This is a genomic window from Rhodocista pekingensis (assembly GCF_042665545.1).
In the GTDB taxonomy this organism is placed as follows: Bacteria; Pseudomonadota; Alphaproteobacteria; order Azospirillales; family Azospirillaceae; genus Rhodocista; species Rhodocista pekingensis.
Window position 1 is genome coordinate 1 of record NZ_JBHTCM010000008.1, and the last position, 54,381, is coordinate 54,381.

Sequence of the window (54,381 nt, forward strand, 5' to 3'; positions counted from 1 at the left end):
CGCATCGCCGCCAGCCTCATCTGCTGGAAATTCGTCCAGAGATGGTTCTGTTAGGCGCTCTAAACGACGGCCTAAAGGGCGTAGAATAGAGAGGGGCAGCCATACCTCTCCCAAACAGCCCAAATCCAGTTTCGTTGGGCACTCTAAGGCGGCGGCCTGTCGCCGTGCAGTAACGACGAAATTCGCCACAAGGCAGAGTGGGGCGGGCCAAACACAGTTGGCACCCTATAGCACTTCCGTAAATGGCCTCAGGGCAGAAACAGTCTTGGGCAAACCTTGCATTTCCAACGTGTCAAGGTACTCAGTCGCAGTCTTTGGCGGATTTTTCAGACGTCGGCGGCAGTTTCCAGCAGCAATCACCACAGCCGCTGTCGGCGCCGCTTTCAGGTCCGATTGATATCGAATAAAATCGTCAGGGTGGATCGGCTCGACATTAAAGCGCGCCAGCTCTTCCTTTGGAAAATCCTTCAGATTAAAGGTCACAATCCCATCCGCTCTGGCATGAGCGGCAGCCGCTAACACATGCCGGTCATTAGGGTCGGGCAAATTGATGGTGTCGATCAGGTGTTCATAGCCGGACACCAAGCAGTCCGGGACACAGGCGTTCATCAGAACCCGCGTCCTCTGCAATTTATCCCGCGATAAGTCCGCTCGATCCTTTAGTAAATTCCGTGTCCATTCGTCGTGGATGGCATCCGTCCACTTCGCCCGAAAAAGTTCTGTCGCCGCCAACTCCATTAGGAAATCACGGAGTGGCGCCGGATATAATACACAGGCATCGAGGATGACGGTGAATCGCGACACGTCAATAACCCATACCCAATTCCTGAGCTTGCTCGGCCAACTCGTCCAGCGCTGCCGCCCTTGCGTCAGCCTGCCGCTGCTTGAACGCCCTCAACTCGTTGAACCGCACGCGACGATGGGTCCCTACCTTGTGATGCGGAATCTGGTTCGTCTCCAGCAACTTCACCAGATAGGGCCGGCTGACGTTCAGGAAGTCGGCAGCCTCCTGCGTCGTCATCTCCGCATGGATCGGAATCAGGGTGACGGCGTTACCCTGCGACATTTCCACCAGCAGATGGGATATCAATTCCTGAATGGCGCGCGGCAATGGCAGTGTTTGGCCGTCGTCCAACTGGACATGCAGGTTCCGATCCGAGCGCTTGGAGAGAATGCGACTCGACTCCGTGGCCAGCCTTGCGTCGTCATCAGACGGAACAATCGTTCCGTTTCGTTCCAAAAGCGCATTCATCGTCCACCTCCACCTCGCGGTGTTCCGTCCTTCTCGGCCTTGTCTTCGGCCCGTTCTATGTGGCGTTTCTTGCCAAGCGTGCAGGGCGAGAACTCTGCATGGGAATTCCCATGTGAGTTCTCAATATATAGCCTCATGGCCGTAGATATGATTCATCGCCGCCCCAAACGCAATATCCGAAACGCCGCACGCGGACCTTTGTTCCATGCATCTGCGTCATGGAGTCCCTCGGCGGCGACCGTCAAATGGCACCACCTTTCCCGCCTCCCCCTTCATCGCTGCGTCAATTTCCCGGAAATTCCGGGTAGTTCGGCAGCAGGACGGGCAGCGCCAGCCGACGCCGCCCTTGCCCCGCGTCACTGGCGGGCCGGAAACGGGGTCACCGTGGCGCCGGGCGAAGCCGCCACCGGCCCCGCCGGAGCCGGAGCGGCACCAGCCGACTTCGCCGCCGCCAGGAGCGCCATGCCCACCGCCTCCCTGCGGCGGAAGTCGGCCACCTGGTCGGACAGGGTGACGATGGCCGCGGCCTGCTGCTGCATGACCTTCACCAGCTTGTCCGTGGCGCCGCGGAAGCCGGCCACGGCGTCGCGCGTCGCCTGCGCCTCGGCGCGGGCCGCCGCGGCATCGTCCAGCGCGGCGGTGGTGATGTCGCCCAGCGCGATCACGGCGCGCTCCGCGGCCTCGCAGGCGCTCACCCATTCCTTCTGAGTCAGGGCCTTGCCGCCGGCCCGGTGGCGCTGAATCGCGGTGCGCAGGACGGTCAGGGCGGCGGCGGCGGCTTCATGGGAGGATGTGTCGGTCATGGTCGTTCCTTTCTTCAGGCGGCCTTCAGGGCTTCAGCGGCGTCCGGGCTGTCCGCGCGGCCCGGCTCCCCTTCGCCCGTCGCTTCGGGGTAGCGGTGGATCACGCGCTGCGTGATCCCCTGCCGGGTGATGAAGGTGGCCACCAGCGAGCCGCCCACGGCCAGGGGTGCCCCCATTTCCTCGGCGATCTCCCGCTGCCGGTCGGCGATGGCGACGAACTGGCCTTCCCAGTCGCCACGGTCGTTCGGCGACCAGTCCGGTTCGGCGAAGCCGTCGAAGCCCGGCGTGGACTGGTAGCGGCCCACCGGCAGCTCGTGGCAGCCCAGCGGCAGGGCGCCGGCATAGTCCGGGCCAGCGACGACGATGTAGAAGCCCACCGGCCGGCGCCGCTTCTCCGACCAGCCGACGGCGGTGATCTGGAGAGCGTCGAGGCAGTCGGCCAGCGCGGGCGGCACCGGCAGGGTGTCCCGGATCGCCTCCGCATGATGCGCGGTCGCGTCGCGCGCGGCCTGCGCCAGCCGGGTCAGGTGCGGCCCCGCCTTGGCGAAGTCGGCCGGCGGCGGGCTGGCCTTCAGGGCGTCGCCGAAGCGCGCCATGGCGACCAGAAGGCCGCGGCTGGCGACGGCGAACTTGCGCGCCGGGAAGGTCCGCACCTTCGCGGCATGCCCGACGAAACCGACGGACGGAATGGTCACGTTCGTGTCCGTGACCAGGACGGCGGCGGTGTGCTGGATCAGCACATTGGCGATGCTCACGGGACGATCTCCATGTTGCAGACAGGGCCGAGGGAGGGGGCCGGGCCGGCGCCGCTGCCGCCGAAGAAGCCCAGCGCGCCGGCCGCAGCGATGCCCCAGGGGCCGAGGCCGGCCAGATAGGCGCCCCCGGCGCCAAGGCCCGCGCCGATGCCGGCGTTGCGGGACTTGGCTTCCGAGAAGCCCACCATGTTCCCGACGCTCTGGCCGATGCCGAAGCCCGCCAGCCCGGCACCGATGGCGCCGGTAAGGCCGGGGATGGCCTTGTCGAAGGCGGCGGTGATCTTCGTGTATGCGATCTCCGCGCCGTCGCTGAGGGCCGTGGCTGCGGCTGATTTCCAGATGTCCGCGCCGTCGAAAGACCCGTCGATCAAGGCATTGGCGAGCGTGTCGCCGAAGCGGTCGGCGGAGCGGTCCAACTCGTCGTTGGCCTTCTTCATGGCGTCGGTCACGGCCGGCGGGAACAAGCTGAAGAAGTTCACCCCGACCTGTCGGGCATCGTCCGCCGCGTCCTGCGCCGCCAGCCGGCTGTACTCGTCGTGGGCGCCCCGCATGCGCCGCTCGGTCTCCGCAATGCTCGGGTTCAGCTCGTCCAGCTTGGTCTTGAGCCGGACGATCCAGTCCAGCGGCAGGCCCAGCGTCACCGCGAACTTCTCGATGGGCGCGCCGGCGGCGGCCGCCCGCTCGGTGATGATCCGGATGGCGGATTCCAGCGCGTCGGCCTGCCGGGCGTACTTCTCCTGCGCCGTCTCGGTCTCGGCCAGCGTTCCGCGCACCAGCTTCAGCGCGTCGTCGTAGTCGCCGATGCTGTTGCTTGCGACGGCGGCATCCCCGGTCAGCCGGGTCAGCATCCCGGAGAATCTCTCGCTGGCCTTCGCGGCTCGCTCCGTGTCGTCCTTCTGGTCGAGCAACGCGATCTGCGTGCTGGTCGCGGTGCCCGCGTACAGCGCAAGCTGGGCGGTCAGCCGCTCGATGGTCTGGCGCGTTTCCTCGTTTTCCGCGCCCAGCGCCGCCATCTTCCGCGCCATGGATTGCGCCTCGGCGCCACCGGCCGCCAGGGACGCGATCAGCCGCGGCAGGTCATTGTCCTTCTGGTAGGCCCGGAAGGCGTCCAGCTCCGGCGTGGACGGCAGGGGCCGGCCCTGGCTGCCGCCGCCACGAAGCTGGGCGGTGGTGAACAGCCCCTCCCGGTCGAAGCCGTTGATTTCGAGGAGGGACCGCACCTCCCCGGCCTGCCGCTTCAGGTCGGCGGTCGCTGCCGCCAGCGTTTCCTCAAGGCGCAGGCGGGTCACCGTCTGCATCTCTCCGCGCATCGCGGCATAAGCCTTGGTCAGGTCGGCGACGCTCGTTTTCTGGTCGTCGAGGATGTCGTCGACCCCCGACATGGCGGACTTGAACCGATCCGCGGCCTTGGCGGCGTCGTCCGTCTCGTCGCCCATCAGCAGCATGTTCGCGGCCAGCCCGCCGACGGCAAGCACCGCGCCCGCGATGGCCCCGGCGGGGCCGAGCACGCCCAGAAGCTGGGAACCCTGCTGCGTCAGCGCGGTGACCACGTTCTGGCCGCTGGCGACCTGGACGAGGAAGTCCTGCACCTGATAGCCGGCCTGACCGATCAGGGACCCCATGCCCTTGAAGGAGGCGCCGGCGCTGGTGTTGACCGTCACGGTTCGACCCCCGGCGACGGCCAGAAGGTGCTGCTGCTGCGCCATGCCGGCCATGACGCGCTGAAGCGCTTCGCCCTGAATCTGACCAGCCGCCGCAGCCCTGTTCACCAGCTCCTGCTGCTCTGCCAGCCGTCGCGCCGCCGCGCCCGCCGGGTCGAAGGCGCGTTCCAGCGCCGCGATCTGCCGGGCGGTCAGGCCGACGCGGCGCCCGGTCGTCTCGGTGACGGTGCCCGCCCCGTCCAAGGAGGTTGCCGTGCGGTCCACGGCTCCGGCCGCCCGGTTCGCGGCGTCCGTCAACTCGGCGTAGCCCTGCTTGGCGCCGCGCGTGTCGACGATCAGCTCCGTCGTCTGCCTGACCTGCTCATCCATCTCAGCCTCCCTTCGCCTCGGTCTCGGCCGCCGCCATACCAGCCGCCGCGGCGTGCAACTGGGCCGACAGCCGCGCCAGCACCCGCCGCACCTCCTCCTGGATCGTCGCGTACATCTCGGCGGGCGACTTGCCGGACAGCATGTTCGACAGCAGGCCAGCGAACCCCTCGAACTGACCGCGGAACTCGTTGATCGCGGCATCCGTCGCCGCCTCGACATCCGCTCGCGGGATGTGGTCCCGGTCGTGGACCTGCACCTCCCGGCGCCGCAGCTCAGCCATGAAGAACTCCTTCAGCGCCACCGACTGCGCCACCGGCGGGACATCCTCCACCGGCACCCGCACTCCGTCGGGCGACAGCAGCACCCAGCCCTTCATGGCGCCGGCCGACGTGCCCGCGGCGGCACCTTCGGCCTGCGGCGCAGCGGTGGGGCGGGGCTGCGGCGCCACCGGGCGGGATCGCACCGCCGCGGAGCGGGCGTTAAGCCGGCCAACCGTCGGGACGATGTTGTCGCCAATCCAGTTAAGCGCAGCTTCCCGGTCAATCTTGCCGTCCGGCCGGCATGGCAGGCCGCGGTTCAAGTATTGGGAGACGCGGGCCTTGGAAATGCCGAGTTCTGCCGCAAGTCCCGCTTTCGTCACCACTGTCATGGTGCTGCCCCTTCCGTTAACAGTTAAGGGGGTTTCGCCGCCCAGAAATCCCCGTGCATCGCGGCTGGTGCGCCCCCCGGGCTTTGCTCCCTTGGGAAGGACCCGTGGGGGCGGGGGGAAGAGGCGGACCCCAGTGCCTCCTCCCCCCTGCACGCCGCGGCCCGAGCGCGCCACCACCACCGCCGCGGCGTGATCCGTGTTCGTCCTCAGCCCGCCGGCCGGGGCCAGATCGGGGCGCCGGAATCGACGACCCCGCCGACCCGCTCCGGGTGGGGCAGCTCGGCGATGCGCTGCCAGACGGGGCGCATGTAGCAGCGCACGATCTCCGGAAACTCGACATGACCGGCGCTGTCCTTGATCGACGCGGGGGGCGGCTCCATCAACCCGCCGGCCGCGATCTTGGCGTTGACCGCGTGGACCTTCGCGTCCAGCGCCTTGATCTCGTCCAGCACGGCGGCAAGTGCCTCGGCGGCGGCGACGTACTTCGTCATGGTCAGCTCGTGCGCGCGGCGCCCGGCGTCCTCGGCGGCCTTCAACTCCGCCCGCTCCGCCGCGCGCCGCGCTTCGATGCGGGCCAGTTCCAGCCGGCCGCGCAGCTCGCCAGCGACCAGGGCGGCGCGGTCGCCGCGCCTCTGGGCGCGGGTCAACGCCGCCTCGATGCGATCAAGCTCGGCGTCGCCGTCGTCGCGCAGCAGCGCGTCCGTGCGGGCGGCCGAGAGGGTCGCCGCCTCCGTCTCTGCTTCGCTGATTTCCGCCTCGGCGCGGGCCAGCGCCTCGGACAGGCTGTCCGCGGTGGGGCGCTTGGCCCGCAACAGATCGAGGATGCTCATGGTCTGCCCTCCTTAGACGCCGGGGTTCAGGTAAGTGCCGCGGTAGTCGATCACGCCGGCCGCGAAATCCAGGCCAACCGCGACCTTCAGCGCGCGGGTGTTGAAGTCGATCTGGGTGCGGACCTGCGGGCCGGCGGCGTCACCGACATAGCCGTAGACGACCACCGGTGCGGCCATCGGATCGGCGAACATCATCCAGCGATTGCCGGTGACGTTGGGATCGACCACCAGGGCGAAGGCGCTGGCGTAGGGGTTCACCGCCGCGGCCTGCGCCGGGGTGATCCCCGTCAGAAGCTGGCGGGCGGTCATCTCGTTGGCCGTGCCGACCACCAGATAGCGGGGGCCGATGTTCATCTTGATGCCGTCCAGGCTCGTCTGGTTCCGCATCGCGGCAACCGCGGCCCCGACGTTCGTCACGTCCACGGCGGTGCCGGAGGCGGCCTTGTTGCCGTGGGCCGTGCCGAACAGGGTGTTGCCGTCGCTCAGCGTCGGCCCGTCGCTGGCGAGCAACGTGTAGACGATGGTGTTCTCGTCCTGCGCCGCGCGCACCGCGGCCAGTCCCAGGAAGTCCACCAGGGCGCCCAGATCGTCGTTGATCAGCGCGCGGCGGCTGATGGCGACCCCGGCCCCGTACTCCTTCGCCGTGATCGCTTCCCCGCCTTCACCAATCGAGCCGAACCGCACCTCGGCCCCCTCCGCGATCTCCTTCAGCGCCGGGAAGTCGCCCAACTGGAGGAAGCGGTGCGGCTGAAACGACCCGAAGCGGCGCTGGGCGGCGAAGGCCCGGTAGGTCGGCGCCGCGGCCTGATACCGCGGCAGCAGAATCTTGTTGCCGGCGTCCTGAAGCAGCAGCGGGAAATCCGACGTCGTGTGCTGGCCGGAGCGGGAAAGGATCGCCTCGGCAGTGGCGGCGCGGTCGCGCGGGTCGAGCCGGGCGCCGCGCTTGTTCGCCAGCTCGGCGGCCATATCCATGAGACCCCAGCCCCAGAACTCCCGGGCGTGGTCGGGCGGGACGGCACCAGTAGACCGGGCGGAGATGGCATCGGCCATGCAGGAGCGCAGCACGTCGGGGGAAGTGTGATCGTAGAGGATGCTGGCGTTCATCGTGGGAAACCTCGTCGTCCGATCAGGCGAATCGCCTCTGAACGAAGGGTCGCGCAGGATCAGTGAAATGAAATCCGCTTTTTCATTTCATTCCGCGCCATCGCCGCCGCCGACGATGTTGATGATCTGGCGGGCTGACTGCGGAACGCGTCCGGTGCAGGCAGTGAAGATTTCGAACAGCAACTCGCCTTCCGAGCCGATGGCGTGGGGGCAGGTCAGGCGGTGGCGGTCGCGCGTCCATCCGGCCGCCGCATAGCGGCGCAGCCGCTCGGCCGCGGCCACGGCGCGGGCGGTGGGCGTCTTCGCCGCCTGCCGGGCGGCCAGAGCGCGGATCAGTTCGTCGCGCCGCTCCCGGGCGGCGACGGCCGGGGCGGGCTGGCGCCCGCGGCTGGTCAGCAACCCGATGGCGGCCAGGGCGTCCTTTGCTTCGGCCACATCCCCGGCCAGGGCGGCACGCGCGGCGGCGGCCAGCGCCTCCAGATCGGCCGGGTCGGGCGTTCCCGCGGCAAGGCGGGCCAGGGCAGCGGGGGCGGTCATTGGGCGCCCCTATCCAGCCGGACGTACTCCCGCCCACCCGCCGGATCGTGGACGCTGCGGTACTGGTAGCTCGCGGGATCGAACCAGAGCCCGCACTTGCCCTCGAAATCGCCGTTCCGCTGCTTGGCGACGTTCAGCACGACGGGGGGCTTGTCGGCCAGCTCGCGCACCAGCGCATCCGCACCGGCGGCGCCCCGCTCCGCCATGTCGCGCGCTTGTTGAAGCTCGCCTTCCAGCTTGCGGTTGCGCCACACGCCGATGACATTCGCCGCGTTTGACGCGATCTCAGACGTGCCCTTCACGTCCTCGGCGTCGGGGACGGAGCCGGCGGAGCCGTTCGTGCGATCTTGCTTCCGGGCGTGGGCGACAAGGTGGACGTGGACGCCCTTGTCGACGGCCCAGTTGACCAGCTCGAAGACCGCCTTTTCCTGCCCGGTGTAATCGTCCGTCCCCAGGCCGAGGCGCATCAGGCTATCGACCACGAACACGTCGCACCCGTACCTGGCACGGGCGTACTCGAAGACCTCGATCAGCCGCGCCGTGCCCGCCTTCCCGACGTGCCCGAACAACCAGAACCGTTCGTCCAGCCACCCCACGATTTCCCGGATGTAGGGCTCCGTCGGCCGGTCGGTGTTGCCGGCCTGCTTCGCCGCCCGGCGCAGGAGCTGGGCCGGCGCCATCTCCAGGCTGGCGATGCAGATGCGCGCGCCCTGGTCGGCCGCGTCGATCAGGGCATGCCCCAGGACCTGCGACTTGCCGGCGCCCGTCGCGCCGGTCCACAGGGTCAGCTCGCCCGGCCTGAACCAGACCTTGCCCGCCAGCTTGCCCCAGGGCAGGGCGTAGCCCGGCCGGGTCCCCGGCTTGGGCCAGAACAGCCCCACCACGGCGTCGGTGAAGTCGCTGGGCCGGCACAGCCCGTCCGGGTCCAGCGGCTTCGCCGCGTCCAGCGCGGCATGGATGTCCTCCCGCGTCACCCCGGCGCGCAGGCACTCGTTGAAATCCTTGTGCGGCAGCCTGACCCGCCGGCAGCGGTGCCGGCCCAGCCGGCCCGCGATCTCTTCCGCCGCGGCGTCGCCCTCGGCGTCCATGTCCAAGGCGAGATAGATCACCTCGAAGCGGGCCAGCCGCTCGAACTCCGCCTCAATCCACTGCTGCTTGGCGCCCTTGCCGCCGCCGAAGGGGACGGACAGCGGGCACGGGAGGCCATAGTCGAACGCGGACATCGCGTCGATCTCGCCCTCGGTGATGGTGCATTCGCGGACGTTCCGGTTCGTCGCGGCCTGCCAGCCGAACAGCACCGGCTCGCACCCGGCCTCGGCCCGGATCGCCTTCTTCCCCGCCGCGTCCCGGTCGATCCCGAGATACTTCACGAAGGCCAGCGTGCCGTCGGGCAGCAGGGACGGCAGGACGATGGTGCGGCCCTGTTCCCCGATCCTGAAGGCCCGGACCGCTTCCACACTCAGGCCACGTTCACGGGTCAGGTACTCCAGCACGGCGGACTGGGGCGCCGTGCAGCGCGGCTTCTCCGGCCGGCGGTAGGTGCGCTCGCGCTTCTCGAAACGGGGCTTCTCCAGCCCCAGCCAACCGCGGGCCTCGTCCAGCGCGGCCGGCAGGTCGATCCCCTTGACCGCGCACCACAGGTCGAGCAGATCGCCGCCGTCGCCGCCCTCGGCGAAGTCGCACCACGTTCCGGCCTTCGCGCCCTTGACACAGGCCTTCAGGCTGCGGCCCGGCTCGCCTTGGATCGAGCCGGCACACCACTCCCGGCCCTCCAGCACGCCACGGGGGAGAAGGTGCTCCGCCACCTCCAACGCCCGGTCGGTCAGGGCGCGCTTCACCTCGGTGATCTCCGTCATGATCAGATCACCCCGAGCTGGCGGTACAGCGCGTCCGTCTCCGCCAGCACCTCGGCCGCGCGGGCGTGCCGCTCGCCCCGCACCACGGCCCCGATGTAGGCGGCGGGTTCGGACTTGGTGGCTGCGAGGTGAAGCGTCCTGACCGTCGCCGCCCAGTCGCCCGCGTGGTGGCGGTTCAGCTTGGCGACCTGACCGCCGGACTTCGGGCCGATGATCTGCCGGCCCAGCCGGAAGGCTTCGGCCTCATGATCGTCCGGGTCGGGCGGCGCGGCAGCGCCAGTAGAGACGTTAGTCTCTACTGTATAATGGGTGTGGGTGTGGGAGGCATCGTTCCGGCATGCTTCCGGCATTGCCGTGGCATCAGCATTTTCCTTGTTTTTCAACCACCTAGAGCGCGCCCTGTCAGACTGCCGCTTGCTGTTCTGTCTGACGAGATTGTGCTCGTCCGTCAGACGGCCCTGGTAGACGCGCCCGTCCTTCTGCCGGAAGAACGCCATCAGCGTGGGCTTCATGCGCGCCCATTGTCCCGGCGTCAGCCGGGCATAGCGGGCCAGCAACTTGTCCTCATCGGGCAAGCTGCAATCCGGCGTTCGCCACATGGCCATCAGCAGCAAGAGATAGGCGCCATGCTCGATGGTGGTCAGGTGCGTGGTGTCGCCCAAGTAGGCGTCGGTCCAGAGGGGAAGCGCCGGGAACTCAGCCATGGCGCGCCTCCGGTTCTTCGAGCACGCGGGCCAGTTCTTCGGCCGAGCCATCCCAGTCGAACATCAGGAGGACTTCCCAGCGCGTGGAGGCCGAGCGGATCATCCGGGCGGTCTCGGCCATCAGGGCGCGGCCGGCCGGGGTCCGGGGCAGGGTGAGGACCGGCGTCATCACGCTACCTCCCGGATCGGGCGCGGCGGGAAGCGGTCGCCACCCAGCGCGCGCAGCACGGCGGGGTCGAGCGTCGCGTAGGAGTCCAGCAGATCGTCCAGAGCGCCCGGCGGCAGCCGGTGCGCGCGCTCCAGTTCCTCAAGCAGCTCCAGCACGGCGCGGGGGCCGAGGCGGTGCAGCGTAGCGGCGTGGCGCTGGCGACGCTGGGCGGCGGTCGGGTCAGGTCGCATCGCCGCCTCCACCGTTCATGGCGACCAGGGCGTTCCGCGCCGTCACCGCCAGCCCGATCAGGTCGGCAGCGGCCAGCTTCTCACCGCGCCCGGCGGCTTCCTGCGCCGCTTCGGCGGCCTGCGCGACGATAGCGGCCAGTGCCAGCCGGGCGGCGTCAGGTGGCGGGGCTGGCACCCGGCGGACGGGGGCCGGCCGGGCGCTGAAGGGGATGACGCGGGCCGCCATCACGCGGCCTCCCCGCGGGCCAGCGACTCGGCGTACCGCACCAGGTCGCCATAGTACAACCTCGTCGCCCGGCCGAGCTTCGCCGTCCGGACGTGCCCGGGCGCGATGACGTTCTGATAGAGGAAGGTCCGCCCGACGCCCAGCATGCGGCAGGCATCGGCGATGGTCACCAGGAGGGGATTGGTGGTCATGATGGTCGATCTCCGGGGGGCGGGGGATCGGACCCAGGCGCACCTCGCCCCCCAGGGCAGATGCGGCTCTGGGGGGGCGTGCCCGCTCGCGGGCACGAAAAAACCCGCCGGGCGCAGAGCCGGGCGGGCTGGGAATCTCCAATGTTATCGAGGCGGTCGGGTCATCCGCCTGCCGGTAGGGTCAGGCGGCTGGCGCCGCGGAAACGCGAAAACCCGCCGCGGGGGACCCGGGCGGGCTGGTGTAGCGCTCCGACACGCGTCGCAGCGTGCCTTCTTGTAGCTGATCTGCTCGGCACAGACAAGAGCTTGTGCGCGGCCGCCAGCGTCCGCGCGAACGCGGAAGATCAAAAACGAAAACCCGCCGCGGGAGACCCGGGCGGGCTGGTGTAGCGCTCCGACACGCGTCGCAGCATGCCGTCTTGTAGCTGATCTGCGCGGCACAGACAAGGGCTTTGTGTCCGCCAGCGTCCGGGCGGACCTACGCGCGTTTCCGCGACATCGGCACCACCTTACCCGCCCCGCCGCCGCAGAACCCGGCCCACGCGTCCATCAGCTTCCGGCGCTTCTCCAGAAGGTCGGAGCGGCGGTAGGCGGCCTCGACCTTGCTCTCCAGTGCATGGGCAAGAGCCGCCTCCGCCACCTCCCGCGGGAAGTTGGTCGCCTCAGCCGCCCAGTCCCTGAAGCTCGATCTGAACCCGTGGGCCGTGCATCCGGCCCCCATGCGGCGAAGGATCATGGTCAGGGTCATGTCCGACATCGGCCGGCCGGGGCGGCTCCCCTCGAACACCAGCGCCCCCGGATCGTCGGAGGAACGCAACTCCTTCATGCGGTTCAGGATCGCCAGCGCGCGGGCGGACAGCGGAACCGTGTGCGCCCGGCCTGCCTTCATCCGATCCGCCGGGATGCGCCACTCCTGCACGTCAAGGTCAACCTCCCCCCAGCGGGCGCCCCGCATCTCACCGGATCGGACGGCGGTCAGGATCAGGAATTCCAGCGCCAGCCGGTAGGGCTCCCCGGCCTTGTCCGTCTCTGCCAGCTTCACCAGGAAGGCCGGCACGCCCTGCCAGGGCATGGCCGCGAAATGCGTGTCGCGGCGCGGCTGCTTGGGCAGGCCCTTGGAGATGGCCCGGAGAGGCGCTTCCGCTTCCCGCCATCCCTTGGCGTGCGCCCAGTCCAGAACGGTTCCGATGCGCTGCCGGACCCGCCGCGCCGTCTCCGGGATCGTCAGCCAGATTTCCGCCAGCACGTCGCGCACCATGGGGCCGGTCACCTCCGCAATGGAGATGTCGCCCAGCTTCGGGAAGGCGTGCTGCTCCAAGGACGAAAGCCATTGCGTCGCGTGCTTCGCGTTCTTCCATGATGGCGCGTGCTCGGCCTGCACCAGCAAGGCGGCCTCGCGGAAGGTGGGCACCTTCGCCGGTTCCTCTTTCATGGCCCTCTTCTCGGCCACGGGGTCGCGCCCCTCGCGGATCGCCCGGCGCACGTCCTCGGCCTTGGTGCGCGCTTCGGACAAGGACACGTCGGCGGCAGAGCCCAGGCCGATGTCCCGGCGCTTCCCGTTCGCCTGCACCCGCAATATCCAGCTCCGGGAGCCAGACTTGCCCACCTCCAGAAACAGGCCGTCGCCGTCGCCATAGCGGCCGGGCTCCTTCGCGTTGCGGACCTGAAGCGCCGTCAGCTTGCCCATTACCATCCCCCGGTCAGTATGGCGGACGGTGGGGGAACCGAACCAGCTTCCCCACACCGTTCCCCACACTCTGACGCGACTTCCTGTAATCGTCAACGAACGACGGCGGACGAAGCGACCCGTAACTATCCAGGTTTCCTGCGACTTTCAGGGCGGCCATGAATGACGGCGAACGACTGTTCTAAAGCCACCCTCTCCGCCACTCCTTTCACCGAACAGACCCTCTCAGGTCAGGTGCCCGATGCCGTGCGCGTGCCGGCATCAAGGGACGACGACGCGGGTTCCGGCTCGCAGGAGGCGAGGCGCTGCTGCCTCATGTCCTGACCTTCTTCCCGGGCGGTTTGTCGACAGAGCGCAGGGCGCGCCGGACGATCCGCCGGGTCGTGGCCGGCGTGTCGCCGGCGCACCATTCCGCGACGAGACTGCGGACCCAGTCCGGCCGCGATTTCGCGGCGTCGTTGAGCCAGTTTCCAACGGAGTCCTGAACGTAGACGGCGGGATCGGCACGCAGTGGTTCGAGCAGGTGACGGCCGGGCGAGGGGTCGGACTTCAGGGACGCGATATGGGCGCACCAGACCCCGCGCGGCCGGGTCGCTTCGCACGCGAACCGACGGATGCGCTCCGACGGATCGGCCGTCCAGCCGCGGAGAAGCGTCATCGCCTCGTCGGTCCGGGTGTTGATGTCGGGTCGGACCGCGAGCCACGCCCATTCCCGGACCCCGAAATGAGCATCGTCGGCGAAGGGACGGATCGCCTCCAGCCGGTCGGACAAGGCCATGTCCTGGGCGCCGACCATGAAGCATGCCCAGCCGCGGACCGTGTCGCTCGGGTGATTGCCGAGCGTTGCGATCATCCGTGACCCGAGCCGTTCCAGCAGGAGCTGCCCGACCGCGACCATCCGGGCGGAGATGCCGAGCGTGCCGAGCCGCAGAATCGCGTCGTCGCCCGGCGCCACATCCATCGGCACGACATGGCGGAGCAGCGTAGCGAAGTCGACCGCCAGGACCTCAGCAAGAGTGCGGGTCTCGATCAACCCGGCATTGATCGCCGTGCGGCGGCATCCGGCATCATCCGCCATCCGCCGTCTCCTTCTGCATGCCGGTGTCTGTGCGGGCGAAGACCTTCCCCAGCAGATGGCGCAGGGTGTCACGCTCCGCCGCCGACAGGTCCGAAAAGAGCGAGCCGATCCAGCGGCCATGTTCATCCGTGAGACGCCGCGCCAGTGCGGCGCCGTCGGGGGTGAGGCGCACCGTCAGCTTGCGACGGTCGACGTCGTTCGCCTCCCGCTGGACGAGTCCCGATCGCTCCAGGCCGTCGAGCAGCCCGGTGACGGTGCCGCGCGTGACGCCGGCCTGCCCGGCCAGTTCATGCGGCGACAGACCGTCCTCGGCCGCCTGGAGCAGGAACAGAAGGACGAACTTGCCCTCGGACAGATCATGGGCGCCCAGGCGCACGGCGCAGTCCCGGTCGATGGCCGCCGCCAGCGAGAGCACCTCGAAACAGGCGCGCATGCCCTCGGCGACGGCGTCGGTGCCCGGACGGGCCAGCAGCGCCGTATATTTCCGAACGAGAGGTATCATAAGGCGCCATACTATATGGCGCCTTATGGCATGACAACTCCCGTCATGACCTGTCCGCGCCGCCGCGGGACTGCCATATTGCCTTGCTTCAGATGGGGGGCTTTCCGGGCGGGGACCGGTGCGCCTGGAACCGCCTCCACCGGAGTCTCCGTCAGGCGATCATCCGGCCGGTGCGTTAAAGCGCTTGCGTCACCTTGTCGGGAGGAGACAATTGCGGAATCCGAACGCAGCTTTCCAGGTTCGCGTGAACACGACGTCGCTACTGCGCCCGGCCTGCCTCCGTCTGCTGACGGTGGCCGCCCTTTCCATTGGTTTCCTGATCCCCTTTCCGGGCGGGGCCGCCGCCGCCCAGGTCGTCCCGCATCTGGCGACCTATAAGCTGAGCCTCGCCTCCAGCCGTTCCAGCGCCACGGTCGCCGGCGTTGACGGCGCCATGAGCTATGCCTGGAAGGACGCCTGCGACGGCTGGACCGTCGAACAGCGGTTCCAGGTCCGCTTCACCTATGTCGAGGGCGAGCAGGTGGAACTGACCACCAGCTACGTGACCTGGGAGGCGAAGGACGGCTCCGCCTACCGCTTCAACGTCCGCAAGCTGACCAACGGCGAGCTGGAGGAGGAACTCCGCGGCGACGCCACGCTGAACGGCGCGGCCGGGGGTGTCGCCCGTTTCGAGCGGCCGGACCGGAAGGAGATGACCCTGCGGCCGGGAACGCTGTTCCCGACGGCGCACACCATCCGCATGCTGGAGATGGCACAGAAGGGCGACATCTTCCTGTCCGCTCCCATCTTCGACGGGTCCGAGGCGGATGGACCATCCGGGGTCAGCGCCCTGATCGCCAAGCCGGCCAAGGTAGGCGACCTGAAGACCCGGAGCCGGGATCTGGTCCGCGAGCGCGGCTGGCCCGTCTTCATGGCCTTCTTCCCCGCGGATACCCAGGAGATGCTGCCGGAGTACGAGACGAAGCTGACGATCCTGGACAACGGCGTCGTCGAATCCATGCTGATCGACTATGGCGATTTCCAGGTGCGGGCCGTGCTGGAGTCCCTGGAGACGGCGCCGAAGCCCCCCTGCTGACCGTGACCCGCCGCTGACGCCTGCGGGCGTCAGCGCCGCCCGGGGCCGGTCAGACCGCGCCCCTTGCCGATGGCGTCCCGACCCAGCTTGGCCCGCACCAGATCCATGGCCTTCTCCACCTTCGCCCGGCGGGTAAGGCCGGGGTCCAGCAGGTCCGGCGGATCGGCGAGCGCGCCATCGACCAGCCCGGAGCAGCCGATCCCGATCAACCGGAACAGGCTGCCGTCCAGTTCGGTGACGAGCAGCTCCCGCCCCGCCCGGAAGAGGCGGTCCGCCATCTGGGTGGGGGAGGTGAGGGTGCGGGCCCGGGTGCGCAGGCGGAAGGCGTCGGTCTTCAGCTTCAAGGTCACGGTGGTTCCGGCCAGCCCCTCCGCCTTCAGGCGGGCGGCTACCGTCTCGCACAGCGGCCACAGGGCATGCTCCAGCGTGTCGCGGTCGCCGAAATCCCGGTCGAAGGTGGTTTCGGTCGAGATGCTCTTGGCCGGCGCGTGCGGCGTCACCACCCGCGCATCCTCCCCCCGTGCGAAGCGGTGGAGACGCTGGCCGATCACGCCGTAGCGCTTCACCAGGAACGCCTCGTCCGTCTGCCGGAGCTGGCCGATGGTGCGCAGCCCGTCCGCCTCCAGCTTCGTCTGAAGCGCCCGGCCGACGCCCCAGATCATCCCGACCGGCTTCGACTCCAGGAAGTCCAGCGCTTCGGCCCGGCCGATCACGGCGAAGCCACGCGGCTTGTCCAGATCGGATGCGATCTTCGCCAGGAACTTGTTGTAACTCAGCCCGATCGAGGCGGTGATGCCGACCTCCCGCTCGATGCGCCGGACCAGCCGTGCCAACGTCTGCGCCGGGCTGCCGCCATGCAGCCGCTCCGTCCCGGTCAGATCAAGGAAGGCCTCGTCGATGGAGAGCGGTTCCACCAGGGGGGTGGCCGACTCCAGCAGGGTGCGCACCTGCCGCCCGACCGTGGCATACTTTCGCATGTCCGGCTTGATGACGACCGCATCCGGACAGGCCGCCAGCGCCTTGAACATCGGCATGGCGGAGCGAACGCCATACATCCGGGCGACGTAGCAGCAGGCCGACACCACCCCGCGCTGGCCGCCGCCGACGATGACCGGCCTGTCTGCCAGTTCCGGGCGATCGCGCTTCTCCACCGTGGCGTAGAAGGCGTCGCAGTCGATGTGGGCGATGCTCAGAGTGTGCAACTCAGGGTGTTGTATCAGCCGCACCGATCCGCAGTCCGGACAGCGCCCGATCCCCGCCGGGGGAGTGGCCCCGCAGTCGCGACATAGGCCCGCGGGAGGGGCAATTCCAGTCACGCTGTCCGTCCTTCCTCTTGCCTCGGGTGGCGACGTCACTGTACTCCTAACCCGACCGTTATAGGTGTGCTCTGGTCACGCCTTAGGGGTAACGGCAGGTTAATGATTCGGGCGCTAGGGTAACGCAGGCTGACGGCCGGAATGCCCAGACCCGAAGCCGCCGCCGACTTTGCGAAGGGCCCGGCAGGCCGTCTGTCTGGGGGTGCGGGAGCGCCGGAATGGGTTCTGAAACGATCGAACTGCACATGCCCTCCACCCCCGGCCCGCAAGGGAAGGGCGGGCCCGATGGCAAGCTTGTCCTGGTGGTGGAGGACAACGAGCTGAACATGAAGCTCTTTCATGATCTGCTCGAGGCCCATGGCTACGCCACCTTGCAGACCAAGGACGGGATGGAGGCGCTGCGCCTGGCACGGCAGCACCGCCCCGACCTGATCCTGATGGATATCCAGCTTCCCGAAGTCTCGGGACTGGAAGTGACCAAGTGGCTGAAGGAGGATGACGATCTGCGCGGGATTCCCGTCGTGGCCGTCACCGCTTTCGCCATGAAAGGGGATGAAGAGAAGATCCGGGAAGGCGGCTGCGAGGACTACATCGCCAAGCCCATCTCGGTCGCCAGATTCATTCAGACGGTCCAGCGGTTCCTGGGCTGAGGGCGATCCCCTCCGCCCGTCGGATAAGAAGGCGCCATGTCCGCACGAGTTCTGGTCGTTGATGACGTCGTGCCCAACGTGAAGCTGCTCGCGGCGAAGCTGACGCGCGAGTACTTCGACGTCATCACCGCCTACGGCGGGCCCGAGGCCCTGGACAAGATCCGCTCCCAGTCCCCCGATATCGTCCTGCTGGATGTGATGATGCCCGGCATGGACGGATTCGAGGTCTGTGAGCGCATCCGCTCCGACCCCTCGGTCATGCACATCCCCGTCGTCATGGTCACCGCCCTGTCCGACGTGGCCGACCGCGTGCGCGGGCTGGAGGCGGGGGCCGATGATTTCCTGACCAAGCCTGTGAACGACGTGGCCCTGTTCGCCCGCGTCCGCTCGCTCGTCCGCCTGAAGATGATGATGGACGAGTGGCGCCTGCGGGAGAGCACCTCGGGCCAGCTCGGCATGCTGGTGGCGACCGACAGCGTGCAGACGCAGTCGGCGGAGAATTCCCGCATCCTGGTGGTGGAGGACAGCTCCATCGACATGGATAAGATCCGGGAGACGCTGGCGCGGGACCGCGACGGCGTGGTGGAGGCGGAGAACTGTGCCGCCGCGCTGGAACTGGCGCTGACCCAGGATTTCGAGCTGGTCATCGTCAGCCTGACCCTGATGCGGGAGGACGGGCTGCGCCTGTGCTCCCAGCTCCGCAGCCATGAGCGCACGCGGCAGGTGCCGATCCTGCTGCTGGCCGACGAGACGGACATGGACCGTGTCGCCAAGGGCCTTGAGCTGGGCGCCAACGACTACGTGATCAAGCCGATCGACCGGAACGAGCTGATGGCGCGCACCCGCACGCAGGTGCGGCGCAAGCGCTACCAGGACCGGCTGCGCTCAAACTATGAACAGAGCCTGTCCCTGGCGCTCACGGACAGCCTGACGGGCCTGTTCAACCGGCGCTATCTGTCGGCCCACCTGCCGCGCCTGCTGGACCGCGGCGGCGGCAACCAGAAGCCCGTCGCCGCGCTTCTGTTCGACATCGATCACTTCAAGATCGTCAACGACACCTGGGGCCACTCCGCCGGGGACGAGGTGCTGCGCGAGGTGGCGGTCCGCACCAGCCGTAATCTCCGCAACTTCGATCTGGTGACGCGCCTGGGGGGTGAGGAGTTCGTCGTCGTCATGCCCGACACCGATCTGTCGGCTGCCATGACGGTGGCGGAACGGCTGCGCCGGCGCATCGCGGACGAGCCGTTCAAGGTCACCGCCGGCACCGGGGAGATCACCGTCACCATCAGCATCGGCGTCGCCGTGGCGGAGGGGACCGACGGGGATGCGCGCGGGGAATCCGGCGACAGCCTGCTGCGCCGCGCCGATACCGCGCTCTACCGGGCCAAGCGGTCCGGGCGGAACCGTGTCGTGGCCGATACCCGCGACCAGTCCGAACCCACGCCGGAAGCCTTCACCGGCGCTTCCGGACTGCGCTGACGCCCGGTCTCTCCGGGCAGTACTGGCTCTCCGGACAGCACTGGACCACGCCTTCCTCTGATGGAGTCGCCCCCTGGAGAAGGGGCCGGTGGCGGGCAGCCCCGCCGGCGGCATGCCGGCCCGCGCGTACAACAACCATCATTCTGCCAGGGGCCTCTCTGGCAGACAGGCCCTGCCATGACCGCAGGCGATCCGGAAAACAGAAAAGGCCGCCCGTGGGGGCGGCCTTCCGCATGACACGCGTCCCGAAGGCGCGGTCACTTCATCTTGGCTTCCTTGAAGACGACATGCTTCCGGGCAACCGGGTCGTACTTCTTGAATTCCAGCTTCTCGGTCGTCTTACGCGGATTCTTCTTCTTCACATAGAAGAACCCGGTGTCAGCGGAGCTGACCAGCTTGATCAGCACGGTATTCTGCTTCGCCATGATACAAATCCCAACGAGCGGCCAAACCAAGGCCGCTCCAGGCGGCCGATAACATTCGGAGCCGCGAACCTGCGGCGTAGCGCGGCAATCTAGCCATTCGCCGCCCCCTGTCAAGGGCGTAACGCTGTCCGGGCCCGCAAGCCTGCCGGGCGTGGGCCGGTCTGGCCGTGTTTCCGGCCCTTGCGTCCCTTCAGGGGTGGTGTTCGCTGCCCTGCCTCTCGCGCCGGGCGCTGGTGGCGAGCCCCACGCCGGTCGTGGCCGCGTCCTGGCGTTCTGCCACTGCCGTGGGGGCCCGCAGCAGCGCCTCCCGGTAGAGCGGCGGATCGCCCAGCAGGGCCTTGGCCACCTGGAGATCGAGATCCGGAGCATGCTCCTTCCAGGGGCAGGTCTCGCGGAGCTGGGCCAGGGCGATCTCGTCCTCCGGCGCCCGGATACGCCAGGACAGCAGCGTGGCGGCCGGCAGGGCTCCGCCCAGGCGCACCATGCGCAGGGCGGCGTTCACGTCCAGGGCCGGCAGGCTGGTGCAGACCGTGGGCTGCACGCCCTGCCGGTGCAGCGTGTAGCCGCTGGGGGCGTAGATGCGCGACCAGGTAAGGAACAGCTCGCCGTCGTTCGGCAACCGGGTGACCGTCTGGACACTGCCCTTGCCGAAGGAGGAGGAGCCGACGAGGGCGGCGCGGCCGCTGTCCTGGAGGGCCGCCGCCACGATCTCCGCCGCGGAGGCGGAGCGGCCGTCGATCAGCACGACCAGCGGCAGCCCGCCGGCCTCGTCATCCGGCCGGGCGTCGAAGACCTGCATGCTGTCCGGGTGGCGGCCGCGGGTGCTGATGATGCGGCCGCCGGGGATGAAGATGTCCGCCACCGCCACGGCCTGGTCCAGCAGTCCCCCGGGGTTGCCCCGCAGGTCCAGCACGAAGCCGCGCGCCCGCTGCCCCAGCTCGGTCCGCAGCCGCCGCACGGCGGCGCGAAGGTTGGGGGCGGTCGCCGCGTTGAAGCGGTCCACCTGGATGTAGCCCACCCCGTCCTCGGCACGGGCGACGACGGTGCTGGGAATCACCCGGTCGCGCCGGACGGAAACGCGGCGGCTCTCCTTCGGGGTCGGACCCACGGCGAGCGTCACGACCGATCCCGCCGGCCCGCGCAGCCGCTCCCCGACCTCTTCCGTGCTCAGGCGCGCGGTCGGCGTGCCGTCGATCGCCAGGATCAGGTCGCCGGCGCGCAGCCCGGCCGACTCCGCCGGTCCGCCGACCATGACGTCGGCGACCTCGTGGCGGGCCCCGTCCTGTCGCATGGCAACTCCGATGCCGCCATAGCCCTCCCGCTGCGAACGCTCGTCCACGGCGCGCTGACCGCCCGTATAGCGGGAATAGGAATCGAGGTCCGCGATGATGCCGTCGAAGATGGCCTGGTAGACGGCATCCGTGTCGGTCGAGGCAAGGGCGGGGGAGGTGGCGCGCAGCCGTTCCGCGGCCCGCGCCGTCAGCGTCGCCCAGGCGGCGGGATCGTCCCGGGTCGGCAGGTCGAACGCGCCCACCGTGCGCCCGTCGCTGCGGACCTCCAGGGTGCTGCCGGTGACGACCAGCGATATGCCCGGGTCCAGCTTCGTCAGTCCCGACAGCCCGTCCAGGGTCAGCCGGCGCAGATCGACGGGGTCCAGATAGATTTCCGCGATGCGGGCATAGCCCATGGCGAAGACGTGTTCGCCGACGACCCGTTCGCGCAGCGGGGCATAGTCGCGGGTATGACCGGCGGCGCACCCGCCGACAAGGCTGAAGACCAGGACGACCGGGGCCAGCCTCCGCAGCATCCCTAGACCTCCACCGCTGCCGGGGAGGGCTGGATGCGCAGGGCTTCTGCCCGGCGGGGATGATCCGATGTCGCAGCCATTCCCGGACTCTCTACCATGAATCGGGGTTCGGTCCAGTCCTCGATTCTTCTGCGCCCCGCAACAGCGCCTCAGCGCCCGCGCCGGGGCGGGCGCGGACGGTCGAGCGAGCTGGGTGAGGCGGCCTGCCGGCGACCGTGGGCACGGGAACGCGCGGCCCCCGCCGGGCTGTCGGCCAGTGCGGCGTCCTCCGGGTCCAGCAACTGGAAAACCAGACTGCCCGCCACCGGATCGGCCTCGCGCAGCACGACCTTGACCTGGGTGCCCAGCCGGTAGCGCCGGCCCCAGCGCCGCCCGACCAGGGCGTGCTCCGCCTCCACATGGTCGTAGAAATCGTCGGGCAGGGTGCTGATCGGCACGATGCCGTCGGCCCCCGTCTCCGTCAGCGTCACGAACAGCCCGAAGCGGGTGACGCCGCCGATCTTGCCGGTGAAGGTGGCGCCGACGCGGTCGGACAGGTAGCGCGCGACATAGCGGTCCATGGCATCGCGCTCCGCCTCGGCGGCGCGGCGCTCGGTCATGGAGATGTGGTCGCCGATGCGGTCCAGCCGTTCCGCCTCATCCTCCGTCAGCCCGCCGGCCCCCAGCCCGAAGGCGCGCACCAGCGAGCGGTGGACGATCAGGTCGGCGTAGCGCCGGATCGGGCTGGTGAAATGGGCGTACTTGACCAGCGCCAGCCCGAAATGCCCGATGTTCTCGGGCTGGTACACGGCCTGCGCCTGGCTGCGCAGGATCACGCTGCTGATCAGTTCGCTGTCCGGGGTGCCGGCCGCCTTCTCCAGGATGCGGGTGAAGGCGGAAGGCGCCAGCACCTGCCCACGGGCCAGAGTGTAGCCCAGGCTGTCCAGGAACTCGCGCAGCGGCTCCAGCTTGTCCCGCGCCGGCTCGGCATGCACGCGGTAGAGGCAGGGTGCGTGCCGCGCCTCCAGCGCCTCCGCGGCGGCCACGTTGGCGCAGATCATGAACTCCTCGATCAGCCGATGGCTGTCCAGGCGCTCCCGCACGTCGATGCGGACGATCTCGCCGGCCTCGTCCAGCGTGACCTTGCGTTCGGGCAGGTCCAGCTCCAGCGTGCCGCGCCGCCGCCGCGCCGCCGCCAGCGCCTCGTAAGCGCCGTAGAGCGGCCCGATCACCCGCTCCAGCAGGGGACCCGTCGTCTCGTCCGGGCGCCCGTCGCGGGCCGCCTGCACCTGCTCGTAGGTCAGCCGCGCGGCCGATCGCATCAGCCCGCGCACGAAGCGGTGGCGCTTCAGGGTGCCGTCGCGGTCGATCCAGAGATGCACGGCGAGGCAGCCGCGGTTCACCCCCGGCTTCAGCGAGCACAGCTCGTTCGACAGGGCTTCGGGCAGCATCGGCACGACCCGGTCGGGGAAGTAGCAGGAATTGCCCCGCTCGAAGGCCGTGCGGTCCAGCGCCGATCCCGGCGTGACGTAGAAGGAGACGTCGGCGATGGCGACCAGCAGGTGCCAGCCGCCGGGATTGGCCGGGTCGGTGTCCGGCTCGGCATGGACGGCGTCATCGAAGTCGCGGGCATCCGCCCCGTCGATCGTGACCAGCGGGATGTCGCGCAGGTCGGTCCGGCCCTCCAGCGACGGTTCCGCTGCGGCGGCGGCCTCGTCCAGTGCCGCCTGGGGAAAGCTGGTCGGGATGCCGTTCTGGTGGATCGCGATCAGGCTGACCGCGCGCGGATCGTCCAGGCCGCCCAGCCGCTCGATCACCCGCGCCTGCTTCAGCCCCATGCGGGAGGATGGCAGCACCTCTGCCACCACCAGCTCGCCCGGCCGCGCCCCTTCGGCGTTCTGCGGCAGGATGACGAACTCCGTCCGGGTCCGGCGGTCGGCCGGGCGCAGCCGCCCGCCCTCGCGCCCGGCCTCGTAGATGCCGACGATCCGCGCGGTCGATCCGGCGTCCAGCCGCCGGATCGTGCGGGCCTCGTAGCGCCGGTCGGAGAGGCGGCTGAGCCGTGCCAGCACGCGGTCGCCGGGCGTCAGCGCCGGATGGCCGCGCCGCTCCGGCCGCATGAAGATCTCCGGCGGCGGGTTCTCCTCGTCCGTCCAGTTGACGGGGCGGGCCAGCGCCTCCCCGTCCGTGTCGATGCCGGTCACCACCAGCACGGCGACCTCGGGCAGGGCGGCCGGCGGCGCCATGCGGCGGCCCGCCCCCTTCTCCACCGCGCCCTCCTGCTCCAGCTCCTTCAGCAGGTGCTTCAGCAGGACGCGCGCATCGCCCGTGATGTGGAAGGCCCGCGCGATCTCCCGCTTGCCCACGGGGGTCGGACTCTCCCGGATGAACTCCAGGACCTGGTCCTTGCTGGGGAAGGGGGCTTCCTTCTTGCGGCGGGTGGGTTCCAACGTCTCGTCCGTGTCTCGTCCGTGGGCGTGTGGTCCGCTGGGATGGCGTGCCGGCGGGGATGGCGGCCGGCGCTGCCGCCGGGCCGGAGGGACCTGCCGCAACAGCAGCGCAGCCGGAAACGTGCCGCGCAGGGCGGCGGGATCAGTCGCCCGCCGCCGCCTTGGGACGCGCCGCCTTGGTCCCGGAAGCCTTCGCAGCGGACGCCTTGACCGGAGCCTTCGTCGTCTTCGTGGCCGTCCTGCGGGCGGGTTTCGCTTCCGTCTCCGCTTCGGATTCCGTGTCGGCGCTCTTCGCCTTGGCGGTGGCCGTTTTCTTCGCGGCAGCCTTCTTTGTCGGGGCCTTCTTCGCGGGGGGGGCGGCCGCCTCCTCACCGCCTTCGGTCTTCGATGCGCCCTTCTTGGCGCTGTCCTTGGCCGCCTTGGCGGCCAGCAGCTCCAGGGCTTCGGCCAGGGTCACCGTCTCCGGCGACATCGCTTTCGGGATGCTGGCGAACAGCTTGTTGTGCTGCACATAGGGCCCGAACCGGCCGGAGCCGACCTTGACCGGCTTGCCGTCCTTCGGGTGCGCGCCCAGCTCGCGCCCGGCCACCGCCTTCTTGGCCGGCGCATCGCCCAGCACCACCACGGCCCGGTTCAGGCCGATGGTCAGCACGTCGTCCTCGGCGGTCAGGTTCTTGTAGCTGGCGCCGTGCTTCAGGTACGGCCCGTAGCGGCCGATGCCGGCCACGATCTCCAGCCCGGACTCCGGATGCGTGCCCAGCGAGCGCGGCAGGGCCAGCAGGCGCAGCGCCGTGTCCAGGTCCATCGAGGCCGGCAGCATGCCGCGGGGCAGCGACGCGCGCTTGGGCTTCTCTTCCTTGTCGTCGCCGTTGCCGAGCTGGACATAGGCGCCGAAGCGGCCGGTCTTGACCCAGACGGGCAGGCTGGTCTCCGGATCGTTGCCCAGCATGCGGTCGCCCGACTCCGCCTCGCCGCCCTCGCCGGCCACGGACAGGGGCCGGGTGTAGCGGCACTCCGGGTAGTTGGAGCAGCCGATGAAGCCGCCGCTCTTGCCCAGCTTCAGCGACAGCCGGCCGGTGCCGCAGGTCGGGCAGACGCGTGCGTCCACCTCCTGCCCGTCCGGCCCCACGCGGCGGGGGAAGAAGTGCGGTCCCAGCAGCTCGTCCAGCGCCGTCAGCACCTGCGTGATCGTCAGGTCGCGCGTGTCCTCCACGGCGGACGAGAACTGGCGCCAGAACTCGCGCAGCACCTGCTTCCAGTCGATCCGGCCGCCGGAGATGTCGTCCAGCTTGCCTTCCAGGTCGGCCGTGAAGGTGTATTCGACATAGCGCGGGAAGAAGCTCTCCAGGAAGGCCGTGACCAGCCGGCCGCGGTCCTCCGGGATGAAGCGGCGCTTCTCCAGCCGGACATATTCGCGGTCCTGCAAGACCTGGAGGATCGAGGCGTAGGTGGAGGGGCGGCCGATGCCCAGCTCCTCCAGCTTCTTCACGAGGCTCGCCTCGGAATAGCGGGGCGGGGGCTGGGTGAAGTGCTGGTTCGGCCGGATCTCGCCGCGGGCCAGATCGTCGCCGTCGCGCATGGGCGGCAGGCGGCGGTTGTCCTCGTCCTCGTCGGCGTCGTCCTTGTCCTCCTGGTAGACCTTCAGGAAGCCGTCGAAGCGGATGACGCTGCCGGTGGCGCGGAAGACGGCCTCCGCCCCCTTGCTGATGATGTCCACCGTCACCTGGTCCAGCACGGCGCTGGCCATCTGGGAGGCCAGGGTGCGCTTCCAGATCAGCTCGTAGAGCGCCAGCTCGTCCTTCTCCAGGTAGCGGGCGACGTGCTCCGGCCGGCGGAACAGGTCCGTCGGGCGGATCGCCTCGTGCGCCTCCTGGGCGTTCTTCGCCGCGGCCTTGTAGATGCGCGGCTTCTCGGGCACGTAGCTGCGGCCCCAGCTCTCGTCGATCAGGCGGCGGGCGGCGTCGATCGCCTCCTGGCTCAGCGCCACGCCGTCCGTCCGCATGTAGGTGATGAGACCGACCGTCTCGCCGCCGATGTCCACGCCCTCATAGAGCCGCTGCGCCGTGCGCATGGTCTTCGTCGCGCCGAAGCCCAGCTTGCGGCTGGCCTCCTGCTGCAAGGTCGAGGTGGTGAAGGGCGGGAAGGGGTTGCGGCGGACCTCCTTGCGCTCGATCCGGCCGACCCGGAAGGTCATCGGCCGGATGCGGGCGACGGCGGCATCCGCGTCGCCCTGGGTGCCCAGGGTGAACTTCTCCAGCCGCTTGCCGTCGAGCTGGCTCAGCCGGGCGGTGAAGGTCTGCCCCTCCTGGGTGCGGAAATCAGCCTCGATGGTCCAGTATTCCTGCGGGCGGAAGACCTCGATCTCCGCCTCACGCTCGCAGACCAGCCGCAGCGCCACCGACTGTACGCGGCCGGCCGACTTGGACCCGGGCAGCTTGCGCCAGAGCACCGGCGACAGGGTGAAGCCGACCAGATAGTCGAGCGCCCGGCGCGCCAGATAGGCGTCCACCAGCTCGCGGTTCACGTCGCGCGGCTGCGCCAGCGCCGTCTGCACGGCGGACTTCGTGATCTCGTTGAAGGTGATGCGCTTGACGTCCACCTTGCCGAGCAGCCGCCGTTCGCCCAGCACCTCCTTCATGTGCCAGGCGATCGCCTCCCCCTCGCGGTCGGGGTCGGTTGCCAGATAGACGCGGTCGGCGCCGCGCACGGCCCGGGCGATCTCGTCGATATGGCGCTTGGAGCGGTCGCCCAGCTCCCAGTCCATCTCGAAGTCCTCGTCGGGCCGGACGGAGCCGTCGCGGGCCGGCAGGTCGCGCACATGCCCGTAGCTCGCCAGAACGGTGAAGTCCTGGCCGAGATACTTGTTGATTGTCTTTGCCTTGGCCGGAGACTCGACAATGACGACGTTGTGTCCAGGCAAGGTAAGTCCGCCTTTCAGAAGCCCAGTACCGGCGATGCCTTTCAGATCAGGCTGATCTGGCCGCCGGGATGCCGCTGGACCCGCCCGGCCAGTTCCAGTTCCAGCAGGACCGTCAGCACCACCCCGGCAGACAATTGGCAGCCCCGGACCACTTCGTCAACGAGAACAGGGGTGGGCGAAAGCGCCTCCAGCACCAGGGCACGCGCCCGTTCCAGCTCCCGGTCGTCGGCCGGGGCGGGGGGCGGGAGGTCGAACAGGTCGCGCCGCCCCTCCCCGAACGGGCGGGTGGCGATGCGGCGCAGCGCGTCCACCACGTCGTCGGCGGACTCCACGAGCCCCGCCCCCTCCTTGATCAGGCGGTTGCAGCCCTGCGCCCGCGGATCGACGGGCGAGCCCGGAACGGCGAAGACCTCGCGCCCCTGCTCCAGGGCCAGCCGTGCCGTGATCAGGGAGCCGGACTTCAGCGCCGCCTCCACCACCACCACGCCCAGGGACAGGCCGGAGATCAGGCGGTTGCGGCGGGGGAAGTGGCGGGCCTGCGGCTCCGTGCCCAGCGGGGATTCGGCCAGCAGCAGGCCGCGCTCGACAAGATCGCGGTGCAGCCCCTCGTTCTCCGGCGGATAGACGATATCGACGCCGCCGGCGACCACGGCCGCCGTGCCACCGTCCAGTGCCCCGACATGGGCCGCCGTGTCGATCCCCCGCGCCATGCCGGAGACGACGAGATAGCCCGCATCCGACAGGTCGCGGGCCAGCCGCTCCGCCATCCGGCGCCCGGCGATGGAGGCGTTGCGCGCGCCCACCACAGCCACCGCGGGCCGCTTCAGCAGGGTGGGATGGCCCAGGAGCGCCAGCAGCGGCGGCGCGTCGTCCAGCGCCGCCAGCGCCTCGGGATAGTCGGGTTCGCAGGTGGCGAGGAAACGGCCGCCCCGCTTCTCCAGCCCGGCCAGTTCACGTTCCGCCTCCACCCGGGAGGGCACGCGCAGGGGCTTGGCCCGGCCGCCGCGGCGGGCGAGGTCGGGCAGGGCGGCCAGGGCCGCGGTGGCGGTGCCGAACCGCTCGACCAGGCGGTGGAAGGTGATGGGGCCGACATTCTCCGCCCGCGTCAGCCGCAGCCAGTCCAGCCGTTCGGCGGCGGTCAGGGGGCGGCGGGCGGTAGGGGCTTGTATCGGCATGGCGGCAGGGTCCGCCAGCCGCGCGGATTCGTCAACCGCGGCGATGCCGCGTCGATGGTTTCCACTACCCTGCGGACGGATCTCAGGCGGCGGGCGCCTTCTTCTTCGCGCCGATCCGAGGTTCCTCGCCCTTCAGCAGACGGCGGATGTTGTCCTTGTGCCGGACCCAGACCAGCACGGCGATGAAGGCGCCCAGCGCGCCGATGCGGATATCCGCCGTCCACCACCAGCCGAAGACCGGGGCGGCGGCCAGGGCCACCAGCGCGGACAGGCTGGAGATGCGGAAGACCAGGGCCGTCAGCAGCCACATCAGGCAGGCGAACACCCCCACCGGCCAGGAGATCGCCAGCAGCACCCCCAGCGCCGTGGCGACGCCCTTGCCCCCCTTGAAGCCCAGCCAGACGGGGAAGGTGTGGCCCAGCATGGAGCCGCCGGCCGCCAGCACCGCCGCCTCCGGCCCGGCCAGCCAGAGGGCCAGCAGGGTGGCGACCGCCCCCTTGCCGCTGTCCAGCAGCAGCGTCGCCAGGGCCAGCGCCTTGTTCCCCGTGCGCAGCACGTTGGTGGCGCCGATGTTGCCGCTGCCGATGCTCCGGATGTCGCCCAGCCCGGCCAGCCGGGTCAGGACAAGGCCGAAGGGGATGGAGCCCAGCAGGTAGCCGCCGGCGAAGGCGGCGGCCAGCCAGGGGCCGGACAGGGTCCAGGTCATCGGATCATCGGGCATGGCTCGGTCGGTCTTCTCGTTGCCGGCGGGCGGGGATCAGGCACAGGCGTGGACGGTACGCCCGTCCACCACGGTGCGCAGCACCAGACCCTGCACGGGGCGTCGGTCGAAACAGGTGTTCTTGCTCTTGCTGCGCAGCTTCTCCGCCTCCACCACCCAGGGGCGGCCGGCGTCGAACAGCACCAGGTCGGCGGGGCCGCCCGGGCGCAGCCGGCCCAGCTCCGGCAGGCCCAGGATGCCGGCCGGGATGCAGGTGACGGCCGCCAGCGCGCGCAGCAGTGGCAGGGCCCCCTTGTGCGCCAGTTCCAGGGTCAGCGGCAGCAGCGTCTCCGATCCGACGGCGCCGAACGCCGCCTGCGCGAAGGGAACCCGCTTGCTGTCCTGGTCGTGCGGGAGATGGTCGCTGGCGACGGCGTCGATCGTGCCGTCCGCCAGACCGGCGACGATGGCGCGCCGGTCCATCTCCCCGCGCAGGGGTGGGGACAGCTTGAAGAAGGTGCGGTAGTCGCCGACGTCCACCTCGGTCAGGGCGAAGTAGGGCGGGGCGGTGTCGCAGGTGACGGCAAGGCCCTTGGCCTTGGCCCGGCGGATCACCTCCACCCCCTCGGCGGTGGAGATGTGGGCGGCGTGGTAGCGGCCCCCGGTCAGTTCGACCAGCCGCAGGTCACGCTCCAGCATGATGATCTCGGCGGCGGCGGGAATGCCGCCCAGGCCCAGCCGGGTCGCCACCTCGCCCGAATTCATGCTGCCCGACGCCAGCCGCGGCTCCTCCGGGTGCTGGAAGATGGTCTGGCCATGGGCGCTGGCATAGCTCAGGGCGCGGCGCATCACCAGGGCGTCGGAGACGGCGTGCAGGCCGTCGGTGAAGCCGACGGCGCCGGCCTCCGCCAGCAGGCCGAACTCGGTGATCTGGCTGCCCGCCGTCTCCCGCGTCACGGCGGCATAGGCGAAGATCTTGACCAGCCGCTCCTCGCGGGCGCGGCGGGCGATGAACTCCAGCCCGGCCACGTCGTCGATCACCGGGTCGGTGTTGGGCAGGGCGGCCAGCGCCGTGATGCCGCCCGCCGCGGCGGCGCGGCCGGCGGTGGCGATGGTCTCGTTGTGCTCGAAACCCGGTTCGCCGACATGGGCGCGCAGGTCCACGAGGCCGGGGGCGAGGCAATGGCCGCCGCAGTCCACGACGGCGATGCCCTCGGGCACGCCGTCGGCGAACAGCCGGGGGCCGAGGTCGGCGATGCGCTCCCCCTCGACCAGCAGGGCGCCGGGCGCGTCCAGTCCGGTCGCGGGGTCGAGCAGGCGGGCGTTGATGTAGGCGGTGCGGGTGGTCATGGGTCTTTCGCCGTCCTACGCGCCGGTGCCGCGGCGGCCGCGGGTCAGGAGGTCCAGGCAGGCCATGCGGACGGCGACGCCCAGCTCGACCTGTTCCAGGATCACGCTGCGGTGGATGTCGTCGGCCACCAGGCTGTCGATCTCGACGCCGCGGTTCATCGGGCCGGGATGCATGATCAGCGCGTCCGGCTTCGCGGCCGCCAGCTTGTCGTAGTCCAGGCCGTAAAAGCGGAAATACTCGCGCTGGCTGGGCAGGTACTGGCCCTGCATGCGTTCGAGCTGGAGCCGCAGCATCATCACGATGTCGGCATCCTTCAGCCCGGTCGCCATGCTGTGGTGGACCTCCACCCCCAGCCGGTCCACCGCGCCGGGCAGCAGCGTCGGCGGGGCCACGACGCGCACCCGCGCGCCCATGATGTTCAGCAGGTGGATGTTCGAGCGCGCCACCCGGCTGTGCAGGATGTCGCCGCAGATGGCCACCGTCAGCCCGCGCAGCGTGCCCTTGTGGCGGCGGATGGTCAGCGCGTCCAGCAGCGCCTGGGTCGGATGCTCGTGCGCCCCGTCGCCGGCGTTGATGACGGCGCAGTTGACCTTGCTGGAGAGCAGCAGCGGCGCGCCCGACTCCTGGTGCCGCACGACAAGCACGTCCAGGTGCATGGCGTTCAGCGTCATCGCCGTGTCGATCAGCGACTCGCCCTTCTTCACGGAGGAGCCGTCGCCCGACATGTTGATGCAGTCGCCGCCCAGCCGCTTGGCCGCCAGCTCGAAGCTGGTGCGGGTACGGGTGGAGTTCTCGAAGAACAGGTTGACGACCGTCAGCCCGCCCAGAATGGCGCTCTTCCGGCCGGGGCTGCGGTTCTGTTCCACGTAGCCGTCGGCCAGATCGAGGATCAGCTCGACGTCGGTCGCCGTCAGCCCCTCGATGCCGAGAAGGTGCCGGTGGGGAAAGGCGGTCATGTCCTGAGTGTCCATGGGTCCGGGACTATGGCTTCCGGTCCCCCCCTGCGCAAGGGGTGCCGCTGCGGGGCCGTCCCGCGCCGGTCGAGGATCAGGGCCCTGCCGCGGACGCGGACATCGCCGGAAGAGGGGCGGGAAAACCGGGCCGCCGCGCCGACATCGCGCCGCGTCGCCTGTTGTGGCGCCCGAGGGCTGCCCGACGGGCGGCCCGAAAAGGGAGGAAAGCCATGAGGATGATGATTCCCGTCGCGCTCGCGGCGACCCTGCTCGCCGGCACGGCGCTGGCCCAGAGCAGCGGCAGTGCCCAGACGATGCAGGGCGGTACGACCGCCGGCCAGGGCAAGATCTCGCAGCAGGACGTTCTCTTCCTCCAGCAGGCGGTGCAGAGCGATCTGGCCGAGATCGCCATGGCCGAGGTGGCGGAGGACAAGGCGCAGGCCACGCCGGTCAAGCAGTTCGCCGAGCGGATGGACGAGGAGCACGACTCGAACCTGGAGAAGCTCCAGGAACTGGCCGAGGCGCACGACGTGGACATCCCCGACGACCCCGACGCGCAGCAGCAGCAGATGCTGGCCACGCTGAAGGACACCCCCGAACAGTCGTTCGACCGGACCTACATCCAGATGCAGGTGCAGGCGCACCAGAAGGCGATCCAGCTCTACCGGACCCAGGCCCAGGGGCAGGGACCTGTGGCCCGCTTCGCCGGGCAGCAGGTGCCGAACCTGGAGGCGCACCTCCAGGAGGCGCAGCTCATCCAGCAGCAGTTGCAGCCGACGGCGGCCACCCGCTGATCCCCCGGGTGGTGGTCCGGCGGACCGCGGATTCCGCCGCGGTCCGTGCCGGGCCTGCGGGGCGGCTCAGCCCGCCCCGTGCGCCCGCAGGAAGGCCAGGCAGCGCGCCCAGGCGTCGGCCGCCATCCCGGGCCGGTAGCTCGGCCGGTAATCGGCGAAGAACCCGTGCGGACCCTCGGGATAGAGCACGATCTCCGACTCCGTCTTCCCCGCCGCGGCCAGGGCTGCGCGCATCGCCTCCACGTCCGCGACCGGAATGCCCTGGTCGGCCCCGCCATAGAGGCCCAGCACCGGGGCCTTCAGTGCTGCGGCCAGTTCCACCGGCACCATCGGCTGCAAGGCGGTCGGCGGCGAGGCGAGCCGGCCGTACCACGCCACCCCCGCCTTCAGCCGGGGCTGGTGCGCGGCGTAGAGCCAGGTGATCCGCCCGCCCCAGCAGAACCCCGTCACCGCCGCCCGGTCGGCATCGCCGCCGTTCGCGCCGGCCCAGCGCAGGGTGGCGTCGAGGTCGGCCATCACCTGCGCGTCGGGCACCCTGGACACCAGCTCGCGCACCAGGGTCTGGATGTCCGGCACCGCCGCCGGGTCGCCCTGGCGGGCATAAAGTTCGGGCGCCACGGCCAGCCAGCCCTGGTGGGCGAAGCGGCGGCAGACGTCGCGGATATGTTCGTGGACGCCGAAGATCTCCTGCACCACCAGCACCACGGGGAAGGGGCCGGCGCCCTGCGGGGCCGCGCGGTAGGCCGGCAGCTCGCCGTCCGCCACGGGGATGCGGACCTCCCCCGCCGTCAGCCCCTCCGCCGCGGTCGTGATGGTGGCCGCGGCCACCGGCCGGACGGAGAGCGCAAAGCCCGCCGCAAGGCCGGCCACGGCGAAGGCGCGGCGACTGATCTCCGCCGCGGGGACAAGGCCACGGGCGTCGGGGGCCAGGGAGGCGGGCGTGAGGGAGGCAGGCGAGGAAGGGGGAGCGTCGCTCGGGCGGTCGTGCATGGGGCGCTTCCTTGGTCGTTGCGGCCCCGCCGGGGAACGGTGCGGCTCGGCCGGGGTTCCGGTCGATATGGTCCGCCGCCGTCCGCTGCCCAGGGCCCCCGCCCCGGGAGAGCCCTTGCCGCTCAGATCACCCCCGTCTGCCGCAGCCGGGCCACCTCGTCGGGCTGCATGTGCAGCCAGTCGGACAGCACCGTCTCGGTATGCTGCCCCAGGGTCGGCGGGGCGTAGCGGTAGTTGACGGGCGTCTCCGACAGCCGGACCGGGCTGCCGATCAGATCCACCGGCCCGCCTGCCGCGGCATGCTCCAGGCTGACCCGCATGCCGCGGGCCTGCACCTGCGGGTCGGCGAAGACGGCCGGGATGTCGTTGATCGGGCCGCAGGGCACGCCCAGCCGCTCCAGCCCCTCCAGCCAGTGCGCCGCCGGCTGCCGGCGGATCAGGGCGGCGACCTCCGCCACTGTCTCCGCGCGGTTGCCGACCCGCGCCGGGTTGGTGGCGAAGCGCGGATCGTCGGCCAGCTCCGGCCGGCCGGCGAAGGTGCAGAAGCGGCGGAACTGCTCGTCGTTGCCCACCGCCAGGATGATCCAGCCGTCCGCCGCCTCGAAGGTCTGATAGGGCACGATGGTGGGATGGCCGTTGCCCGTCCGCGGCACGGGCGTGCCGCTGGTCAGGAAGTACTGCCCCGCGTTGGACAGCCAGGCCACCTGCGTGTCCAGCAGCGCCATGTCCAGATGCTGGCCGCGGCCCGACAGGTCGCGGTGGCGCAGCGCCGCCAGGATGCCGATGGCGGCATAGGTCCCCGCCATCAGGTCGGCGATGGCGACGCCGGTCTTCATCGGCTGGCCGCCGGGCTCCCCGGTCAGGGACATGATGCCCCCCATGCCCTGAACCATGAAGTCGTAGCCGGCCCGCGCGGCATAGGGGCCGGTCTGCCCGAAGCCGGTGATCGAGCAGTAGACCAGCCGCGGATAGGCGATGTGCAGGTCGTCGTAGCCCAGGCCGTAGCGCGCCAGGGTGCCGGTCCGGTAGTTCTCCACCAGCACGTCGGCATGCCCGACGAGGCGGCGGGCGAGGGCCTGTCCCTCGGGCTTCGTGAAGTCCAGCGTCAGGGACCGCTTGTTGCGGTTGGCGGACAGGTAATAGCTGCTCTCCCCCGTCGGGGTGCCCTCCGCATCCTCCAGATAGGGCGGACCCCAGCGGCGGGTGTCGTCCCCCTGGCCCGGCTTCTCCACCTTCACCACGTCGGCGCCGAGGTCGCCCAGGATCTGGGTGCAGCTCGGCCCGGCCAGGACACGGCTCATGTCCAGGACGCGCACGCCCGCGAGCGGGCCGGTGACGGGCGGGGCGGGGGGATGCTTGCTGGGCATGGCGGCACGGACCCGGATGGGGGACGGGAGGTCGGACCCGGCAGTCTAGGAGTGCCGGGGCGTCGGGTCCCTCCGACAATATTCCTATGACCTGAAGCGCCGGAGCGACCGGCCCGGAGCGACGCTTGCCGGGCGGGCGGTTCCGGCGCATTCTCAGGGACCGCCCCTCCGGACGACGCCCCGATGCCGCCCGATCCCAAAGCCGACCTGCTGCGCCAGATGCGGGACCTCCGCCGCCGGATCGACCCCGCGGTGCTGGAAAAGGCCGCCGGTGCCGCCCGCACCCTGGAGACGGCCCGCACGGCGCCCCGGGCGCCCGGCCCGGCCGCGCAGGACCCCGCCGCCGCCGAGCCCTATGACAAGCAGGCGGCGCGGCAGGCGGTAATGCTGTTCCTCCAGGGCCGGGCCGACAACGGCCAGTTCGCCCGTCGGCTGATGGACGCGCTCCAGAAGCCGGAGGAGGCGGCGAAGGCCTACCGCAAGCCGGAGACGGCAGCGCCGAAGCCGACCGTCATCCGGCGGACGCGGGGCTGAGGCGCTGGGTCCCGGTCAGGTCAGCAGCGCCAGCCAGAGCGGCAGGGTCAGCGTCGCGGCCAGGGTCTGTGCCGTGATGATCCCGGCCATCAGCCGGTGGTCGCCGCCCATCTGGCGGGCCAGCACATAGGCCGACGCCGCCGTCGGGATGGCGTTGTAGAGCACGATGACGACCAGCGGCCGTCCCGTGACACCGGCCAGCCCCGCCAGCCCCAGGGTGATCGCCGGCAGCACCAGCAGCCGCCCGACGGAGGCCGCCAGGACCTTGCGGCCGGCCCGGCGCACGGCCGGCAGGTCCAGCCCGGCGCCCACGGCCATCAGCCCCAGCGGCAGCGCCGCCGCGGCCAGCACCTTCAGCAGCGGAGAGACGACGGGGATCTCCGGAACGCCGACGGCGTTCAGCGTGCCGCCGATCAGCACGGCCAGGATCAGCGGGTTGGTGGCCAGCAGCCGCAGCGTCGCCGGCCAGCCGCCGGTCGCCGCCCCGGTCCAGCGCGCCAGCGCCAGCACGCTCAGCACGTTCACCAGCGGCACCACCCAGAGCACGCCCAGCGCCATCAGGGCCGTGCCCTCCGTGCCGTAGAGGGCGGCGCCGACCGCCAGGGCGATGAAGCTGTTGACCCGCACCGTGCCCTGGAAGACGGAGGTGAAGGCGGGGCCGTCCTTCGCCAGCAGCGGGCGCGCCAGCACGGTCAGCAGGGCGATGGCGAGCACCCCGCCGGCGAGCGCGACGCCGGCCCCCAGGATGTCCACCCCGCCGAAGCTGGCGCGGGCCGTGCTGTCGATCAGCAGGGCGGGGAAGAACAGGTGGTAGGTGAGCTGCTCCGCCGGGCGCCAGAACCCGTCCTGCACCAGACCGCTCCGGCGCAGCCACGCCCCGATGACGATCAGCAGGAAAACCGGCGCCAGCGCCGCGACGACGGTGATCATTCGCCGCCGCCGTCGCCTCCGCCGTCGCTTCCGCCGTCTTCCCCGTCTGCGTTCCCGTCCTCGTCCCGGTCGTCGTCGCTGCCGGACGGAGCCGCATCGCCCTGGCGCAGCCGGTCCAGCGCGCCCTGGAGGATGTAGGCGGCGGCCATCTTGTCCACGACCTCGTCCCGGCGCTTCCGGGTCATGTCCCAGCCGATCATCATGCGCTCGACCGCGCTGGTGGACAGGCGCTCGTCCCAGAAGGCGATCTCCGGTTCGAAGCCGAAGAGCTGCGGCCGTTGCAGCAGCAGCCGGGAGAACTCCCGCACCGACTGGCAGCGCGGCCCCTCCGTCCCGTCCATGTTCACCGGCAGGCCGACGACCAGGGCGCGCACGTCGCGGTCGCGCATGGCGCGGGCCAGCTCCTGCGCGTCCTGGGTGAACTTGGTGCGGCGGATCGTGCCGACCGGGGAAGCGACGCTCAGCCCCGGGTCGGAAACGGCCAGCCCGATCGTCTTCTCGCCCAGGTCCAGCCCCATCAGGCGCCCGTTCCGGGGCAGGCTGGCCTTCAGTTCCATGAGGTTGCGGATTGCCATTGTCGGATGCTACCTTCCGCGCGGCGTTCGCCGGCTCCTTCGGGGGCGCGGCCCCTCTATCCATGCATGAGACTTAGCAGCATGTCGCTCGACAAGGCTACCGTGGCGAAGATCGCGCATCTCGCCCGCATCCGTGTCCCGGAGGAAGAGCAGGAGCATCTGGCCCAGGAGCTGAACGGTATCCTGGGCTGGGTCGAACAGCTCGGCGAGGTGGACACGGACGGGGTGCAACCGATCACCAGCAACGTGGCCCAGACGCTGCGCCGCCGCCAGGACGTGGTGACCGACGGGGGCTACCCGGAAAAGGTGGTCGCCAACGCGCCCGAGGGTGCCGAGCATTTCTTCGCCGTTCCGAAGGTTGTCGAGTGATGATGTCGCTGAACCATCTGACCATGGCCGAGGCCCTGGCGGGCCTGCGCGCCGGGGAGTTCACCGCCACCGAACTGACCGAGGCGCATCTGCGCGCGGTCGAGGCGACCCGCGGTCTGAACATCTTCATAACCGAGACGGCGGACATCGCCCTGCGCCAGGCCAAGGCCGCGGACGAGCGCTATGCCGCCGGCACCGCGCTGCCGATGGACGGCCTGCCCATCGCGGTGAAGGACCTGTTCTGCACCGAGGGCGTGCTGACCACCGCGGCCAGCCACATCCTGGACGGCTTCAAGCCGCCCTATGAATCCTCCGTCACGGCCAATCTCTGGCGCGACGGCGCGGTCATGCTGGGCAAGGTGAACCTGGACGAGTTCGCCATGGGCTCGGCCAACATCACCAGCTACTACGGCCCGGTCATCAGCCCCTGGTCGAAGGGTCGCCGCGTCCAGCGCGACGCCGCCCCGGCCGGGTCCGGCGTGCTGGCCGAGGTGGCGGAGGCGTTCCGCCAGCCGCAGCCCGTGACCGAGTGGGAATGGGAGCGCAAGCTCGTCCCCGGCGGCTCCTCGGGCGGGTCGGCCGCGGCGGTCGCGGCGCGCGTCGCCATGGCCGCCACCGGCACGGACACCGGCGGGTCCATCCGCCAGCCGGCCAGCTTCGTCGGCATCGTCGGCCTGAAGCCGACCTATGGCCGCTGCTCCCGCTGGGGCATCGTCGCCTTCGCCTCCTCGCTCGATCAGGCCGGGCCGATGACCCGCACCGTGCGGGATGCGGCGATCATGCTCCGCTCCATGGCCGGCTTCGACCCGAAGGACAGCACCTCGGCCGACGTGCCGGTGCCGGACTATGAGAAGGCGATCACCGGCGACATCCGCGGCCTGCGCGTCGGCATCCCGCGCGAGTACCGGGTGGACGGCATGCCGGCCGAGATCGACCGGCTCTGGCAGCAGGGGGTGGAGTGGCTGAAGGCCGCCGGCGCCGTGCCGGTGGAGATCAGCCTGCCGCACACGAAGTACGCCCTGCCGGCCTACTACATCGTCGCCCCCGCGGAAGCCTCCTCCAACCTCGCCCGCTACGACGGCGTGCGCTTCGGCCTGCGCGTCGAGGGCAAGGACCTGAAGGAGATGTACGAGAACACCCGCGGCGAGGGCTTCGGCCGCGAGGTGCGCCGCCGCATCCTGATCGGCACCTACGTGCTCTCGGCCGGCTACTACGACGCCTATTACCTGAAGGCCCAGAAGGTGCGCGCCCGCATCGCCGAGGACTTCACCAAGGCGTGGGAGCAGTGCGACGTCATCCTGACGCCGACGGCGCCCAATACCGCCTTCGGCATCGGCGAGAAGATGGACGACCCCATCGCCATGTACCTGAACGACGTGTTCACGGTGCCGGCGAACCTCGCGGGTCTGCCGGGTATGTCGGTTCCGGCCGGGCTGGCCGGCAACGGCCTGCCGCTGGGGCTGCAACTCGTCGGCCGGCCGTTCGACGAGGCGACGCTCATCCGCGCCGCCGCCGTGCTGGAACAGGCGGCCGGCCCGCAGCCGCTGCCGCCGGTCCACGCGTGAGCCGCAGAACCGGCGGGCATCGGCGGGGGGGCTGAGCCGGCTGGTCATCGGGGGCAGCCGGGCCGCCTTCCGGTTTGGGGGCTGCCTGGCGTGTAGTGAGGAAAGCGATGCCCGATGGTTGTGGGGCCCGCTTTCCTCAATCCTCTGGTTTTGTTGTTGGGCCTCTGGTTTTGGTGTTGGGAATGGCGTAATTTAGTGTTCAGGGAATGCTTGTGGCTTGCCGGGGGGCATTCATGGGCATTAAGGGGAACGCTTGCGCCACGAGTGAGCTTCAAGGCTGTCTTTATCTGATCGGCAGCGTGCTTGTTCTGAAGTATTTCGTGTTTTTTCTGGATTCGACGCCTCGTTTCTTCATGGGCGATTCGGCCAGCTATATTCACACGGCCATGACGGGTTGGATTCCGTCAGACCGGTCGTTCCTGTACGGGTACCTGATCCGCATCTTCTCGGGCCCCCAGGATGGACTGACCACCTTTCTGGCAGTCCAGGTCCTTGTTTCGGCAGGTGCGGCGATCCTTGCCGGTCTGGCTGCCCGGATCGCTGCCGGGGCCAGCATGGGGACCGCTACGGTGGTCGCCCTGGTCGTCAGTCTGGAACCTTTGCAGCTCGCCTACGAACGCTATGTCATGGCGGAAACATTCGCCGGACTCATGCTCGCTATCCTGGTTGTTTCCGCCCTCTGGTATCTGCGGAAGCCGGCTCTTCTCCCGCTTCTGTCTTTTGTCGGTGCGGGAATCGGACTGGTTTCGCTACGCCTCAATACGGTTCCCCTGGTCTGGTCATTGGCGTTCATTCTGCCGGTTCTTTCTGTTGCCAGATTTCCTGGAACGTCTTTTGGACCTTTCCGGAATCCGAACTCTGCCCGGTTCGCCAGGGTTGCCCTGCATGTCGTGTTGCTGCTGGCGCTGACCGCGGTGACCCATGGGGTCTATCGACATGTTTATGGAGCCCTGCGGGATGGTCCCCCGGGCTATCAACATGCGGATGGACTGTTTGCTGTTGCCGGGTGGGCGCCCCTGATACGGGCCGATGCGTTCCCGGATGCGTTTCTGGCCGAGCAGATTCTATCGGCGGTGGCGATCGACCTTTCCGATCCGGGCAACCGCGAGGCACAGCGCTGGTCTCCGACCGGAATTTCGTATTGCTTCGAGCAGGTTATCGGAAATCCCTACGATGCCAACCGACTGGCCAGGGAGGTGGCGTTCCGGGCAGCGTTGAATGATCCGGTCGCAGTGTTCCGGCTGGGGTTTCATACAGTATCCCGATACCTGGACCCGGGGCAGATACGCGCATCATTGCGATGGGATCAGGGTGAGAACCCGATCACAGAGAATTTAGCGTCTGATCTTCGTTCGGTTTTTGCTGTTGATGTTGCCCGTTCTGTCGAGCCGAGTCCTGTCCGGTCATGGCATGGTTTTCCGGTCAACTGGTATATTTTGCTGCCTTTGATGCCGTGCGTTGCGTTTCTGTGCATTCCCTTCGTGCCGACCTGTTCGCGTCCGGAGGTCGGATTTCTTGTGATCGTTGGATTCGGGCTCGTGGCCTGCGGTCCCTTTCTCGGCACAATGACAGTGGTGCGCTATCTCCACCCGCTGGCATGGCTGAACATGGTTCTGTTTGCAGTCATAGGGCACTCTCTTCTGAAGGCGAGGCTATCCGCTCAGAAGGCGTCTCCGGTGGCATTCGGGCTGTGACCTCTGCGGTATGACGGTCGACGAAGGTCGGGCCGCCTTGATGTCGTGCTGCCTGACAGGGCAGCCGTTCGCCGGAAGGAAGGGACCATGCCGGTCATCGGGTGGCTTACCCCCTCTGGTGGCGGGGTGCTCCCCTTCCGGTCGCGGGCGGGCGCGTGCCGGTCCGCGGTGTCGTCTGTTTCCTCACCGGGTCCGCGGGCATCGCCCGCCGGACGGAGGTGACGGCGCGACGCCGCAGCTCTCCGCCGGAACGGCGCCGAAGAGGGAGCCAGATGCCGATCCAGTCCCGCCGGGCCGCCTTGCCGGCCCTCCGCCCGACCCTCGGTCGGCCCCTGTCCGCCGCCCTGCTGGCGGCCGCTGTCGCCGCTTCCATGGTCGTGCTGCCGCTGCGGCCCGCCGTCGGCCAGTACGACGTACCCTACGTGCCGACGCCGCAGCCGGTGGTGGATGCCATGCTGGAGATGGCGCAGGTCGGCTCCGGCGACTATCTGATCGACCTCGGCTCCGGCGACGGCCGGATCGTCGTCACCGCGGCGCAGAAGTTCGGCACGCCCGGGATGGGCGTGGATCTGAACCCCGAGCGTATCGCCGAGGGCAATGCCAATGCCGAACGGGCCGGCGTCACCGACAAGGTGAAGTTCGTCCGCCAGGACCTGTTCAAGACCGACATCTCCGACGCGACGGTACTGACCATGTACCTGCTGCCGCAGGTCAATCTGCGCCTGCGGCCGGTCGTGCTCGATACCCTCGCGCCCGGCACCCGGATCGTCTCCCATGCCTTCGACATGGGCGACTGGACGCCCGACGAGACGCGGACGGTGGAGGGCAAGCGCCTCTTCCGCTGGGTGGTGCCGGCCAAGGTCAGCGGCACCTGGGACCTGCGCTCCGAGGGCGGCGGCGCGCGCCTGACGCTGGACCAGACCTATCAGCAGTTCGACGGGGCCGTGCGGGCCGACTCCGGCATGGCCCGGCTCACCGGCGGTCGCCTGGAGGGCAAGGACATCCGCTTCACCCTGGCGATGGAGGACGGGCAGGCCCGCACCTACACCGGCACGGTCGAGGGCGACCGGATGAGCGGCACGGTGGAGGGCGGCGGCACCTGGACCGCCGAGCGCACGGGCGGCTGAGGCGTGGCGACAGGGAAGGGGCCGGCGCCCGCGCGCCGGCTCTCGGTGACCGACGGCGTGGCTCTGCTCGTCGGCACTGTCGTCGGCGTCGGCACTGTCGTCGGCGTCGGCATCTTCAAAGCCCCGGCCATGGTGGCGGCCAGTTCGGGCAGCACCACCGATTTCCTGCTGCTCTGGGGGGCAGGGGCGCTGGTCTCCTTCATCGGTACCCTCTGCTACGCGGAACTGGCGACGACACAGACCGATGCCGGCGGCGAGTACAGCATCCTGACCCGCGCCTGGGGCGGTACGGTCGGTTTCCTGTTCGCCTGGGGCCGGCTGGCGGTGATCCAGACCGGCGCCATCGCGGCGGTCGCCTTCGTCTTCGGGGACTACGCCCAGGAACTGGCGCCACTGGGGCCGTTCGGCGCCTCGATCTATGCCGCCACGGCCGTCACCCTGCTGACAGCCGTCAATCTGCGCGGCGCCCCGACCGGGGCGCGGACGCAGACCGTGCTGACCGGCACGCTGGTGCTGGGAACGGCGGTGCTCGCGGCCTCGGCCCTGCTGTACGGCGGGACGCCGCCGGAACCCGGCGTGTCCTCCGCGGGCACGACGGTGGCCGGCATGGCGATGATCTTCGTGCTGCTGACCTATGGCGGCTGGAACGAGGCCGCCTATCTGGCGGGCGAACTGCGCGACGTGCGCCGGGGCATGGTGCGCGTGCTGGTCATCGGCATCGGGGCCGTGGCGGCGCTCTATCTGACGATCAACCTCGCCTATGTCTCCGTGCTCGGGCTCGACCGGCTGGCAGGGGCCTCGACCGTCGCCATCGACCTCGCCGGGGAGACACTGGGCGGACGGGCGGGGCAGGTGGTCGGCCTGCTGGTCGCGCTGGCGACGCTCAGCACCGTGAACGCCACCATCTTCACCGGCGCGCGCGCCTCCTATGCCCTGGGGCGGGACTATCCGCGGTTCGGCTTCCTGGGGCGCTGGGACGGGCAGCGTGACACGCCCGGCGGGGCGCTGCTGGTGCAGGGGGTGGTGGCACTGCTGCTGATCGTCCTGGGCACCCCGGCGCGCGACAGCTTCGCCGCCATGGTGGAATTCACCGCACCGGTGTTCTGGCTGTTCCTGCTGATGACGGGGCTGGCCCTGTTCCGCTTCCGGGCGATGCGGTTGCCGGCGGCGTTCCGGGTACCGTTCTACCCGCTGACGCCGATCGCCTTCTGTCTGGCCTGCCTGTTCATGCTGCACGCCAGCCTGGCCTACACCGGCATCGGAGCGCTGTTCGGTATCCTGGCACTGGCGGCAGGCCTGCCGGCGCTGGTCTGGGCACGGCGGCCGGTGGAAGGCGCACGGGCGGTACGGCCGCCGGCCTGACCGCCGGCCGCATCCGATCCTGTCGGACGCCCCCGCCTCAGCGGCGGCGGGAAGATGCTCCGCGGCTGGCCTTCTCGATGTCCGAGGGGTCCCAGACGGCATTGCGCCGACGGCGGCGGCCGCCCTTGTCGGCATCCTCCGTCACCACCGGGGCCGGCTTGCGTCCGCGCGGGCGCGGCGATAGCGACAGAGCGGGGGCGTCGTCCCCGTCCTCATCCCCCTCGTCCTCTCCCACGTCCCCGTCCTCTCCCTCATCCCCGTCGTCGGAGGCGAGGGGGGCGGGCAGGGCATCGTCGGTCGGCCGCTCCGCGTCCGCGGCGTCCTCGTCCACATAGGGAGCGATCGCCCGCAGGAGCGATGCCACCGCATCGGAGACTTCCGGGGGCGAGTTCTTCCAGGCCCGGAGAAGGTCCAGTTCCCGGCGAGACAGGATAGGGGACTGCTGTTCCGCGAACCCGGTCGTCGTCTGCGGCGGCTTCTTCAGGTCCGGCAGATCCAGGCCGTCGAAGAAGAAGGTCAGCGGAACATCAAGAATTTCGGCAAGTCTGTACAGCTTGCCAACGGAAACTCTGTTCGAGCCTCGCTCGTACTTCTGGACCTGCTGGAAGGTGATCCCTAGAGTTCGGGCCAGATCGGACTGGCTCATTCCCAGCAGGCCACGACGCAGCCGGATACGGCTGGCGACATGGCTTTCGATCACGTTTTCCAGGGCGGCGACGGCGGCATTCTTGGTTCTTCTGGGCATAGACCTTCTCCAAAGCCCATCACTGGCGCGGTGTGCCACGCGCGGCACGGCGCCGCCGCGGACCATTCTTTATTAGAGTATGCATTGCGGTTCCCGGAGACAACCGTTGAAGCAAGGGCTTGCGTCAACGAAATGCAAGGCTTCCAGACCGAATTCGCATACTGAGGTGTGTGCAGTGTAATACGGGATTGGACAGGATGCCAGACAATTGCCAAGAGTAACCTTCTGGAACGACATTCACCATCAGATACCCTTGGTCAGGGGAAGACGTCGGCATGAACGTTCGTTGCGGGAAATTCGAACTGCTGTTGCGCGGCAAGGGTAGGATCAATCGTGTCGGAACGAACCATGATGCGCGTCGGTGAAGGGGACGTCGGCGGAGCGCCGCTCGCCCGGGCGGAGAGCCGTGCCCTCATGCTGCTGGCTCTGGGCACGGCGGCCATCGCTCTTTCCCCCATCTTCTTCAGACTGAGCGAAATCGGTCCCATCGCAAGTGCCTTCTGGCGTGTGACGCTGGCGCTTCCTCTTCTGGGGTTGTGGCGCGTGGCCGAGATCAAGCGGAACGGCGGGGCTGGAAGCCCCCGGAGCCTGCGCGACTGGGCGGGTCTGTTCGCGGCAGGCTTGTTCTTTGCCGGCGATCTCGCCTTCTGGCACTGGTCGCTGACGCACACGACGGTGGCGAACGCCACGTTGTTCGCCAATTCGGCGCCGGTCTTCGTGACGCTCGTCGGCTGGCTGTTCTTCCGTCGCCGGTTCAGCCCGCGTTTCCTGCTCGGCCTTGCGGGTGCGCTGGCCGGTGCCGGCCTGCTGATCGGGGCGAGTGTGCAGATCGGTCCCGACCATGTCGTCGGCGACGGGCTGGGCATGGTGACGGCCATGTTCCTGGCCGGCTACCTGATCACGGTCGAGAGGCTGCGCATGCGCTTCTCCACTGCCACCATCATGGTCTGGAGTGCCGTCGCCGGCGCCATGTCGCTGCTGCTGCTGGCGCTCGCCACGGAGCCGGTGCTGGTGCCCCATACGGCGACCGGCTGGCTGGTGCTGCTCGGCCTTGCCGTGATCAGCCATGCCGGGGGGCAGAGCCTGATCGCCTATTCCATGGCGCACCTGCCGGTGGCCTTCACCTCCGTATCGCTGCTGCTGCAACCCCTCCTGGCGGCGATCTTCGCGGCGGTGCTGCTGGGCGAGGCGATCGGCGGTCTCCAGGTGGCGGGCGGTATCGTCATCCTGGCCGGGATCGTGCTGGCGCGACAGGGCAGCCGCTGACGCGCGCTTCCGTTCTGCGCTATGGTGACCCGTCAGGCTGCCCGACCCGGGCGGCCTGTGCGGCGCAGACCGACCAGTGGAAGCGATCCTCCGGAAGCGAGCCCGTGAAACTGATCTGCTATCCGACCTCGGGTTTCGTCCCGGACATCCGCCCCGCCCCGTTGGCGCGGGACTGGATGGATGCGACGGCCGACCGCTTCGCCTACCGCTGCCTGCCGCTCAACATCGCCAATACCCATGGCTGGGAGGTGCTCTCCCCGGCGGCCTTCAGCGCGACCTGGTCGGGCGGCGACGGCAAGGAGGCGATCCGGATCGAGTCCGACGCACCGGCCCATGCCCTGCCGCTGAGCCATTTCGGGGTCGGGGTTCTGACCTTCCACATCCATTGCCTGCTGCGCACGGAGCCGGGGGTCAATCTCTGGGTGGGCGGGCCGGTAAACCGGCCGAAGGACGCGATCCAGGCCCTGTCGGGCGTGATCGAGACGGACTGGTCACCCTACAGCTTCACCATGAACTGGAAGTTCACCCGGCCGGACTGGACGGTACGGTTCGAGAAGGGGGAGCCGATCTGCTTCTTCTTCCCCCTGAACCGCGATCTCGTGGAGGCGACGGAGCCAGAGGTGCGTCCGCTGGAGAGCGATCCAGAGGTCGCCGCGCAGCACCGCGCCTGGGTCGAAGGACGCACCAGCTTCCTCCAGGAACTGCCGGTGGAAGGATCGCGTGCCCAGGCAGAGGCCTGGCAGAAGGCCTATTTCCGGGGGCGCCGGCCCGACGGGGCGCCCGGCGTCGCGGATCATCGGACGAAGCTGGTGCTGCGGCCGTTCCCGGGGGCGCCGGCGAACCGCCCGTAGGCATCCGGGGCGGCTCCGACCGCCGCGCACGCCAAGGGATTCCGCGGTCTTCGCGGCACCGGCCCCGGGAACCCGCCGCTGGCGGGTCCGTTAGTCGGTCAGTCATTCCGCAGGGAGAGGGCGATGGACGATCTGGAGAAGCGTATCAGCCGGCGGGCCTACGAGATATGGGAGCGCGAGGGCCGGCCCCACGGCCGGCAGGAGGAGCACTGGTCGCGTGCCCGGGAGGAGGTTCTTGCCGAGGCGGACTCCACCACGCCCGGAACCCCCCTGGAGCCTGTGCCGGAACCGGGTGAGGGCCGCGAAGCCGCCCCGACGGATGCGGCCCCGTCTCCGGCAGGAACCCCCCGCCGCCGCAGCAGGGGAAGCCGGACGGCCGATCCGGTGTCGATGCCCCCGGACACTGCCCCGGAGCCGGGTGCGGCGGAGGGGGGAGCCGCTCCGGCCTTCCGGCGCGCGGGCCGGCCCCGCGGCGGGAGCGGCGAGGCCGCCGGTGCCATGCGGCCGGCCGAGGGGAACGACAGGCCGGTGTCGGGCGACAGCCCCCCGTCCCCGGGCAGCGAAATGGCGGGTACCGCCACCGGTACCCGCCGCACGTCGCGCAGCCGCAAGTCCGAGGCCTGAAGGTCGGCCGGGCGTCCTCTCAGGCAGCGTTCTCGATGGGGCGGTGCGCTACCGGCGTGATCGCCCCGAGCGACCCGTAGAGCTTACGCTCGGTCCGCAGCGTCTCCAGCAGTTCCCGCAGACTCTCCTCGACGAAGCCGGGGGTGTGCCGGCCCAGTTCCTCCCGCGTCAGGTCGATGAACGCATCCAGAAGGCGGGCATGGACACGGCAGGAGTGGCGAACCTCGGACTCGATCGCAATACCGCGCATGGAAGACGTTCCTTGGATGAAGGGTTGCCGGAGGAAAGTGTCGGTGCGGTTGAACGGGGTGGGAGATAATCCCGCCTCCAGGACACGCTCCATCTACGCGCGCCGCCAGTTAAGGAGTGGTAAAGGGGGCGGTGCGGCCGTTCTGTGCATCTGAATTAAGTCATTCTGAGTCATTCGATCGGCTGAGGCTCAATGTAGAAAGCTTCAATATTGACCGCAACGGTCATGGAAATTTCGAAAGGGCTAGTCCGACCGGACTAATCCGCCAGGATTACAGGCGGCCGTGCGGTGTGATCCCCCCCGTCATCCGGCCCCGGCGCTGCCCCGTTTCAGGTCGTCCGTCAGGGAAAGGGCCGGCGCGCCCAGCCGGGTCCGGTAGACATGCAGGTTCTCCATGACCCGTTGCACATAGTTGCGGGTCTCATAGATCGGGATCGTCTCGATCCAGTCCACCACGTCCACGCTTCCGCTGCGCGGGTCGCCCATATCCCGCAGCCAGCCGGCCACACGGCCCTGGCCCGCATTGTAGGCGGCAATGGCCAGCACGTAGGAGCCGCCGAAGCGCTCCAGCAGCCCCAGCATGTAGGTGCTGCCCAGGCGGACATTGTAGTCCGGGTCCGCGGTCAGCTTCTCGTGCGTGTGCTTCACGCCGAGCTGCTTCGCCAGATGCTGCGCCGTGGCCGGCATCATCTGCATCAGGCCGCGGGCCCCGGCCGGGCTGACGGCGTCGGAGTTGAAGGTACTCTCCTGGCGCACGATGGCATGGACCAGGGCCGGTTCGGGCCGGGATGTCAGCTTCTGATCCAGCAGCGGATATCCCCCGTCCACCACGGCCCAGCCGTCCTGGAGTCCCTGGCGTGCGGCGGTGACGGCCAGATCGGGGCGCCCCAGCTCATCCGCCAGCCGGGCAGTCAGGCGGTAGTCGGCGTCGCTCTTGGCCACGATGGCCATCCGGCGCAGGAACAGCTCGGTCAGGGAGCCATCGGTTCCCTGGATGCGGGCCATCATGCGGGCGACGCGCACCAGTTCCCGCTTCTCGAACGCGCTGCGCTGTTCCGCGGTGATCTCCGGCGCCCTGGGTATGGCACCGGCAGGCGGCAGGCCCAGCTCGTCCGCGGCCAGCAGACCGTAGAAGGTGGTGCCGTGCGCCGCGGCGATCTGGAACCATGTCTTCGCCCGGTCCTTGTCGCCCAGGGCCTGCGCCGCACGCCCGGCCCAGTAGGCGCCGCGCGACTTGCTGATCGGCGTGCCGACGCCCCGGTACAGCGTCTCGAAATGCCTGAGCGCCACGTCCGGCTTCTTCAGGAAGCGCAGGGCCAGCCAGCCGGCCAGGAACTCGGCCTGGGCGAAGGGCAGCCCCTCCGTCGTGCCGTGCGCCACGGCAAGCTGGTAGGCGCGCTGGTACTGACCCTTCTCGATCAGGCGGCGGGCCATGATGTGGCGCTCGGTCCACCATGCCTCCGGCCGGCCCAGCTCTTTCGGCGGCTTCGCCAGGACCTCCAGCGCTCCCGCATCCATGTCCTTGCGCCGGCGCCAGCGCAGCCGTTCGTAGGCAAGGCCGGGATCGTCCACCAGATTGCTGGGAATCCGCCGGATCGCGCCGTCGACGCCGGCCGACATGCCGGCGAGGGCGAGGCGGGCCAGCGCCAGGTTCTGCCGCCCCTTATCCACCAGCGGCATCACCCGCTGGGCGCCGGCTTCGTCCTCGTCCCAGAGCAGCCGGTCCAGCCGGGCCCAGTGGTCCTGGGGCCGCAGGATGCTGGTGAAGCGCTTGCGGTAGTCGCGCTCATCCACCGCGCCGAAGGTGCCCTGCACGTACCGCTCGCGCACCAGCCGGGTGGCGGTGGCGCTGTCGCCTGCGGCCAGCAGCGCATCGACATGGCGCAGGAAGCCGGCTGTCGTCAGCGGCGGGTTCTTCCGGAACCACGCCAGCACCTCCTTATCGGAGAGCCCCTGCATCCGGCCTTCGGCGTTGCGCTTCAGCGCGGCCTGGTTCGGCCAGTCCGGGTTCTTCTCCAGGAAGTCGGCAAGGGTGCGGAAATCGGCGTCCGTCGTCGGCTGGGTCAGGTCCAGCCAGCGGATGACCTTGGCGGGAAGGTCTTCCCGCGCCCGGTTGGCGATCTGCCGCGCCTCCGCAAAGCGGCCCTGCTCGGCGGCCTTGAAGGCCTGCCGGTAGGTCTGCACGTCGGCCGAGGTCAGCTCGGCCCGGGCGGGCGAGAGAGGGGGGCAGGCAAGGCCGGCCGCGAGTGCCAGAACCGCCAGGGCGGCCCGCAGGCCGTGCTTGTTTCGCCCCATGGGGGCTTGTAAGGTGCCGCGCTTCAATTCCGAGGGCCCAGGGAGATCAGGATGTTCAGGGGGTCGATCGTCGCTCTGATCACGCCGTTCAGGAACGGCGGTATCGACGAGCGCGCCTTCCAGGATTTCGTCGAATGGCAGATCGCGGAAGGCACCCACGGACTGGTTCCCGTGGGCACCACCGGCGAGTCCACGACGCTGTCGCACGAAGAGCATCACCGGGTCATCAAACTCTGTGTCGAGGTTTCGCGCGGGCGCGTTCCGGTCATCGCCGGCACCGGCTCCAACTCCACGGAAGAGGCGATCAGCCTGACGCGCTTCGCCAAGCAGGCCGGGGCGACGGCGGCGCTGGTCGTGACGCCCTACTACAACAAGCCCACGCAGGAAGGTCTGTACGCGCATTACAAGGCCATCCACGATGCCGTCGATCTGCCCATCGTCATCTACAACATTCCCGGCCGCAGCGTCGTGGACATGAGTGTGGCGACCATGGCGCGGCTGGCGAAGCTGCCGAACATCGTCGGCGTCAAGGACGCGACCGGCGATCTGGTGCGGCCGCTGCGGACACGCATCGAGATCGGCCCCGATTTCTGCCAGCTTTCCGGCGAGGATGCCACCGCCACCGCCTTCCTGGCGCAGGGCGGCGTCGGCTGCATCTCCGTCACGGCGAACGTCGCACCCGGCCTCTGCGCCCGGATGCAGGACGCCTGGATGCGGGGTGATCTTGCTGAAATGGCGCGGGTCCGAGACCTGCTGATGCCGCTGCATCATGCCCTCTTCGTCGAAACCAGCCCTGGTCCGGTGAAGTATGCGGCCAGCCTGCTCGGCAAGTGTGCCGAGGACATGCGGCTGCCCATGGTGCCCCCGACCCAGGCCACCCGCGATACCGTGCGGGCAGCCCTGGTGAAGACCGGATTGTTGACCTGATACCTTAAGAAAAGGCTCCAAGTCCATGGCTCGTGCAGATTCCGCGCCCGGCAGGATCGCCGCGCAGAACCGACGGGCACGGTTCGACTACTTCATCGAGGACACGCTGGAGGCAGGAATCGTGCTGGCCGGGACCGAGGTGAAGAGCCTCCGTGGCGGCCGCGGCAGCATCAACGAATCCTATGCCGGCGAGCAGAACGGCGAACTGTTCCTGTTCAACGCCTACATCCCCGAGTATCAGCTCGCGGGCCGTTTCTTCCAGCACGAGGTGCGGCGGCCGCGCAAGCTGCTGGTGCGCAGCCGCCAGCTCGCGCGCCTGCTCACCTCCATCCAGCGCGAAGGCATGACGCTGGTGCCCCTGTCGATCTACTTCAACGACCGTGGGCTGGCGAAGGTCGAACTCGGCATCGCTAAGGGCAAGAAGAAGGGCGACAAGCGCGAGACCGAGAAGGAACGCGACTGGCAGCGGGACAAGGCCCGCCTGATGCGGGCGAAGGGTTGACATCTGCGCAGGGCGGCTCCGCGACGGTGCGGAGCTTCCCTGGTCCCCGGCCTTTGTCTATCCTCGGAGGAGGTATTCCGCGGGGATGGAGCATGCGGAAGGCGATTCGGAAGACCACGGGCATGTGGACTGCCGGCCTGAAGGCAGCGGCGGTCGCCGTGGCGGTCGTGGCCTCGGCGTCGGCCGCCGAGGCGCGGCTGACGGTGTGCAACCGGGTATCGGAGCCGGTCAAGGTGGCGCTGGGCGTGGAGGAGGGGGACGGCTGGCGCTCCCGCGGCTGGTGGCACATCGCCCCCGGCGAATGCCGCGCCCTCCTCGATACCGATCTCAAGCTGCTGGAATACTATCTCCGCGCCGAGCCGGAGGAGCCGGGCACCGGCTGGGGCGGCGATTTCCCGTTCTGCATTGACGACAAGGATTTCGAGATCGGCGGCGACACCGACTGCGAGGCACGGGGCCACCGCACCGCCGGCTTCTTCCTGCTGTCCACCGACGGCGCCAGCTCCATGACCCACAACCTGACGGACTGATCCCGGTCGGCTCCGTCAGGCCGCGTCGAGCAGGTCGCGTACCGCCTTGAAGACGGTGTGGAACATCTCCGGCGTCAGGCGCCCCGTATTGGTGTTGTAGCGGGAGCAGTGGTAGCTGTCGAACAGCGCCACCCCCGTCGCCCCCCCCAGCGCTACGTCGTGCCGGGCGCCATGGGCGAAAGGAAACCGCGCCGGTCGGCCGCCCAGCGCGGTCACGGCGCTGGCATGGGCGACGGTCCCCAGGGCGACCACGGCACGCAGATCCGGCAGGTGCGCCAGCTCGTCGATCAGGAAACGGCGGCAGGTGGCGACCTCCGCCGGAGTCGGCTTGTTCTCCGGCGGCACGCAGCGCGCGCTGTTGACGATCCGGCAGTCTACCAGTTCCAGCCCGTCGTCCGGGCGGCGGTCGTAGCGGCCGCGGGCGAATCCGAACTGGGCCAGCGTCTCGTACAGCAGGTCGCCGGCATAGTCCCCGGTAAAGGGCCGGCCGGTCCGGTTCGCCCCGTGCAGGCCTGGCGCCAGCCCGACGATCAGCAGCCGTGCCGAGGCCGGCCCGAAGGACGGCACCGGCACGTTGGCATGGTCCGGGAAGCGGGCGCGGTTGTCCTGCCTGAACGCGGCAAGGCGCGGGCAGAGCGGACAGTCGGCGTCCGGTTGCAGCCGGACGCCGGTCGGTGTCAGAGCCATGCCGGTCAGTCCAGCGGCTCTTCGTCCTCGTCCAGGTCGCGCGGGTCGATGTCGCGGCCCCCCATGTCGCGCCCGCCGAAGTCCCTGCCACTCATGTCCCTGCCGCCCATGTCGCGGCTTCCGGGATCGCCGCCCTGCTGCGGACCGCCCTGGTTCTGGAAGCGGGGCGAATGGGTGCGCATGATGTTCGGGGACAGGTCCTGCAACTCCAGGAAATTGTCGGCCTGCCGGCGCAGCTCGTCCGCCACCATCGGCGGGGTGGAGCGGACGGTGCTGATCACGGTCACGCGCACACCCTTGCGCTGGACCGCCTCCACGAGCCGGCGGAAGTCGCCATCGCCGGAGAACAGCAGGATATGGTCCACATGCTCGGCCATCTCCATCACGTCGATGGCCAGCTCGATGTCCATGTTTCCCTTGATCTTGCGCCGGCCCGAAGCGTCCGTGTACTCCTTGGTCGGCTTCGTCACCATCGTGTAGCCGTTGTAGTCGAGCCAGTCGACCAGGGGACGGATCGGGGAATACTCCTGGTCTTCGACCAGGGCCGTGTAGTAGAAGGCGCGCACCAGCCGGCCGCGCCCGGCGAACAGCTCCAGTAACCTCTTGTAGTCAATGTCGAAGCCCAGAGACCGGGCCGCGGCGTAAAGGTTGGCGCCGTCGATGAACATCGCCAGCCGCTCTTCCTGATAGAATATCTTTCGATCCATGCTTCAAAGCCTCAATGACTGGGGGCCAATACGATGATTATGGCGCGGGATTCTCGCCATTGCAGGTCGGGGACGAGAAATTTCCGCCCCAGCAATATGACAGGTCCGGTCGGGGGGGCAAGGCCGCGCGTGGACCTGCGGGGGCGCCGGGCATGATCCTGATCGGCCTTGGATCGAACCTCGCCGTGCCCGGCATCGGGGGGCCGCTGGCCGTCTGCACGGCCGCGCTCGCCGCCCTGGAGCGCCGCGGACTGAGGGTCGTCGCGCGCTCCTGCTGGTACGAGACGGCCCCTGTGCCGGTGTCCGATCAGCCCTGGTTCGTCAACGGTGTGGCGCGGGTGGAGAGCCCGCTCGGTCCCGACGGTGTCCTGGCGCTCCTGCATGCGGTGGAGGCGGAGTTCGGCCGCGTGCGGCAGGTGGTGAACGAGGCGCGGGTGCTCGACCTCGATCTGCTCGACCATGACGGGTTGCGGCGCGACGTTGCGCCCGTGTTGCCACACCCACGCATGCATCTCCGCGCCTTCGTCCTGCTGCCGCTGGCGGAGCTGGCGCCCGGCTGGGTGCATCCGGTGTCCGGGCGCCGGGTCGAGGATCTGATCGCCGACCTGCCCCCCGGCCAGGACGCCCGCAGGATCGCGGATGCCAGGATCGCGGATGGCAGGATCGCGGATGTATGATGGCTGGCCCGCGCCGGCTGCCTTGCCTCCCGGGGACGTGGGCCGTATATAGGGAGGCTTACATGGTTTTGGGAGAGTTCCAGGCATGGCCCGCGTAACGGTCGAAGATTGCGTCGAGAAGGTTCCGAACCGGTTCGAACTCGTGATGATGGCGGCCCAGCGGGCGCGCGACATCGCGGCCGGCTCGCCCCTGTCCATCGACCGCGACAACGACAAGAACCCGGTTGTCGCCCTGCGGGAGATCGCCGACGAGACCGTGACCCTGGAGGGGCTGCGCAACTCCCTGATCAAGGGGCACCAGCGCGTTCCGGAGCAGGACGAGCCCGAGGAGGAGATCGTCGAGCTGATGGCCGGCGAGAATGCCTGGTCGGTTCCGGAGGCCGGCGGGGACGAGGGCGGCGACGCCTCCGAGCTGCTGGACGACGAGGGTGAGGGTGCCGCCGCCGGGGCCGAGCCGGACTTCTCCGACATGGATGTCCCGCTGGCGGACCTGGCCGACGAGGACAAGATCTGATCGGGCGGGCCGGATCGTGCCGAACGGGCGAAGGGATGGCGGGCTGAGCCCCGCCTCGGGACCGGCGGGCCGCATCAGGCGGCCCGTCCTCAGCGAACGGACCTGACGACCCGCCCCGATGAACCGGCCATCCGCCCAACCCATCATCCGCCAGTACGAGCTTGTCGAGCGCGTCAAGTCCTACGATCCCGATGCGGACGAGGACGCCCTCAACAAGGCTTATGTTTTCACGATCAAGGCGCATGGGTCCCAGACCCGCGCCAGCGGCGACCCCTATTTCACCCACCCGATCTGGGTCGCCTATCTCCTGACCGAGCTGAAGCTCGACACCGCCTCCATCATCACGGCGCTGCTGCACGACACGGTCGAGGATACGCTCACCTCGTTGCAGGAGATCCAGCGTGCCTTCGGGCCGGACGTGGCGCGGCTGGTTGACGGTGTCACCAAGCTGTCCCGCATCGAGCTGCAACACGCCGGCACGCCGCAGTCCGACCAGCAGAAGCAGGCGGAGAATTTCCGCAAGCTGGTGCTGGCGATGTCGGAGGACATCCGGGTTCTGCTGGTGAAGCTGGCGGATCGTCTGCACAACATGCAGACGCTCCACTACATCAAGAACCCGGACAAGCGCCGCCGCATCGCCCGCGAGACCATCGAGATCTACGCGCCGCTGGCCGAGCGCATCGGCATCCAGCGCTGGAAGGACGAGCTGGAGGAGCTGGCCTTCCAGGAGCTGAACCCTGAAGCCTTCGCGTCCATCCGGGGCCGGCTGGAACGGCTGGAGGAGGACGGCGCCGGCGGCGTCGACCGCATCATCAAGGAGCTGGAGGAGACGGTCCACGGTGCCGGGCTGGAAACCGCCACCGTCTCCGGTCGGCGCAAGGCTCCCTATTCGATCTGGCGCAAGATGCAGCGCAAGAACGTGGCGTTCGAGCAGCTTTCGGATGTCATGGCCTTCCGCATCGTCGTGGACACGGTCGAGCACTGCTATCAGGCGCTGGGCGTCATCCACGCCAAGTACCCGGTCGTTCCCGGCCGCTTCAAGGACTACATCTCCACCCCGAAGCCGAACGGCTACCGCTCCATCCACACCACCGTCATCGGGCCGGAGAAGCACCGGATCGAGGTGCAGATCCGCACCGACGAGATGCACGAGGTGGCGGATGTCGGCGTCGCGGCGCACTGGGCCTACAAGGAGGGCCGGCCGCGGACGACCGAGGGGCGGCAGTACCGCTGGCTGCGCGAGCTTCTGGATATCCTGGAGCATGCGGCGCGGCCGGAGGAGTTCCTGGAGCACACCAAGCTTGAGCTGTTCCAGGACCAGGTCTTCTGCTTCACGCCCAAGGGCGATCTGATCGCGCTGCCCCGCGGTGCCACGGCGGTGGATTTCGCCTATGCCGTCCATTCGGTGGTGGGCGACACCTGCGTCGGTGCCAAGGTCAACGGGCGCATGCTGCCCCTGCGGACGCCGCTCCAGAACGGCGACCAGGTGGAGATCCTGACCTCGAAGAACTCCACGCCCTCGACGGACTGGGAGAACTTCGTCGTCACCGGCAAGGCGCGGGCCCGTATCCGCCGCTTCATCCGGACCCAGCAGCGCGGCGAGCACATCAAGCTGG

At 69.5% G+C, this 54,381-nt stretch carries 55 protein-coding genes (1 of these 55 only partly in view); 19 read left to right on the plus strand and 36 right to left on the minus strand.

Going from position 1 to position 54,381, the window contains the following annotated elements; translation table 11 throughout:
- Positions 1-225: 225 nt before the first annotated feature.
- From ACFQPS_RS07055 to ACFQPS_RS07140, 18 genes are all read right to left on the minus strand, one after another.
- A complete protein-coding gene (locus ACFQPS_RS07055) occupies positions 226-804 on the minus strand; it encodes a PIN domain-containing protein (RefSeq protein WP_377357678.1) in 579 nt (192 codons plus the stop codon).
- A gap of 1 nt (position 805) precedes the next feature.
- On the minus strand, positions 806-1,252 hold the full coding sequence (locus tag ACFQPS_RS07060) for a helix-turn-helix domain-containing protein (RefSeq protein WP_377357680.1): 447 nt from the start codon (positions 1,250-1,252) through the stop codon (positions 806-808).
- A gap of 356 nt (positions 1,253-1,608) precedes the next feature.
- Positions 1,609-2,055, minus strand: coding sequence for a hypothetical protein (locus ACFQPS_RS07065; RefSeq protein WP_377357682.1), 447 nt, complete (start codon positions 2,053-2,055; stop codon positions 1,609-1,611).
- Between the two features lie 14 nt (positions 2,056-2,069).
- The gene (locus ACFQPS_RS07070) at positions 2,070-2,810 is read right to left on the minus strand and encodes a hypothetical protein (protein WP_377357684.1); all 741 of its coding nucleotides are present in this window, start codon (positions 2,808-2,810) and stop codon (positions 2,070-2,072) included.
- Complete coding sequence (locus ACFQPS_RS07075; protein ID WP_377357686.1) at positions 2,807-4,840, minus strand: hypothetical protein; 2,034 nt, start codon at positions 4,838-4,840, stop codon at positions 2,807-2,809. The genes ACFQPS_RS07070 and ACFQPS_RS07075 overlap by 4 nt, the downstream gene beginning before the upstream one ends.
- A gap of 1 nt (position 4,841) precedes the next feature.
- Positions 4,842-5,489, minus strand: coding sequence for a hypothetical protein (locus tag ACFQPS_RS07080; RefSeq protein ID WP_377357688.1), 648 nt, complete (start codon positions 5,487-5,489; stop codon positions 4,842-4,844).
- 206 nt (positions 5,490-5,695) lie between these two features.
- A complete protein-coding gene (locus ACFQPS_RS07085) occupies positions 5,696-6,319 on the minus strand; it encodes a hypothetical protein (RefSeq protein WP_377357690.1) in 624 nt (207 codons plus the stop codon).
- A 12-nt stretch (positions 6,320-6,331) separates the two neighbouring features.
- On the minus strand, positions 6,332-7,423 hold the full coding sequence (locus ACFQPS_RS07090) for a phage major capsid protein (RefSeq protein ID WP_377357692.1): 1,092 nt from the start codon (positions 7,421-7,423) through the stop codon (positions 6,332-6,334).
- Positions 7,424-7,510: 87 nt separating this feature from the next.
- A complete protein-coding gene (locus tag ACFQPS_RS07095) occupies positions 7,511-7,960 on the minus strand; it encodes a hypothetical protein (protein ID WP_377357693.1) in 450 nt (149 codons plus the stop codon).
- Positions 7,957-9,816, minus strand: a complete 1,860-nt coding sequence (locus ACFQPS_RS07100; protein WP_377357694.1) for an AAA family ATPase — start codon at positions 9,814-9,816, stop codon at positions 7,957-7,959. Before ACFQPS_RS07100 ends, ACFQPS_RS07095 begins: the two co-directional genes overlap by 4 nt.
- A gap of 2 nt (positions 9,817-9,818) precedes the next feature.
- Positions 9,819-10,520 (minus strand): DUF1376 domain-containing protein, encoded by a 702-nt coding sequence (locus ACFQPS_RS07105; protein WP_377357695.1) that lies wholly within the window; start codon positions 10,518-10,520, stop codon positions 9,819-9,821.
- On the minus strand, positions 10,513-10,689 hold the full coding sequence (locus ACFQPS_RS07110; protein WP_377357696.1) for a hypothetical protein: 177 nt from the start codon (positions 10,687-10,689) through the stop codon (positions 10,513-10,515). The genes ACFQPS_RS07105 and ACFQPS_RS07110 overlap by 8 nt, the downstream gene beginning before the upstream one ends.
- Complete coding sequence (locus tag ACFQPS_RS07115; protein ID WP_377357697.1) at positions 10,689-10,919, minus strand: hypothetical protein; 231 nt, start codon at positions 10,917-10,919, stop codon at positions 10,689-10,691. The genes ACFQPS_RS07110 and ACFQPS_RS07115 overlap by 1 nt, the downstream gene beginning before the upstream one ends.
- Positions 10,909-11,145, minus strand: coding sequence for a hypothetical protein (locus ACFQPS_RS07120; RefSeq protein ID WP_377357699.1), 237 nt, complete (start codon positions 11,143-11,145; stop codon positions 10,909-10,911). Before ACFQPS_RS07120 ends, ACFQPS_RS07115 begins: the two co-directional genes overlap by 11 nt.
- Positions 11,145-11,336, minus strand: coding sequence for a helix-turn-helix domain-containing protein (locus ACFQPS_RS07125; protein ID WP_377357700.1), 192 nt, complete (start codon positions 11,334-11,336; stop codon positions 11,145-11,147). The genes ACFQPS_RS07120 and ACFQPS_RS07125 overlap by 1 nt, the downstream gene beginning before the upstream one ends.
- A 478-nt stretch (positions 11,337-11,814) precedes the next feature.
- Positions 11,815-13,023 (minus strand): tyrosine-type recombinase/integrase, encoded by a 1,209-nt coding sequence (locus tag ACFQPS_RS07130; RefSeq protein ID WP_377357701.1) that lies wholly within the window; start codon positions 13,021-13,023, stop codon positions 11,815-11,817.
- Positions 13,024-13,336: 313 nt separating this feature from the next.
- Entirely contained in the window at positions 13,337-14,101 is a 765-nt protein-coding gene (locus ACFQPS_RS07135) for a DNA alkylation repair protein (protein ID WP_377357702.1), read from the minus strand.
- Positions 14,091-14,603 (minus strand): MarR family winged helix-turn-helix transcriptional regulator, encoded by a 513-nt coding sequence (locus ACFQPS_RS07140; protein WP_377357704.1) that lies wholly within the window; start codon positions 14,601-14,603, stop codon positions 14,091-14,093. Before ACFQPS_RS07140 ends, ACFQPS_RS07135 begins: the two co-directional genes overlap by 11 nt.
- A 244-nt stretch (positions 14,604-14,847) precedes the next feature.
- On the opposite strand from ACFQPS_RS07140, the gene ACFQPS_RS07145 reads away from it, so the two are divergent.
- Complete coding sequence (locus ACFQPS_RS07145) at positions 14,848-15,678, plus strand: cell envelope integrity EipB family protein (protein ID WP_377357705.1); 831 nt, start codon at positions 14,848-14,850, stop codon at positions 15,676-15,678.
- Positions 15,679-15,707: 29 nt separating this feature from the next.
- Here the strand turns inward: ACFQPS_RS07145 and ACFQPS_RS07150 are convergent, their stop codons facing one another.
- Positions 15,708-17,033: a DNA polymerase IV gene (locus tag ACFQPS_RS07150; RefSeq protein WP_465269614.1), complete on the minus strand. Its 1,326-nt coding sequence runs from the start codon at positions 17,031-17,033 to the stop codon at positions 15,708-15,710.
- Between the two features lie 206 nt (positions 17,034-17,239).
- On the opposite strand from ACFQPS_RS07150, the gene ACFQPS_RS07155 reads away from it, so the two are divergent.
- Together ACFQPS_RS07155 and ACFQPS_RS07160 are read left to right on the plus strand one after the other, a co-directional pair.
- Complete coding sequence (locus ACFQPS_RS07155) at positions 17,240-17,644, plus strand: response regulator (protein WP_377357792.1); 405 nt, start codon at positions 17,240-17,242, stop codon at positions 17,642-17,644.
- Positions 17,645-17,680: 36 nt separating this feature from the next.
- Positions 17,681-19,123, plus strand: coding sequence for a PleD family two-component system response regulator (locus ACFQPS_RS07160; protein WP_377357707.1), 1,443 nt, complete (start codon positions 17,681-17,683; stop codon positions 19,121-19,123).
- A gap of 257 nt (positions 19,124-19,380) precedes the next feature.
- Here ACFQPS_RS07160 and rpmG read toward each other — a convergent pair whose 3' ends face one another.
- From rpmG to ACFQPS_RS07200, 8 genes are all read right to left on the minus strand, one after another.
- Positions 19,381-19,548 (minus strand): 50S ribosomal protein L33, encoded by a 168-nt coding sequence (gene rpmG / locus ACFQPS_RS07165; protein WP_012566721.1) that lies wholly within the window; start codon positions 19,546-19,548, stop codon positions 19,381-19,383.
- A gap of 190 nt (positions 19,549-19,738) precedes the next feature.
- Positions 19,739-21,355 carry a S41 family peptidase gene (locus ACFQPS_RS07170; RefSeq protein WP_377357709.1) on the minus strand — a complete coding sequence of 539 codons (1,617 nt, stop codon included), beginning with the start codon at positions 21,353-21,355 and terminating at the stop codon, positions 19,739-19,741.
- A gap of 149 nt (positions 21,356-21,504) precedes the next feature.
- Complete coding sequence (gene rnr / locus ACFQPS_RS07175; RefSeq protein ID WP_377357711.1) at positions 21,505-23,784, minus strand: ribonuclease R; 2,280 nt, start codon at positions 23,782-23,784, stop codon at positions 21,505-21,507.
- A 142-nt stretch (positions 23,785-23,926) separates the two neighbouring features.
- Complete coding sequence (topA, locus tag ACFQPS_RS07180; protein WP_377357712.1) at positions 23,927-26,704, minus strand: type I DNA topoisomerase; 2,778 nt, start codon at positions 26,702-26,704, stop codon at positions 23,927-23,929.
- A gap of 41 nt (positions 26,705-26,745) precedes the next feature.
- Complete coding sequence (gene dprA / locus ACFQPS_RS07185; RefSeq protein ID WP_377357713.1) at positions 26,746-27,879, minus strand: DNA-processing protein DprA; 1,134 nt, start codon at positions 27,877-27,879, stop codon at positions 26,746-26,748.
- 82 nt (positions 27,880-27,961) lie between these two features.
- On the minus strand, positions 27,962-28,600 hold the full coding sequence (plsY, locus tag ACFQPS_RS07190; RefSeq protein ID WP_377357715.1) for a glycerol-3-phosphate 1-O-acyltransferase PlsY: 639 nt from the start codon (positions 28,598-28,600) through the stop codon (positions 27,962-27,964).
- A gap of 36 nt (positions 28,601-28,636) precedes the next feature.
- Positions 28,637-29,929, minus strand: coding sequence for a dihydroorotase (pyrC, locus tag ACFQPS_RS07195; protein ID WP_377357717.1), 1,293 nt, complete (start codon positions 29,927-29,929; stop codon positions 28,637-28,639).
- A 15-nt stretch (positions 29,930-29,944) separates the two neighbouring features.
- Positions 29,945-30,901 carry an aspartate carbamoyltransferase catalytic subunit gene (locus tag ACFQPS_RS07200; RefSeq protein WP_377357719.1) on the minus strand — a complete coding sequence of 319 codons (957 nt, stop codon included), beginning with the start codon at positions 30,899-30,901 and terminating at the stop codon, positions 29,945-29,947.
- A 212-nt stretch (positions 30,902-31,113) separates the two neighbouring features.
- Here ACFQPS_RS07200 and ACFQPS_RS07205 point away from each other — a divergent pair, with 212 nt between their 5' ends.
- Positions 31,114-31,677 carry a DUF4142 domain-containing protein gene (locus tag ACFQPS_RS07205; protein ID WP_377357720.1) on the plus strand — a complete coding sequence of 188 codons (564 nt, stop codon included), beginning with the start codon at positions 31,114-31,116 and terminating at the stop codon, positions 31,675-31,677.
- A gap of 66 nt (positions 31,678-31,743) precedes the next feature.
- Here the strand turns inward: ACFQPS_RS07205 and ACFQPS_RS07210 are convergent, their stop codons facing one another.
- Both ACFQPS_RS07210 and ACFQPS_RS07215 read right to left on the minus strand, forming a co-directional pair.
- Positions 31,744-32,667, minus strand: a complete 924-nt coding sequence (locus tag ACFQPS_RS07210) for a dienelactone hydrolase family protein (protein ID WP_377357722.1) — start codon at positions 32,665-32,667, stop codon at positions 31,744-31,746.
- Positions 32,668-32,789: 122 nt separating this feature from the next.
- A complete protein-coding gene (locus tag ACFQPS_RS07215; protein ID WP_377357723.1) occupies positions 32,790-34,034 on the minus strand; it encodes a CaiB/BaiF CoA transferase family protein in 1,245 nt (414 codons plus the stop codon).
- Between the two features lie 183 nt (positions 34,035-34,217).
- On the opposite strand from ACFQPS_RS07215, the gene ACFQPS_RS07220 reads away from it, so the two are divergent.
- Positions 34,218-34,568 (plus strand): hypothetical protein, encoded by a 351-nt coding sequence (locus ACFQPS_RS07220; RefSeq protein WP_377357725.1) that lies wholly within the window; start codon positions 34,218-34,220, stop codon positions 34,566-34,568.
- A 15-nt stretch (positions 34,569-34,583) separates the two neighbouring features.
- Here ACFQPS_RS07220 and ACFQPS_RS07225 read toward each other — a convergent pair whose 3' ends face one another.
- Together ACFQPS_RS07225 and ruvX are read right to left on the minus strand one after the other, a co-directional pair.
- Positions 34,584-35,498, minus strand: a complete 915-nt coding sequence (locus ACFQPS_RS07225) for an AEC family transporter (protein WP_377357726.1) — start codon at positions 35,496-35,498, stop codon at positions 34,584-34,586.
- Positions 35,495-36,073, minus strand: a complete 579-nt coding sequence (gene ruvX, locus ACFQPS_RS07230) for a Holliday junction resolvase RuvX (RefSeq protein ID WP_377357728.1) — start codon at positions 36,071-36,073, stop codon at positions 35,495-35,497. Before ruvX ends, ACFQPS_RS07225 begins: the two co-directional genes overlap by 4 nt.
- An 81-nt stretch (positions 36,074-36,154) precedes the next feature.
- Here ruvX and gatC point away from each other — a divergent pair, with 81 nt between their 5' ends.
- From gatC to ACFQPS_RS07255, 5 genes are all read left to right on the plus strand, one after another.
- Positions 36,155-36,442 carry an Asp-tRNA(Asn)/Glu-tRNA(Gln) amidotransferase subunit GatC gene (gene gatC / locus ACFQPS_RS07235; RefSeq protein WP_012566707.1) on the plus strand — a complete coding sequence of 96 codons (288 nt, stop codon included), beginning with the start codon at positions 36,155-36,157 and terminating at the stop codon, positions 36,440-36,442.
- The gene (locus ACFQPS_RS07240; RefSeq protein WP_377357730.1) at positions 36,442-38,007 is read left to right on the plus strand and encodes an amidase family protein; all 1,566 of its coding nucleotides are present in this window, start codon (positions 36,442-36,444) and stop codon (positions 38,005-38,007) included. Before gatC ends, ACFQPS_RS07240 begins: the two co-directional genes overlap by 1 nt.
- 299 nt (positions 38,008-38,306) lie before the next feature.
- Positions 38,307-39,701: a hypothetical protein gene (locus ACFQPS_RS07245; protein ID WP_377357732.1), complete on the plus strand. Its 1,395-nt coding sequence runs from the start codon at positions 38,307-38,309 to the stop codon at positions 39,699-39,701.
- A gap of 272 nt (positions 39,702-39,973) precedes the next feature.
- Positions 39,974-40,828, plus strand: a complete 855-nt coding sequence (locus ACFQPS_RS07250; protein ID WP_377357734.1) for an SAM-dependent methyltransferase — start codon at positions 39,974-39,976, stop codon at positions 40,826-40,828.
- 57 nt (positions 40,829-40,885) lie between these two features.
- The gene (locus ACFQPS_RS07255; RefSeq protein WP_377357735.1) at positions 40,886-42,190 is read left to right on the plus strand and encodes an APC family permease; all 1,305 of its coding nucleotides are present in this window, start codon (positions 40,886-40,888) and stop codon (positions 42,188-42,190) included.
- A 37-nt stretch (positions 42,191-42,227) separates the two neighbouring features.
- Here the strand turns inward: ACFQPS_RS07255 and ACFQPS_RS07260 are convergent, their stop codons facing one another.
- Positions 42,228-42,935 (minus strand): helix-turn-helix domain-containing protein, encoded by a 708-nt coding sequence (locus ACFQPS_RS07260; RefSeq protein ID WP_377357737.1) that lies wholly within the window; start codon positions 42,933-42,935, stop codon positions 42,228-42,230.
- A gap of 348 nt (positions 42,936-43,283) precedes the next feature.
- Here ACFQPS_RS07260 and ACFQPS_RS07265 point away from each other — a divergent pair, with 348 nt between their 5' ends.
- The 3 genes from ACFQPS_RS07265 to ACFQPS_RS07275 all read left to right on the plus strand — a co-directional run bounded on the left by ACFQPS_RS07265 (position 43,284) and on the right by ACFQPS_RS07275 (position 45,676).
- The gene (locus tag ACFQPS_RS07265) at positions 43,284-44,201 is read left to right on the plus strand and encodes a DMT family transporter (protein ID WP_377357738.1); all 918 of its coding nucleotides are present in this window, start codon (positions 43,284-43,286) and stop codon (positions 44,199-44,201) included.
- A gap of 104 nt (positions 44,202-44,305) precedes the next feature.
- Entirely contained in the window at positions 44,306-45,052 is a 747-nt protein-coding gene (locus ACFQPS_RS07270; RefSeq protein WP_377357739.1) for a DUF6065 family protein, read from the plus strand.
- Between the two features lie 123 nt (positions 45,053-45,175).
- Complete coding sequence (locus ACFQPS_RS07275; protein WP_377357740.1) at positions 45,176-45,676, plus strand: DUF2934 domain-containing protein; 501 nt, start codon at positions 45,176-45,178, stop codon at positions 45,674-45,676.
- Positions 45,677-45,695: 19 nt separating this feature from the next.
- Here ACFQPS_RS07275 and ACFQPS_RS07280 read toward each other — a convergent pair whose 3' ends face one another.
- Together ACFQPS_RS07280 and ACFQPS_RS07285 are read right to left on the minus strand one after the other, a co-directional pair.
- A complete protein-coding gene (locus ACFQPS_RS07280) occupies positions 45,696-45,926 on the minus strand; it encodes a hypothetical protein (protein ID WP_377357741.1) in 231 nt (76 codons plus the stop codon).
- 303 nt (positions 45,927-46,229) lie between these two features.
- Positions 46,230-48,221: a lytic transglycosylase domain-containing protein gene (locus ACFQPS_RS07285; protein WP_377357744.1), complete on the minus strand. Its 1,992-nt coding sequence runs from the start codon at positions 48,219-48,221 to the stop codon at positions 46,230-46,232.
- 51 nt (positions 48,222-48,272) lie between these two features.
- On the opposite strand from ACFQPS_RS07285, the gene dapA reads away from it, so the two are divergent.
- The 3 genes from dapA (at position 48,273) to ACFQPS_RS07300 (ending at position 50,180) form a co-directional block, all read left to right on the plus strand.
- On the plus strand, positions 48,273-49,148 hold the full coding sequence (gene dapA / locus ACFQPS_RS07290) for a 4-hydroxy-tetrahydrodipicolinate synthase (RefSeq protein WP_377357745.1): 876 nt from the start codon (positions 48,273-48,275) through the stop codon (positions 49,146-49,148).
- Between the two features lie 25 nt (positions 49,149-49,173).
- Complete coding sequence (gene smpB / locus ACFQPS_RS07295; RefSeq protein ID WP_377357747.1) at positions 49,174-49,650, plus strand: SsrA-binding protein SmpB; 477 nt, start codon at positions 49,174-49,176, stop codon at positions 49,648-49,650.
- A 122-nt stretch (positions 49,651-49,772) separates the two neighbouring features.
- On the plus strand, positions 49,773-50,180 hold the full coding sequence (locus tag ACFQPS_RS07300; RefSeq protein ID WP_377357748.1) for a DUF1036 domain-containing protein: 408 nt from the start codon (positions 49,773-49,775) through the stop codon (positions 50,178-50,180).
- 15 nt (positions 50,181-50,195) lie between these two features.
- Here the strand turns inward: ACFQPS_RS07300 and ACFQPS_RS07305 are convergent, their stop codons facing one another.
- Positions 50,196-50,867: a uracil-DNA glycosylase gene (locus ACFQPS_RS07305; protein WP_377357749.1), complete on the minus strand. Its 672-nt coding sequence runs from the start codon at positions 50,865-50,867 to the stop codon at positions 50,196-50,198.
- A 5-nt stretch (positions 50,868-50,872) separates the two neighbouring features.
- Positions 50,873-51,574: a LabA-like NYN domain-containing protein gene (locus tag ACFQPS_RS07310; RefSeq protein WP_377357750.1), complete on the minus strand. Its 702-nt coding sequence runs from the start codon at positions 51,572-51,574 to the stop codon at positions 50,873-50,875.
- Between the two features lie 152 nt (positions 51,575-51,726).
- Between ACFQPS_RS07310 and folK the strand changes: the two genes are divergently transcribed.
- From folK to ACFQPS_RS07325, 3 genes are all read left to right on the plus strand, one after another.
- Positions 51,727-52,251, plus strand: coding sequence for a 2-amino-4-hydroxy-6-hydroxymethyldihydropteridine diphosphokinase (gene folK / locus ACFQPS_RS07315; RefSeq protein WP_377357751.1), 525 nt, complete (start codon positions 51,727-51,729; stop codon positions 52,249-52,251).
- Positions 52,252-52,336: 85 nt separating this feature from the next.
- The gene (gene rpoZ / locus ACFQPS_RS07320) at positions 52,337-52,765 is read left to right on the plus strand and encodes a DNA-directed RNA polymerase subunit omega (RefSeq protein ID WP_377357752.1); all 429 of its coding nucleotides are present in this window, start codon (positions 52,337-52,339) and stop codon (positions 52,763-52,765) included.
- 118 nt (positions 52,766-52,883) lie between these two features.
- Positions 52,884-54,381: the 5' portion of a RelA/SpoT family protein gene (locus ACFQPS_RS07325; protein WP_377357754.1), read on the plus strand. 704 nt of this gene lie beyond the right edge of the window; only the first 1,498 of its 2,202 coding nucleotides appear in the window; the start codon lies at positions 52,884-52,886; its stop codon lies off the right edge, out of view.

What these genes read in the sequence shown, in the direction of transcription:
- ACFQPS_RS07310 (WP_377357750.1), bottom strand. Translation starts at nt 51,574, where the DNA reads ATGGATCGAAAGATATTCTATCAGGAAGAGCGGCTGGCGATGTTCATC.
- gatC (WP_012566707.1), top strand. Translation starts at nt 36,155, where the DNA reads ATGTCGCTCGACAAGGCTACCGTGGCGAAGATCGCGCATCTCGCCCGC.
- ACFQPS_RS07090 (WP_377357692.1), bottom strand. Translation starts at nt 7,423, where the DNA reads ATGAACGCCAGCATCCTCTACGATCACACTTCCCCCGACGTGCTGCGC.
- ACFQPS_RS07300 (WP_377357748.1), top strand. Translation starts at nt 49,773, where the DNA reads ATGTGGACTGCCGGCCTGAAGGCAGCGGCGGTCGCCGTGGCGGTCGTG.
- ACFQPS_RS07080 (WP_377357688.1), bottom strand. Translation starts at nt 5,489, where the DNA reads ATGACAGTGGTGACGAAAGCGGGACTTGCGGCAGAACTCGGCATTTCC.
- folK (WP_377357751.1), top strand. Translation starts at nt 51,727, where the DNA reads ATGATCCTGATCGGCCTTGGATCGAACCTCGCCGTGCCCGGCATCGGG.
- ACFQPS_RS07225 (WP_377357726.1), bottom strand. Translation starts at nt 35,498, where the DNA reads ATGATCACCGTCGTCGCGGCGCTGGCGCCGGTTTTCCTGCTGATCGTC.
- ACFQPS_RS07095 (WP_377357693.1), bottom strand. Translation starts at nt 7,960, where the DNA reads ATGACCGCCCCCGCTGCCCTGGCCCGCCTTGCCGCGGGAACGCCCGAC.
- ACFQPS_RS07075 (WP_377357686.1), bottom strand. Translation starts at nt 4,840, where the DNA reads ATGGATGAGCAGGTCAGGCAGACGACGGAGCTGATCGTCGACACGCGC.
- dprA (WP_377357713.1), bottom strand. Translation starts at nt 27,879, where the DNA reads ATGCCGATACAAGCCCCTACCGCCCGCCGCCCCCTGACCGCCGCCGAA.
- ACFQPS_RS07115 (WP_377357697.1), bottom strand. Translation starts at nt 10,919, where the DNA reads ATGCGACCTGACCCGACCGCCGCCCAGCGTCGCCAGCGCCACGCCGCT.
- ACFQPS_RS07280 (WP_377357741.1), bottom strand. Translation starts at nt 45,926, where the DNA reads ATGCGCGGTATTGCGATCGAGTCCGAGGTTCGCCACTCCTGCCGTGTC.
- ACFQPS_RS07210 (WP_377357722.1), bottom strand. Translation starts at nt 32,667, where the DNA reads ATGCACGACCGCCCGAGCGACGCTCCCCCTTCCTCGCCTGCCTCCCTC.
- ACFQPS_RS07065 (WP_377357682.1), bottom strand. Translation starts at nt 2,055, where the DNA reads ATGACCGACACATCCTCCCATGAAGCCGCCGCCGCCGCCCTGACCGTC.
- ACFQPS_RS07215 (WP_377357723.1), bottom strand. Translation starts at nt 34,034, where the DNA reads ATGCCCAGCAAGCATCCCCCCGCCCCGCCCGTCACCGGCCCGCTCGCG.
- ACFQPS_RS07155 (WP_377357792.1), top strand. Translation starts at nt 17,240, where the DNA reads ATGCCCTCCACCCCCGGCCCGCAAGGGAAGGGCGGGCCCGATGGCAAG.
- dapA (WP_377357745.1), top strand. Translation starts at nt 48,273, where the DNA reads ATGTTCAGGGGGTCGATCGTCGCTCTGATCACGCCGTTCAGGAACGGC.
- rpmG (WP_012566721.1), bottom strand. Translation starts at nt 19,548, where the DNA reads ATGGCGAAGCAGAATACCGTGCTGATCAAGCTGGTCAGCTCCGCTGAC.
- ruvX (WP_377357728.1), bottom strand. Translation starts at nt 36,073, where the DNA reads ATGGCAATCCGCAACCTCATGGAACTGAAGGCCAGCCTGCCCCGGAAC.
- ACFQPS_RS07135 (WP_377357702.1), bottom strand. Translation starts at nt 14,101, where the DNA reads ATGGCGGATGATGCCGGATGCCGCCGCACGGCGATCAATGCCGGGTTG.
- ACFQPS_RS07285 (WP_377357744.1), bottom strand. Translation starts at nt 48,221, where the DNA reads ATGGGGCGAAACAAGCACGGCCTGCGGGCCGCCCTGGCGGTTCTGGCA.
- ACFQPS_RS07200 (WP_377357719.1), bottom strand. Translation starts at nt 30,901, where the DNA reads ATGGACACTCAGGACATGACCGCCTTTCCCCACCGGCACCTTCTCGGC.
- ACFQPS_RS07170 (WP_377357709.1), bottom strand. Translation starts at nt 21,355, where the DNA reads ATGCTGCGGAGGCTGGCCCCGGTCGTCCTGGTCTTCAGCCTTGTCGGC.
- ACFQPS_RS07125 (WP_377357700.1), bottom strand. Translation starts at nt 11,336, where the DNA reads ATGACCACCAATCCCCTCCTGGTGACCATCGCCGATGCCTGCCGCATG.
- ACFQPS_RS07140 (WP_377357704.1), bottom strand. Translation starts at nt 14,603, where the DNA reads ATGATACCTCTCGTTCGGAAATATACGGCGCTGCTGGCCCGTCCGGGC.
- ACFQPS_RS07130 (WP_377357701.1), bottom strand. Translation starts at nt 13,023, where the DNA reads ATGGGCAAGCTGACGGCGCTTCAGGTCCGCAACGCGAAGGAGCCCGGC.
- ACFQPS_RS07220 (WP_377357725.1), top strand. Translation starts at nt 34,218, where the DNA reads ATGCCGCCCGATCCCAAAGCCGACCTGCTGCGCCAGATGCGGGACCTC.
- ACFQPS_RS07260 (WP_377357737.1), bottom strand. Translation starts at nt 42,935, where the DNA reads ATGCCCAGAAGAACCAAGAATGCCGCCGTCGCCGCCCTGGAAAACGTG.
- plsY (WP_377357715.1), bottom strand. Translation starts at nt 28,600, where the DNA reads ATGCCCGATGATCCGATGACCTGGACCCTGTCCGGCCCCTGGCTGGCC.
- ACFQPS_RS07265 (WP_377357738.1), top strand. Translation starts at nt 43,284, where the DNA reads ATGATGCGCGTCGGTGAAGGGGACGTCGGCGGAGCGCCGCTCGCCCGG.
- ACFQPS_RS07275 (WP_377357740.1), top strand. Translation starts at nt 45,176, where the DNA reads ATGGACGATCTGGAGAAGCGTATCAGCCGGCGGGCCTACGAGATATGG.
- ACFQPS_RS07105 (WP_377357695.1), bottom strand. Translation starts at nt 10,520, where the DNA reads ATGGCTGAGTTCCCGGCGCTTCCCCTCTGGACCGACGCCTACTTGGGC.
- ACFQPS_RS07110 (WP_377357696.1), bottom strand. Translation starts at nt 10,689, where the DNA reads ATGACGCCGGTCCTCACCCTGCCCCGGACCCCGGCCGGCCGCGCCCTG.
- ACFQPS_RS07060 (WP_377357680.1), bottom strand. Translation starts at nt 1,252, where the DNA reads ATGAATGCGCTTTTGGAACGAAACGGAACGATTGTTCCGTCTGATGAC.
- smpB (WP_377357747.1), top strand. Translation starts at nt 49,174, where the DNA reads ATGGCTCGTGCAGATTCCGCGCCCGGCAGGATCGCCGCGCAGAACCGA.
- ACFQPS_RS07160 (WP_377357707.1), top strand. Translation starts at nt 17,681, where the DNA reads ATGTCCGCACGAGTTCTGGTCGTTGATGACGTCGTGCCCAACGTGAAG.
- pyrC (WP_377357717.1), bottom strand. Translation starts at nt 29,929, where the DNA reads ATGACCACCCGCACCGCCTACATCAACGCCCGCCTGCTCGACCCCGCG.
- ACFQPS_RS07205 (WP_377357720.1), top strand. Translation starts at nt 31,114, where the DNA reads ATGAGGATGATGATTCCCGTCGCGCTCGCGGCGACCCTGCTCGCCGGC.
- ACFQPS_RS07240 (WP_377357730.1), top strand. Translation starts at nt 36,442, where the DNA reads ATGATGTCGCTGAACCATCTGACCATGGCCGAGGCCCTGGCGGGCCTG.
- ACFQPS_RS07085 (WP_377357690.1), bottom strand. Translation starts at nt 6,319, where the DNA reads ATGAGCATCCTCGATCTGTTGCGGGCCAAGCGCCCCACCGCGGACAGC.
- ACFQPS_RS07250 (WP_377357734.1), top strand. Translation starts at nt 39,974, where the DNA reads ATGCCGATCCAGTCCCGCCGGGCCGCCTTGCCGGCCCTCCGCCCGACC.
- ACFQPS_RS07100 (WP_377357694.1), bottom strand. Translation starts at nt 9,816, where the DNA reads ATGACGGAGATCACCGAGGTGAAGCGCGCCCTGACCGACCGGGCGTTG.
- rpoZ (WP_377357752.1), top strand. Translation starts at nt 52,337, where the DNA reads ATGGCCCGCGTAACGGTCGAAGATTGCGTCGAGAAGGTTCCGAACCGG.
- ACFQPS_RS07305 (WP_377357749.1), bottom strand. Translation starts at nt 50,867, where the DNA reads ATGGCTCTGACACCGACCGGCGTCCGGCTGCAACCGGACGCCGACTGT.
- ACFQPS_RS07120 (WP_377357699.1), bottom strand. Translation starts at nt 11,145, where the DNA reads ATGGCGGCCCGCGTCATCCCCTTCAGCGCCCGGCCGGCCCCCGTCCGC.